The organism is Streptomyces sp., from assembly GCF_035645055.1.
Classification (GTDB): Bacteria; Actinomycetota; Actinomycetes; order Streptomycetales; family Streptomycetaceae; genus Streptomyces.
The window spans coordinates 57,672-115,342 of sequence record NZ_DASQNH010000055.1 but is presented as its reverse complement, the minus strand read 5'-3'; the positions used below and the strand labels follow the sequence as shown (position 1 = coordinate 115,342).

Here is a 57,671-nt window from a genome sequence, read left to right as displayed (position 1 = left end):
GGGCTGGACCCGCGAGGAGCACCGCCTCTGGCTGGTCCCCGGTGGCCTGCTGGAGCGGGTCGACCGGCTCGGCGCCGTCGCCCTGGCCGGCGCCATGGCCCGCTGCCACGCCGGCCACGAGGTGCCCCGCGGCTACCGCATCCTGCGCCCCGGCGCCGGTACCGCCGAGATCGTCGGCCAGATGGTCACCGACCACCTGCTGCGCCGCCCCTTGCACCGCCTGGCCGACGCCCGTCCGGGGACGTCGTACGTGTACGAGTTCGCCTGGCCGTCCCTGCGGCCCGGCCTCGGCGCCTGCCACGCCCTGGAGCTCGGCTTCGTCTTCGACAGCGGTGACGTGCCGGAGTCGGCCAAGCTGGCCGGCGCGGGCTCCCCGCGGGAGCTGGCCGACGCGATGCATACCGCGTGGGTGCGGTTCGCCACCGACGGAAACCCCGGCTGGGAGCCCTGGGATCCGGCACACCCCGTACAGATCTTCGGCGACGGTGGACCGCACGTCGCATACGGTCCACGGGACGCCGAACTCGCCCTGTGGGCCGCCACTCCCGCTGTCACGCCTGCGGAACCCGCCCCCGCGTCAGTGCCGACCGACGGTTCGCCGACCCGCGGTACGGAGCCGCGGCCAGTCGTACGGCTGCTCCGCCGTCCGGGCGGCGCCCGTCGGCACTGAGCTGGCTGAACCCCGTAACAGCAGGTCACGCCAATCGGCGGCCGAGCAGCGAAGGGGGGCCGTTGAGGCCGTCCCTCTTCGGTCTCCGTCGCCCTGGGGAGAAGCCGGCCGGGCCCGGCCGGCTTCTCCCCGCCCGGTGCGCCGGGGGTTTGCGCCGGGGGTCTCAGGAACCTCCGCCGGGAAGACGGAGCGGTGCCCCGTGCTCACCCCGTCCGACCGTCTTCGCGATCGCGGTGATCGCCTCGGGGCCCACCCGGCAGCAGCCGCCGATCAGCCGTGCTCCAACCGCACGCCAGCCCTCGACCTGTGCGGCGGTGAAGGTGGAGCGGCCGTTCCAGGTGCGGGCCTCGGCGTCCCAGGCCTCTCCGCTGTTCGGGTAGACGACGACGGGCTTGCCGGTCACCCGTGCCGCCGTCGCCACCGCCGCGTCCACGTCCTGGGGTGCGCAGCAGTTGACGCCGACCGCGATGACCTCGTCCGCGTCGGCGGCGAGCGCGAACGCGTCCTCCAGCGGCTGGCCGGCACGCGTCCGTCCACCGTCGACGGTGTACGAGAGCCAGGCCGGCACTCCCAGTCCGCGCACGGCCCGCAGCAGCGCGGCCGCCTCGTCGGTGTCCGGCACCGTCTCCAGCGCCAGCACGTCGGGTCCGGCTGCGGCCAGCACCTCCAGGCGCGGCCGGTGGAAGCGCTCCAGTGCGTCGACCGAGAGTCCGTAGCGGCCCCGGTACTCCGATCCGTCGGCGAGCATCGCCCCGTACGGCCCCGCCGACGCCGCCGTCCACAGCGGGCGGATGACACCCGCGGCACGCGCCCGCCGAGCCGCCTCGCGCGCCGACGCGACGCTCAGCGCCATGAGTTCGGCCGCTCGCTCATGGCCGATGCCGCGGTGGGCGAAGCCTTCGAAGGTGGCCTGGTAGCTGGCGGTGATGGCCACGTCCGCTCCCGCCTCGAAGTAGGCGAGGTGCGCCTCGGTGACCGCTTCCGGACGCTCGGCGAGCAGCCGCGCCGACCACAGTTCGTCGCTCAGGTCGTGCCCGGCGGACTCCAGCTGGTTGGACATCCCGCCGTCCAGCACGACCGTCCCCGCGGCGAGTGCGTCGGCGAGGGCCGGGGCGGCGGGGCCGGGGTCGCGGGAGGGGGAGGAGGAGGGCGAGGGGGAGGGCGAGGGGGAGGAGGAGGGCGACGGGGTCGGCGAGGGTGGGGGCGCGGGGGTGTCGCTGGTCATGCCATGACGCTAGTCGATGGCCCCGGCAGGAGCGCTCCGTGCCCGCTTGCCGAACAGCATGCCCGCCATGTGGGACGCGTGAGGTGCCGTCCTCCTCACGCCGCGCATTCGGCTCGCCGGACCCGTTGACCTCCACCGTACGCACCTCTACCTTTTCGGCGTTCGGAATGACAGATGACGTACGAAATATCGAACGGCATGCCGAGTCGAGATGCCGCACCGCGACGAGAGAGGCAGTCCGCATGAGCCGCGCCGACCGCGCCGACGATCCGTCCCCGGCCCCCCGCCGCCGCCTGGTGCTGAAGGGCGCCGCCCTCGCGGCGGGCGCCCTCGCCACCTCCACCCCCACGGCCCTCGCCGCTTCCCCGAAGGCAGCCCCGTACGTGAACCCCCTGGTCCTCAACCGCGCCGACCCGCACATCAACCGGCACACCGACGGCTTCTACTACTTCACCGCCACCGCCCCCGAGTACGACCGGATCGTCCTGCGCCGCTCGCGCACCCTGAACGGGCTGTCGACCGCCGCCGAGTCCGTCGTCTGGCGGGCCCATCCCTCCGGCGACATGGGCGCCCACATCTGGGCCCCGGAGCTGCACCGCGTCGACGGCAAGTGGTACATCTACTTCGCCGCCGCGCCGGCCGAGGACGTCTGGCGGATCCGCATCTGGGTCCTGGAGAACGCCCACCCCAACCCGTTCCGAGGCACCTGGGTCGAGAAGGGCCGGATCAAGACCGCGTGGGAGACCTTCTCCCTGGACGCCACCACCTTCACCCACCGCGGCACCCGCTACCTCGCCTGGGCCCAGCACGAGCCCGGCATGGACAACAACACCGCCGTGTGGCTGTCGAGGATGGCGAACCCGTGGACCCTGACCGGGCCGCAGATCCGGCTGACCACCCCCGAGTTCGACTGGGAGTGCGTCGGCTACAAGGTCAACGAGGGGCCGTACGTCCTTCAGCGCAACGGCCGGGTCTTCATGACGTACTCCGCCAGCGCCACCGACCACCATTACTGCGTCGGCCTGCTGACCGCCGACGCCGACAGCGACCTGATGAACCCCGCGAGCTGGTCGAAGTCCCCGGCCCCCGTCTTCACCAGCAACGACACCACCCGGCAGTACGGCCCCGGCCACAACTGCTTCACCGTCGCCGAGGACGGGCGCACCGATGTCCTCGTCTACCACGCCCGCCAGTACAAGGAGATCGTCGGCGACCCGCTGAACGACCCCAACCGGCACACCCGGATCCAGAAGCTCGGCTGGAAGCCGGACGGCACCCCGGACTTCGGCGTCCCGGTCGCCGACACGGTACGGGCGGAGGGCTGAGATGAGACGCGCCTGCGCGATCCTCCTCGCCCTCTGCCTCGGCCTGGCCGGCGCGCTCGCCACCGCCGGACCCGCCCAGGCCGCACCCCAGACGATCGGCAACGGCACGCAGTTCAAGGACACGTCGGGCAACCCCGTGCACGCCCACGGCGGCGGCGTCATCAAGGTCGGCTCCTACTACTACTGGTTCGGTGAACACCGCAACGCCGACCACACCTTCCGGTACGTCGACGCCTACCGCTCCACCGACCTGAAGAACTGGCAGTTCAGGAACCACGTCCTGACCCAGGCCGCCCACCCCGAGCTGGCCGTCGCCAACATCGAGCGGCCGAAGGTCATGTACAACGCCGCCACCGGCAAGTTCGTGATGTGGATGCACAAGGAGAACGGCACCGACTACAGCGAGGCCCGGGCCGCCGTGGCCGTCTCCGACACCGTCGACGGCACCTACACCTGGCAGGGCAGCTTCCGGCCGCTCGACCGGCACATGTCCCGGGACATCACCGTCTTCGTGGACACCGACGGCACCGGCTACATGGTCTCCGCCGCCCGTGAGAACTACGACCTGCACATCTACCGGCTCACCGCCGACTACACCGGCGTCGCGAGCCTGGTCGCCAACCCGTGGCCGGGCGGCCACCGCGAGGCCCCCGCGCTGTTCAAGCGGAACGGCGTCTACTTCATGCTGACGTCCGGCGCGACCGGCTGGAACCCCAACCAGCAGCGGTACGCCACGGCGACGAGCCTCACCGGTCCCTGGTCGGCGATGGCAGATGTGGGGGACGCCGTCGCCTACGGATCGCAGACCGCGTACGTTCTACCGGTGCAGGGATCCACGACCACCTCGTACCTCTACCTCGGCGACCGCTGGGGCAACTCCTTCGGCGGCACGGTCAACGACTCCCGTTACGTCTGGCTGCCGCTGACCTTCCCGACCGCCACCTCGATGACCCTGTCCTGGACCCCCGAACTCACCGTCGACACCGCCACCGGCACGGTCGCCGGCACCAGCGCCACTTACCACACGCTGGCCGCCCGGCACTCCGGCCGGTGCGCGGACGTGACCAGCCAGTCCCCGTGGGCGGGCGCGCAGATCAAGCAGTACGACTGCAATGGCGGCGGCAACCAGAAGTACTGGTTCAAGTCCCTCGGCGGCGGCTACCACCAACTGGTCGCGCGGCACAGCTCCCTGTGCGTGCAGGAGAACGCCGGCACGGTCACGCAGGAGAACTGCGACTCCGCCGCGACCGGCCAGCAGTGGTCGCTGACCACCACCGGCTCCTATGTGACCCTCAGGTCCCGTGCCACCGGCGAGTGCCTGGACGTGAACGGCGCGTCCACCGCCAACTCCGCCGCGATCATCACGTACACCTGCAACGGCGGCACGAACCAGCAGTGGACACGCGGCGGCTGACCCGTGCTCAGGCGAGCAGGGCGATCGCGTCGATCGCCGTGCCGGCGCTGAGATAGGAGGTGGACCCCGAACCGCTCACCACGTTGATCTTCAGGGTGTTGTACCGGCTGGTGTCCGTGAGCCAGGCGCTCGCCGGGATGCTGTAGGTGAACGTGTGGTTGTTCCCCCGGTACGAGCCGTTGGTCAGCGACCGGGTGCCCGGCTGGGCGGGCGGGGAGGGGATCGCCGACGTCCAGGTGTCGTTGACGACGATCTGCGGCCGGCCGTTGGCGTAGGCCGTCGTCACCCCGATGCGCAGGGTGTGCGCCGCGGCGGCCTGGGCGGCGGTCAGTTTGAAGTGGACGACGATGCCGCTGTTGACGTCCTTCCAGAGGTAACAGGGGAAGGCCGAGGTCTCCGTGCCGCTGCCGATGACGACGTTGCCGGTCCAGGGAGCGGCCCGGACGTCGGAGGGATGCGCGTACGTCATCAGGTCCGCGTTCTTGAAGCCCCGCGGCGTGCCGGTCCACTCGCCGATGCGCCAGATCGCGCTCGCGTCGGCCGGGTCGTTGGCCGACGGCAGGGAGAAGGTGTTGAGCGTGGTCGTCGATCCGGCGGACACCGTCACCTGGGTGCTGTATACAGCCAACTCCTCCTTGTAAACGATCAGCGTGTACACACCCGGCAGTATCCCGCCGACGGAGAAATGGCCGTCCGAGGACCGCGCCGAGCCCCAGTACTGCGCCGCCGTGTTGGCGAGCCCCACCGTGTACCGATACGCCGCGTCCCGCCCGCTGATCCCCACCCCGGCCACCCGTCCCCGCCCGCTCGCGCCGACATACCCGGGTATGCCCAGCGAGTCCGCCCACGGGGTCGTGAGCGTCCCGGGGAGCAGGGACGACGAGGGCGCGCCGCCGTCGGTGAAGGCGATGACGTACGGGCCCTGGAGGCCGAAGCGCTGGGCCTCGGTCTGGTTCTGGCCGTAGTGCAGGATCTCGTACAGGCCTCCGCCGTCGGCACTCTGGTGACGCAGCAGCGAGCGGTAGAACGGGCCGCCGGAGGCCTTCTCGTGGTTGCTGCGCACGATCCACAGGCCCACACCGCCGCTGCTCCAGCCGACGTGGTCGTAGTCCATGACCCGCAGCTTGGAGAAGTGCTTGGAGCGGGTCTGCCCGTCGGGCTTGGCGAACACGTCCGAGGCCTCGATGGCGGTCGGGGCGTAGGTGTAGGAGTCGGGCTCGTCGTTGAGGAACAGCCCGGATCTCACCCGCAGGATGAACCGGGTCGCCGTGACCGAGTCGTCGGCCTTCCCGGTCCACAGGTAGATGTTGTTCTCGCCGCTGCGGGCCGCGTAGTAGTGCCGCAGCGTGCCGTACGCGACCGAGATCAGGATCGTCGATCCGGACTGGCGGATGGTGACGGTGGAACTGCCGAGGCCGGACTCGATGTGCGAGTTCTTGCCGCCGTAGCCCTGGTACTCCGTGCCCCGGTGGACGAGCGAGGTCAGGTCGCCGTTGGACTTGCCGACCTTGAAGACCAGGCTCGCGCCGGTGTCGACCACGAAGTGGGTGCCGTCGTCGCGCCAGCCGAAGGCCGCGGCGGACACGGCGGACGCGGACCCGGCCGGCGGACCGCCGAGGGCCGCGGTGCCGACGGCGGCCGCGGTGCCGAGGACGAAGGTGCGGCGGCCGACGGGGCGGTGCGCGGATACGGACATGGGGGTGCCTCCTTCGGGAGGTGTGGGGGGTGCGGTGACAGGAAGGGTGACACTTGAATCGATTTCATGAAAGGGCTTTCACAGCGGGAAGGTCGGAAGGGGGAGGAATTCTGCCTCAGCACTAGAAAGCGCTTGTCAGACGCGGTACGGTCCTCCGCCAGACCACGTTGTCGTGAGCGAGGAGCCGGGAATGAGACGTTTCAGCAAGGCCGCCCTGGTGGCGGTCACCCTGGGCACCGCCCTGTCCGCCGCTCCCGCCCACGCCGGGACCCCCGCATCCGCGCCCGGCATCGGCAACTGCACCGCCGGCGCCTGCCACTTCGACGTGCCGCCCGGCGCCTACGACGTGAAGGTCCTGCTCGGCGGCGACACCGCGTCCGGTACCCGGATCACCGGCGAGACCCGGCGTGCCCTGCTCCCCGAGACGGCGGTCCCGGCCGGCGAACGCGTCGCCCGCAGCTTCACGATGGACGTCCGCACCCCCGAGGGCGAGCCCACCGGCCCCGCCGGCACCGCGGGCCTGGACCTCGTCATCGGCGGCTCGGCCCCCGCCCTCGCCGATATCCGCGTCACCCCCGCCCGGCGCGCCCGGCAGATCTTCCTCGTCGGCGACTCCACGGTCTGCGACCAGCCCGGCGACCCGTACGCCGGCTGGGGTCAGCAGCTCCCGCAGTACCTCCGCAGGGGCCTGTCCGTCGCCAACCACGCCGACTCCGGGGAGAGCACGGTCACCTACCGCCAGAACCCCCAGCTGTGGGCCACCGTCGAGCCACGCGTCCGCCCCGGCGACCTGGTCCTGATCCAGCTCGCCCACAACGACAAGACGACCGACGCGGCCACCTACCGGGCCAACCTCGAAGCCCTGGTGGACGGCGTCCGGGTGAAGGGCGGCGAGGCGGTCCTCGTCACCCCGATCGTCCGCCGCTGGTTCAGCTCCGACGGCACGCTCAACAACAACACCGCGCTGCTGGTCAACGGCCTTGGCGTGGACCACCCGGCCGTCATCCGGTCGGTCGCCGCCGACCGCCGGGCGCCGCTGATCGACCTCACGGCGAAGACCAAGGCGGTCGTGGAATCGCTCGGTGTCGAGGCGTCCAAGGCGCTGTACCTCTCCAACGAGAAGCGCGACAACACCCACACCTCCGTACACGGTGCCACGGTCTACGCCGGCCTGGTCCGCGACGAACTCCTCGCCCAGCACCTGGTGCCGCGGGGCCTGACCCGCGCCGAATGAGCCCCCGGGGCGCCCCGACCGGAACCGGGGCGCCCCGGGTTCGGGCGTTCGGGGGCCGGGCGGTGCCTCCGATTCGCGGCGCGGACTTGTCCGAAGTGGAGTTGACAGGCTCGGTCCTGTACACAGGCGGCGCGTGACAACGGCCTGGTGGCGAGCGCTCCACTGGTGGCATGAACTCAAAGACTGCGGACTGTCCCGTGTCCGAACTCCGGTGCGGCGGCCTGCACTTGAGCGCACAGCGCGTTCCCGGATGGCTCGTCGCCCTGATCACCACCGCCTCGGGCGTGGCGGGGACATGGTGGGTACAGCGCCAGGGTCCACCTGGCAACTCCCGCTTGCCCTCCGGACGGACGACGGGAATTCTCCGACAGGCCCTGGTCATGGCGCCCCGAGCCCCGCGCTCATCGGCGGCGCGAGGCGATCGGGGCGCGGAACATCAGTCCTGCGGACGCGCCCCGCGGGTCGCGCCCGCCGATGCCGCCACCACGCACAGCACCGCCAGCCACTGCGACCAGTGGAGCGATTCGTGGAGCACGATGAAGCCGATGAGGGCCGCCATCGCCGGTTCGAGGCTCATCAGGATGCCGAACACACGGGGTGGGATCCTGCGCAGCGCCTCCAGGTCCAGCGAGTACGGGATCACCGACGACAGCAGGGCCACGCCGAGCCCCGCGGCCAGGATCCACGGCTGGACGAGTGCCGTTCCGCTCTCGGCCACGCCGAACGGGACGGCCACCAGGGCCGCGACGGCCATGCCGAGAGCCAGGCCGTCGCCTTCCGTGGTGTGGCGGCCCAGGGCCGCGCCGGCCAGGATGTACAGGCCCCAGAACGTTCCCGCGGCGAGGGCGAACAGGAAGCCGGTGAGGTTGAGGTCGCCCCGTCCCCCCATCAGCAGGGCCACTCCGCCTGCCGCGAGCACGGCCCAGAAGGCGTCCGGCCATCGCCTCGACCCGGCCAGGGCCACCGTCAGCGGCCCGAGGAACTCGATGGTCACCGCGATCCCCAGCGGGATCCGCTCCAGTGCCAGGTAGAAGCACAGGTTCATCAGGCCGAGGATCACGCCGTAGCCGACGGCCACCGTCCACGCGCGACGCCCCATGCGTACCGACGGCCGCCACAGCAGCATCAGCACCGCCGCCGCGAAGAACAGCCGCAGCGCGACCGTCCCGAAGCTGCCGACCGCACCGAACAGGTGCTTGGCCAGTGCCGATCCCACCTGGACACTGACGATGCCGAGCAGTACCAGGGCCGGCGGCGGCATCACGTCGAAGGTGCGTCCGGCCGGCGCGCTCAGGGAGGGCCGGGGGGACGGGCCGGGGTCGCTTCCGTCGATGACGTTCAGGGTGGCCACCCGGGGATTGTCGGCGTCCGGGCGCCGCGCGTCGCCTGATTTTTCTTCACCCAAGCGTTCGTGAAAGCGCTTGCCGCGCTGTTCGATCCGTGGTGACCTGCGGGGACCCTCCGGGTCCCAACCGCGCAGGAGAGAAAGAGGACCGATGCAGCTGCCCCCCGAGGACCGCACCCTCAGCCCGTACACCGGATACACCCGCGCCCACTGGGAGGCGGCGGCCGACGCGCTGCTCGCGGCGGTGGAGCCGTACGCCACCGAGGACTTCGCGCTCTACCACCTGCCCGGCGACCGGGAGAGCTGGTCCGGCCGCCTCTCCGACGGTCTGGAGGGCTACGCCCGGACGCTGCTGCTGGCGGCCTTCCGCCGGGACGGGACCGCGTTGCAGCGCTACGGCGACGGACTCGCGGCCGGTACCGCGGGTGCCTGGCCGCGTGTGCGCAGCCGCACCCAGCCGCTGGTCGAGGCTGCGTCGATCGCGCTGGCACTGCGGCTCACCCGGCCGCTGCTGTGGGACCGGCTGGACGAGCCGGTGCGGCAGCGCGCGGCGGCCTGGCTCGCGGACGCGGTCCGCGCCGAGCCCTGGCCGTGCAACTGGGAGCTGTTCCCGGTGACCGTCGGCGGCTTCCTCCAGGAGATCGGATACGAGACCGAGGCGTCCCGGGCGGCGATCGACCGCGGGCTGGAGCGGATCGAGGAGTGGTACCTCGGCGACGGCTGGTACACGGACGGTGAGGGCCGGAAGTTCGACTACTACAACGGCTGGGCGATGCACCTGTATCCGGTGCTGCACGCGTGGCTGGCGGACGACGGTGAACTGCTGAACGTGTACGGTCGGCGGTTGTCGGAACACCTCCCCGACTACTCCCGCCTGTTCGGCGCCGACGGCGCCCCCGTCCACCAGGGCCGCTCCCTCACCTACCGCTTCGCCACCACGGCTCCCCTCTGGCTCGGCGCCCTCACCGGCCATACGCCCCTGCCGCCCGGCGAGACACGCCGGCTGGCCTCCGGCGCCCTGAAGTACTTCCTCGACCGGGGCGCGGTCGACGAGCGCGGCCTGCTCACCCTCGGCTGGCACGGTCCCGACGCGTCCGTCCTGCAGAACTACTCCGGCCCGGCCTCCCCGTACTGGGCGAGCAAGGGCTTCCTCGGCCTGCTCCTGCCGCCGGACCACGCCGTGTGGGCCGCCGCCGAGGAGCCGGGCCCGGCGGAGCGCGAGGACGCCGCCACCCCCGTCGGACCGCCCAACTGGCTGCTCCAGTCGACGTGTTCGGACGGACTGGTCCGCCTGCACAACCACGGCAGCGAGGACGTCCGCTACGACCCGCACTACACCCGCCTCGCCTACTCGTCGGCGACGCGGCCGGACCCGGCGCACGACAACAGCGTGATCGTGGGCGGCGACGCGAGCCGGACGGAGATCGTGCCGCTCGGCGTGGGCGACGGCTGGGCGGCGTCGCGGCACACGGCGGGCGGGGGAGCGCGGGTGACCAGTGCCGTGCTGGCGCACGGGGCCGCCGAAGTGCGGGCGCACCTGGTGACGGGGGCGGCGCCCGGTACGCCGGTGCGGGTCACCGGATGGGCGGCGGGGGACGGCCTCCGCGCCGAACTGCTCCCGGCCCATGGTCTGTCCGACACGCTCACCGGTGTCACCGCTGACATCGGTGTCACCGACGGCGACGGTGTCACCGGCGGCCGCGGCACCCTTTTCGTCGCCCTCGCCCGCCTCACCGCCGACCCGGACCCCGTACCGCTCGCCGACGCGGTGGCCGTCCGCGCGGACGAGGGCACCGGCGCGCTGGAGGTCCGCTGGACCGAAGGCCCCGGGCTGCGGGTCCGGCTGGACGCGGACGGGGTGGACGTACGCCCGGTGTGAACCCGGAGGTACACCCGGTGCGGGCTCCGGCGCGGACCCTTCGGCGGGTGCCGAACGGATCCCCGCCTACCGTGCGGACATGACCGCCGAGAGGACCGCCGACATGACCACCGAGAGGACCGCCGACGTCCCCGCCGACCCGGCCGCCTTCGCCGCACTCCACCACAACGGACCACCCCTCCTCCTGCCCACCGCCTGGGACCACGCCTCCGCGCGGCTGTTCGCCGCGCAGGGCTTTCCCGCGATCGGTACGACCAGTCTCGGGGTCGCGGCGGCGGCCGGGCTGCCGGACGGTACGGCGGCGACCCGGGACGAGACCCTGCGTCTGGCCCTCGTCCTGGGCGCGGAGCCGTTCCTGCTGTCGGTGGACGCGGAGAGCGGGTTCGGCGACGACCCCGGGGAGGTGGGGGAGTTCGCCCGGGAGCTGGCCCTCGTGGGCGCCGTGGGGATCAATCTGGAGGACGCTCTGGGCTCGCCCGCGCGGCACGCCGAGAAGATCGCGGCGGTGAAGTCGGCGGCCCCGGGCCTCTTCGTCAACGCCCGCACGGACACGTACTGGCTGGGTGACCGTGACGGCGAGGGCACCGGGCGCCGCCTGGAGGCGTACCTGGAGGCGGGCGCGGACGGTGTGTTCGTGCCCGGTCTCACCGACCCGGCCGGGATCGCCGCCCTGGTCCGCGACCTCGGCGGCACCCCGCTCAACATCCTCTACGCGCCCCACGGTCCCGCCGTCGCCCACCTCGCGGACCTCGGGGTACGCCGGATCAGCCTCGGCTCACTGCCCTACCGGCGGGCGCTGGGCGCGGCCGTGGCGGCGGTCGGCGAGATCCGCGCGGGGCGCGCGCCGAAGGGCGCGGTGCCGTCGTACGACGAGGTGCGGGCGCTGGCCGGTCAGCCCGCCGCGGGGCAGCCCAGCGTCTTTGCGAGCCGGTCGGCGAACGCCTCCGGGTGTTCCACGGCCCCCAGGTGACCGCCGGGGAACTCGGCGAACCCGCCGCCCGTGCGTTCGGCGACGGCCCGCGCGGTGCGGTGCAGAAGCCGCCCGCGTGAGCCGTCGCCCGCCGCGAGGGTGAGACGGGCGGCGGCCGGTGCGGTCGGGTGGGGGACGTAGGCGGTGAACGGGACCAGGATGTGCGCGAGGAACAGCGCCATGGGCTGGGTGAGTTCCTCCGCGCGGGAGAGGGGCCGCCCGTCCGGGACGGCGTCCGCTGCCCGCTCCTCCAGCGTGGCGGCGAGCCGTGCCGCGGCGGCCGCCGGACCCGCGGCGCGGTAGGTGCCGTACACCTCGCGGAACGCGGCCCGCTGCCGCGCCCCGTCGGGCAGCGCGGCCACGCACGGCGGCTCGTGGGCGACGACGTGCCGCAGCCGCCGGGGGTGCCGGGCGAGCAGGTCGAGCGCGGCGACGCCGCCGGAGCTGGTGCCGAGGACGTACGCGGACTCGCCGTCGGGGAGCACCGCCTCCAGCACGTCCCGGGCGCCGTCGCTCCACTCCTCGACGCGCTGGTCGGCGACGGGTCGGCCGAGCCGCCCGTGGGCGAGGCCGAGCGGGTCGTACGTCACGACCGTGAAGCGCTCGGCGAGACGCCGGGTCAGCGGGCCGAGGCCCATCGGGTGCCCCGCGCCGCCGGGGATGACGAGCAGGACGGGGCCGTCGCCGCACACGTCGTGGTCACTCATGGGGCTCGCCGTTCTCCTCGCGGGGCCAGTGCGTCAGGGCCGTGTGCAGGGCGTCGACGGCACGGTTCCAGGACTGCCGTACGTCCCGGGGGGCGCCGAAGCCGCCGCCGGCCTCCAGGACGCAGTAGCCGTGGAAGGTGGCGCGCAGCAGGCGGACGGCGTCGGTGAGGTCGGGTTCGTCGAGGCCGTAGGCGCGCAGCACGCCGTAGGTGATCTCGGCGGTGCGGCGCAGGGCGGGGGAGTCGGCGACGAGGGACTGGTCGACGCGGATCTGGGTGGCCGCGTACCGCCCGGGGTGCTCCAGGGCGTACGCCCGGTACGCGCCCGCGAACGCGGCCAGCGCGTCCTTGCCCGCCCGGCCCGCGACGGCCGCCGCGATCCGGTCGATCAGCTCGCCGCCGGCCCGCAGGGCCATCCGGGTGCGCAGGTCCTGGAGGTTCTCGACGTGCGAGTACAGACTCGCGTCCTTGACCCCGAAGCGGCGCGCCAGCGCGGACAGGGTGACGTTCTCGAACCCGGCCTCGTCGGCGAGTTCGACGGCGGCCGTGACGAGGCGGTCCGCGGTGATGCCGGCACGGGGCACGGTGCTCCTCCCTGACTCCAACCTAGAGGCCCTAGGAAATAGGCTAGTGGAGTCAGGTAGTCGTGGCCAGGGACTTTCAGCCCGTCGGCGCGTAGAGCACGCCCAGCTTGTCGATCTCGTCGCCCGCGCGGCCGGTGAAGCCGACGATCTGCCAGCCCGAGGGTGCCGTGAAGGTGGCCGTGTCCGAGGTGGGTGTGCCGGAGGCGAGCGTGCGGCCCCGGTCGGTGGTGAAGGCCGCCGAGAAGATCCGCGTACGGCCGTCCCGCTGGCCGCGCGTCAGCTTCACCGACGTCAGATGCTCGCCCGCGCCCAGCGTCAGCGACGTCGCCGTACCACCCGTGCCGCCGTGGGACAGGACGGTGCCGTCGGCATGGGTGAGGGAGAGCGCGTCCAGGCGGGCGCCGCCACGCAGGGTGAGGGTGCGCGGGGCGGGGGTCCGCGGCAGGTCGTCGGCGTCGGTGAAGGCGGTGCCGTGCGGGCCGCCGAAGAAGTCACCGGCGCGCAGGGCCGGGGCGAGCCTCCAGGAGAAGCCGACGGTGTGCGGAAAGTGGTCGGACAGGTGCTCGCCGTCGGACCGGAGGAAGTCCGCCCAGTCGTTGTGGTAGCGGGTGGCGGTCAGGTCCAGCAACTCGTTGCCGCGATAGAGGATCTTGTCCACCACCTCGCAGTCGTCGGTCGGCGCGGTGGCGTCGCACAGCAGCGGCTCGCCGCCCTGCGCGGGAGGCGTGCCGCCCTTCACCAGCCGCACCCAGGCGTCCGTCAGGCCGTTCTCCGCGGCCAGCGTGCGGATGGTGTCGCCGGCGCGGGTGTAGCGGGTGTTGGTGTCGCCCATGACGATCACCGCGTTGCCCGCGGAGTTGGCCTGGATGAAGTCCGACAGCTGCGCGATGTTGGCGCGGCGCGCGGCCAGCGCCGCGTCCGTCACATCGGCGTTGGTGTGCACGTTGTAGAGGTCCACGAAGACGCCCTCGGCGAGCCGGACCCGGGCGAGCGTGAAGCCCTTCGGGGTCAGGCAGTCGGTGCCGGCGCAGTCGTTCCAGTCGACGCGCTGGAAGTCCTCGAAGGGGTGGTCGGAGAGGGTGTTCAGGCCGTCACCGAGCCCGGCGCCGCCGCTGGTCGCCGTCCGGTGCGGATGGGTGTCGTGGGCGTACAGGGACGCGTGGTAATTGAAGTCCTCCTGGACGTTGACGATGTCGTACCCGCCGAGCCGCTGCCCGATCAGCGGGGTGTTGGTCTGCGGGTCGCTGTCGCCGAGGCCGAGGGGGAGACCCGCGACGTTGTACGTCAGGACGGTGAAGGAGCCCGTGGCCGCCGCCGCGGCGGGCGCCGGACCGGCGGTGGCGAGACCGGTCGCGGCGAGGGCGGCGGCGGTGAGGGTGCCCAGCAGTCTTCGCATGGCGTCTCCAGGGGAGGGGGCGTGGCGTCTCCGGGGACGGGCGGAGATGAGGTGTGCTCAGGTTCTCGGTCAACGGGGTCGCCGTACAAGGGAGGTTGAGGGAAACCGTGAGGGACGGGACGAGCGGCCGTGTCCGGTACTCCTGGCGCTCACCCCCGAGTCCTTCCCCATTCATCTTCCGACCCGATCCTCCTGACGCGGCGCAGCAGCGCGTCCGCGAAGGCGGCCGCGGAAGGCAGCGGCATCGAGGAGGCACACCATGGGGCACGCCCACCAGCACGGCCACGGGCATCACCACCGTCACCACGAGCACGACCACCCGCACGACCACGCGGCCCTGCCCGCCGCCTTCGACACCACCGTCCCCGACGAGGCCCTGACCCCCGAACAGCAGTCCCGGCGCTCGCTGCTGCGCCGCGCCGGGCTGCTCGGCGCGGGCCTGGCCGCGGGCAGCGTGCTCACGCCGCAGTCGCAGGCCGCGAACGCCACCGCGAACGCCCCTCGGAACGCCCCCCGGAACGCCACGAACGCCGCTGCGGGCGGCCGGAAGCGGGACGGTTTCCTGTGGCTCGCGGGCGACCACCACATCCACACCCAGTACAGCAGCGACGGCAAGTACCGCGTCGTCGACCAGGTCCGCCAGGGCGCCCGGCACGGCATGGACTGGCTGGTCATCACCGACCACGGCAGCGCCACCCACGCCAGGATCGGCGTCGAGAAGGTCAACCCGGACATCAAGGCGGCCCGCGCGGCCTACGAGGACACCCTCGTCTTCCAGGGCCTGGAGTGGAACATCCCGGCGGCCGAGCACGGCACCGTCTTCGTGCACCCCGGCCGCAACGAGGTCGCCGTCCTGAAGCAGTTCGAGACCGACTACGACGGCAGCGTCAAGGGCGCCACCGACTCCACGCCCGCCAACGAGGCCCTCGCCGTCGCGGGCCTGAGCTTCCTCGCCGAGCAGGTACGCGCCCGCAAGGTCAAGGACGCGCTGATGCTCGCCAACCACCCCGCGCGGCGCGGCGTCGACTCCCCGCACGAGATCCGCGCCTGGCGCGACGCCACCCCCGCCGAGCACCAGATCGCCGTCGGCTTCGAGGGCGCCCCCGGCCACCAGGCCGCGGGCCTCCCGGCCCCGCTCGGCATGAACCGCGCCCGTGGCATCTACGACAACAACCCGAGCGCCAACTCCTTCCCCGGCTACCCGCCGGAGTCCTACCGCACCTGGGGCGGCTTCGACTGGATGACCGCCACCGTCGGCGGCCTGTGGGACAGCCTCCTCGCCGAGGGCAAGCCCTGGTGGATCACCGCCAACTCCGACTCCCACCAGATCTACGGCGACACCACGACGCGCGGCCCGGGCGGCGACTTCAACCGCGACGGCCGGCACGCGGACCCCGTCTACGCCGGGAAGATCGACGTCACCCAGGGCGACTACTGGCCCGGCCAGTACAGCCGCACCCATGTCGGGGCCGACGGCTTCTCCTACGCCGCCGTCATGGACGGCATCCGCGCCGGCCGCGTCTGGGTCGACCACGGGCAGCTGATCAGCGGCCTCGACGTCCGGGTCGCGGGCGGCCGGCGCTGGGCCACGCTCGGCGGCGCCCTGCATGTGCGGAAGGGCACCCGGGTCACGGTGACGGCGGACGTGGCCCTGGCCGGGGGCCCCAACTGGGCCGGATTCGTGCCGAAGCTGGCCCGGGTCGACATGATCCAGGGCGATGTCACCGGCGAGGCCGCGGACAAGGACGCCTTCACCGCCCCCACCGCCAAGGTCGTCCGGTCCTACGAGGTGAACCAGTCGACCGGCACGGTCCGCCTCACCTACGACCTCGGCCGGGTCGACCGCCCGGTCTACGTCCGGCTGCGCGGCACCGACGGCAACCGCACCGCCGTGGGCGCGATGGGCGCGGCCGTCGACCCGGCGGGCCCGGCGCTCGACGTCGTCGGAGACGCCGACCCGTGGCGCGACCTGTGGTTCTATTCCAACCCGGTGTGGGTCCTGCCGTCGTGACCGCGCCGGTTGTCCCGCCGCACGGCCCGTCGTACGGCCGGTCTCACGCCCCGTCGCACGGCCCGTCTCACGCCCCGCCGTACGTCCTCACCGTGGACCCGGGGCTGACCGACCTGCGCGCGGCCGACCACCTGCTGCGCAGGCTGGCGGCCGGACTCGCCCTGCCCGAGGACACCTTCGGCTGCACGCACCTGCTGCGGGACGGCCGGCCGCGGGTCGCCCTCTCCTTCACCACCTCCGCCGAGGGCTGCCCGGAGCGACTGGCCGCCCAGGGGTACGCGGTGACGGACGGCGCCCCCGACGCGGTGGGGCGCGCGGTGCTCTACCCGGGCGCCGACGGCCTCACCGGCACGCTGACGGTCGCGGAGCTGCTGTCCCGCTCCGCGATCGACCGGGTGAGCGTGCTGGGCGCGGCCGGGACGCCCGACCCGCGGACGCCGCTGGTGACCTGGGACCATGTCCGCCCCCAGTGGCAGCGGGGCGAACTCGTGCTGACCGCCATGCCCGCCGCGGGCGGCCGGCTCACGCCGTTCGAGGTCCCGGATCCGACCCCGTGCTGCGCCGACCACTGATCCGCGCGGGACGACCCGGATCACCGGCCGGAGCCCCGTTCGGGCGCCGGCCGGCGGCGGTGTCTCAGCCGGTCGCCTCGAAGACGAAGGAGAAGACGGCCGGTTCGGCCCGCAGGTGATACTGCGGCAGCGCGCCGGGGCCGCAGGACTGGGAGCCGATGCCCATCTGACCGTGGTCGAGGTTCACCCACACCGTGTCGCCGGGCGTCAGGTCCGAGAGGTGCTCGGCGGCGTCCAGCTGTTCGCTGGTCCAGCGCCGCGCGCTGAGCCAGAACGCCGGGTCGCCCTCGATCCGCAGCCCGCCCAGCTCCGCCCAGCGGACGTCGGCGCGGGCGCCGTTCTCCTGGGGACGGACGTACGGCGTCTGCAGATCGTCCACAGTCGACCGCCAACGGCCGACCATCGACGCCGTCCGGCTGTCCGGATACGCTTCCCCGGGCCCGCCGCCGAACCACGTCACCTCCTCCGCCGCCGGCAGCCCGAACCGGATGCCGAGCCGTGGCAGGGGCAGCGTCCAGTCGCCCTCGGGTGTCACGGAGACGGTGAGCTGGAGGCGGTCGCCGTCCGACGTCCAGCGATACACGGTGTGCAGTCCGATGTCGACGGCGGCCGGCGCCACCCGCGTCCGCACCGTCAGCGCCGCGTCGCCCACCTCCACCCCGTCCAGCCGGTGCCGCATCCGGTGCAGGCCCAGTTCGCGCCAGAGCAGTCCGTAGCGGGCGTCCGGCTGCCACGGCGCCCCGTTGTCGTTGTCGGTCGGCGCCCGCCACACGTCCAGGCGCAGCCCGGTCACCTCCACACCGCCGACGGCGCGCAAGGCACCGGTGCGCGCGTCGAAGCACGCCGGGCCCAGGGACACCAGCCGCTCGCGCACGGCCGGCCGCTCGCCCGCCGCCGCCGACGGCGCCATCCGCCCGGTGACGGGCACCTGCCCCCACGCCACCACATGGCCCCGCGGCGCCCACGCGGTCGCCTCGGCCGTCAGGGCCCGCACCGTCCACTGCGTCTCCGCCCCGGCGGGCGGGCCGGCCGGCGGCGGCGGGAGCTTCACCTCCGCCGACTCGCCCGGCGCCAGCGCGGGCACGGTCAGCGGGCCGGCCCCGACCGTCTCGCCGTCGACCTGGTACGACCACGCGAAGGCGAGCCGGGACAGATCCGCGAAGTCGTGCTTGTTGGTGATCCGGACGGTGCCGTTCCCGCCGTCGCCGTCGATCCGGACCGGCTCGATCACCTTCTGGTACTCGACCAGCCCGGGGGACGGCCTGCGGTCGGGGAAGACCAGTCCGTCGCAGACGAAGTTGCCGTCGTGCAGCTCCTCGCCGAAGTCACCGCCGTAGGCGTAGCCGAGCCGGGGATGCCGGATGCCGTGGTCGATCCATTCCCAGACGAAGCCGCCCTGGAGCCGTTCGTACGTCTCGAACAGCCGCTGGTAGTCGGCCAGTCCGCCGGGCCCGTTGCCCATGGCGTGGGCGTACTCGCAGAGCAGGAAGGGGAGCGCGCGCCGCTTGCGGGTGCCGCCGTCCAGCCCGCGGCCGATCTTCTCGACCTCGTCGTGGAAGGCGTACATCCGCGCGTACACGTCGGTGTCCCGGCAGTCGATGTCGCCCTCGTAGTGGACCAGCCGCGAGCCGTCCCGGCGGTGGATCCACTCCGCCATGGCGGTCAGGCCGCGTCCGGTGCCGGCCTCGTTGCCGAGGGACCAGATGACGACGGACGGGTGGTTCTTGTCCCGCTCCACCATGCGGGCGGCGCGGTCCAGCAGGGCCGGGGTCCAGCGGTCGTCGTCCACGGGGTTGTCCCGCCAGGCCTGCTCGGTGAAGCCGTGGGTCTCCAGATCGCACTCGTCGATCACCCACAGCCCGTACTCGTCGCACAGGTCGAGGAAGGCCGGGTGCGGCGGATAGTGCGAGGTGCGCACCGCGTTGATGTTGTGCCGCTTCATCAGCAGCACGTCCTCGCGCATCGTCGCCGTGTCGAGGGCGCGACCCCGCTCGGGGTGCCACTCGTGGCGGTTGACGCCCTTGAACAGGACCGGCCGGCCGTTGACCTTGATCAGGCCGTCCTCCAGGACGACGGTCCGGAAGCCGATCCGCAGCGGCACCCGCTCGCCCGGCGTCGTCAGCACCCCGTCGTACAGCCGGGGCGTCTCCGCCGTCCACGGCTCCACCGGGACGGTGACCTGCTCGCCGGTCGCGAGGTCGACGCCCAGCTCGGGGACGGTGACCCGGCCGGGCACCTCGGAGTCGACCCGCAGGGTGCCCGCACCGCTCGTGTGGTCGTAGGAGGCGTGCACGAAGTAGTCGCCGGCGGCGCCCTCGGGGCGGTGCAGCAGGGTGACGCCGCGGAAGATGCCGGGCAGCCACCACTGGTCCTGGTCCTCCAGGTAGGAGCCGGCGGACCACTGGTGGACGCGGACCGCCAGTACATTGCCGGCCGTCTTCAGCAGGCCGCCGACCGCGAACTCGTGCGGCAGCCGGGAGCCCTTGAACTCGCCCAGCTCCGTGCCGTTCAGCCACACCCGGGCGCAGGACTCCACCCCGTCGAAGCGCAGCACCGCGCCGCCGTCCGCCGGCCAGTCCGCCGGCAGGTCGAAGACGCGCAGATGGTCTCCGGTGGGGTTCTCGGTCGGGACGTGCGGCGGGTCGACCGGGAAGGGGTAGAGGTGGTTGGTGTAGATCGGCGCGCCGTGGCCCTGGAGGACCCAGTGGCCCGGGACCGTGATCTCCGGCCAGCCCGCGGGGTCGTACCCGGGCTGGGCGAACGCGTCGTCCTCGGCGTCCGCCGTCGCGGACAGCCGGAACCGCCAGCGGCCGTCGAGCGACAGGGCGGGCGCGTCGGAGGACGCGTACCAGGCGCGGGGCGGGAGGCTGCCGCGGCCGGGGGAGACGTCCTCGACGTAGTCGGCGGTCGCGGGGGTCGTGCGCACAGACATCGGTCTCCTAGTTCAGCCCTTGATGCCGGTCTGCGCGATCCCCTGGACCAGCCAGCGCTGGAGGAAGAGGAACACGAACACCAGGGGCAGGATGGAAATGGCCGTGGCCATGAAGATCAGATGGAAGTTGACGGTCTGGTTGGTCATGTAGGAGGAGAGCGCGACCTGGACGGTCCAGGCGCTCGGGTCCTGGCCGATGACCAGGGGCCACAGGAAGGCGTTCCAGCCGCTGATGAAGGTGATGGTCGCGATGGCCGCGAAGAAGTTCAGCGAGTTCGGTACGACGACCCGCCAGTACGCGCCCCAGTAGCCGAGCCCGTCGACGCGTGCCGCCTCCTCCAGCTCCTTGGGGAATCCCAGGAAGTACTGCCGGAACAGGAAGCAGGTGAAACCGCTGAACAGGCCGGGGACGATCAGCCCGCGGTAGGTGTCCACCCAGCCGAGTGACGACACCAGCACGAAGCTGGGGACGAAGGTGACGGCGGTCGGGACCATGAGGGTCACCAGCACGGCGTAGAAGATCTTGTTGGCGTGCCGGTACGGGATCCGGGCCAGACCGTATCCGGCGAGCGAGCAGACCAGCAGCGTGCCGACGGTGTGCAGGATCCCGACGACCGCCGAGTTCCCCAGGGCGCGCGCGAAGTCCACCGTGGGATCGTCGAACGGCTCGGTGAGGTTGCCCCACTGGATGTCGGTGGGGAAGAACTTCCACTCCTCGCCCGTGATCTCCGGATCCGTCATCAGCGCGTTGCGGACGATCAGATAGAAGGGGACGAGGAAGAGCAGGGCGGCGACGGTGGTCGCGGCGTACAGCCCGGCGGAGCCCATGACGCCGCCGCGCCGCGCCCGTACACCGCCGCGCCGCGCCCGTCGCGGTGCCACCGGCCGGTCGGTCGTGGTGGTCACTTGGACTCGTCCCCCCTTCCGAAGCCCAGGAACTTGCCCTGGAGCAGGGTCACGACGCAGATCAGCAGCGTCAGGATCACCGCGCCCGCGCTGCCCGCGCCGTAGTCCTGGTTCTCGCCGAGGGCGATGTAGTACAGCTCGACCAGGGGCGGGCGGCCCCAGGTGGACTTGGACAGCAGATTGAAGAACTCGTCGAAGGCCTGGTACGCCTGCACCAGGAGCAGCAGGATCACGGCCGTCGACGTGGCGCGCAGCTGCGGCAGCGTGATGTGCCGGAAGGTCTGCCAGCCCGGCTTCGCCCCGTCGATGGCGGCGGCCTCGTACAGCTCCTGCGGGATGTTCTGCAGCGCCGCCAGGAACAGGATCATGAAGAACCCGGCCTGGAGCCACAGCCGGACCGTGACCAGGACCAGCCAGTACCAGGGCGGATCGGGACTGGCCAGCCAGGCGATGTTGTCGATCCCGAACCAGCCGAGGACGGTGTTCATCAGGCCGAAGCGGACCCCGCTGAAGATCGACATCTTCCAGATGAGGGCGGCGGCGACATAGCTCACCGCCGTCGGCAGGAAGAACACCGACCGGAAGAACGCCCGCAGGAACCGCAGCCTGTTCACCATCAGGGCGAGCCCCAGGGAGAACGCCCAGGTGGCGGGCACGATGAACGCGGCGAAGACGGTGAAGGTGACGAGCGACCCCGTGAAGTCGTCGTTCGTCAGCATGTACCGGTAGTTGCCGAAGCCGATGAACTCGCTCGGCGTGACCGTGAACCGGGCGTCGAAGAAGGAGAGCCAGAGGCTCCAGCCGATCGGGACGTAGACGAAGATCGCCAGCCCGAGCAGGAACGGGCCGGTGAAGAGCCAGAAGTTGAAGGTGCTGCTGCCCCGCAGTCCCCGTCGCCGCCGGGCCGGGGTGGCCGGGGTCGCCGGGGCGGGGCTCTGGGGATCGGGCGCGGCGGTGGTCGACATGACGTGGTTACCTGTCCGCCGGCCTATCCGAAGAGCTTCTTCAGCTCGCGGGCGACCTTGCCGTCCGCCTTGTCGAGGGCGGCCTCCGGGTCACCGCCCGAGCGGACGCAGTCGGCGACGACGTCCTCGATCGCGTCGATCATCGCCTGGGTGAAGCCGATGTTGTCGAAGTGCCCGTACTCGTTGAACAGCCGGACGCCCTCGGCGGGCAGCCCCGACCGCAGCTTGTCGGCGGACTCGGCGATCGAGACGCGCGGCGGGACGTGGAAGCCGTAGGAGAGCGCCCAGTCCTCCTGGTACTCCTTCTGTTCGATCCACAGCCACTTCACGTACTCCTTGGCCGCCTCGACGTTCCTGCCCTTGGCGTTCACGAACATCGACCAGCCGCCGTTGTAGACGGCAGGCTTGCCGGCGTCGGTGACCTTCGGGAAGGGGAAGACGCCCAGGTCGTCGCCGAGCGCCTGCTGCATCTGCGGCATCGCCCACATGCCGCACCACTGGATCGCGGTCAGGCCCTGGTTGAGCGCGGACGGGTCCCAGAAGTCGGTCGGGGCGCCGAGCAGCAGATCACCGCTGGTGAACAGCTTGCGCAGCTTGACCAGGCCCTCCTTGACCCCCTCGGTGTGGTAGGCGATCTGGTTCTTCGCGTCGAGGGTGTCGGCGCCGGCCGCCCAGATCAGCGGGCGGATCACCGCGTCCAGTTCGTTGCCGAGGAAGACGCCCTTGACCTTGTCGGTGGTGAGCTTGGCCGCGGCCTCGATCAGCTCGTCCAGTGTTGTCGGCACGTCCACGCCGGCCTTCTCGAACATCGACTTGCGGTAGAAGAAGAACTGCGGGTCGTCGATCATCCGGACCCCGTATATCTTCCCGTCGACCGTGTGCGAGGCGATGTCGGCCGGGTTGAAGTCGTCCTTCACCGGCTCGACGAGATCGGTCAGATCGGCCACCTGGCCGCTGCGCACGAGCTGGATCTGCGGGTGGAACTCGAACAGGTCCGGGGCGTTGTCCGTGAGCAGCGCCGAGAACAGCTTGCTCTCGAAGTTCTCGCCGGTGATCCACTGCGTGGTGACGTCGGCTTCCTCGTACGCCTTCGCGTACCGCCTGACGGCCTGCTCGGTGCCCGGCTCGCCGTAGGCGTGGAAGTACTGGACGAGCCGCTTGCCCGACCCCGCGCCGCCGCTGCGGCCGTTGTTGCCGCCGCACGCGGCCAGCCCGCCGGCGGCGGCCAGGCCCATCGCGGCCCGCAGGACGGATCGGCGGTCCCAGGAGGAGTTGCTGAATGCCGGCATGCTGACGTCCTTGTCTCTGAGTGCGGCTGAGGTCGGTGCCGGACGCTAACCTTCGGCTAAGGCTTCGGCAAGGGGTCGGACGAAGTCTGTTCGAAACGTTGCGCCACGTTCGGGATGCCGGACGTGACGGGGTGGCGGGCCGTCGCGTCAGCGTCGCCCGCCACCCTCCGCGGCGGTGAACTACCGCATGAACCACGCCTGGTTGGTCCCGCCCGTGCAGCTGTGGAGGATCACCCGGCTGCCGTCCGCGGTCGCCTGCCCGCTGACGTCCAGGCACTTGCCCGAGGCCTCGCTGACGATCTGCCCGTTGCCGTTCAGCAGCCAGCGCTGCCCCGCCTCACCGGTGAACCCGGCCCGGGTCGCCGGCCCGGCACTCCCCGCCGTCAGATAGCCGTCGGCCCCCTTCAGGGCGCCCCGCGCGTCGTACGACCACGACTGCCCGGCCCCGCCGGTACAGGACTCGATCGCCGCCCCCGAGGCGTTCGCCGTCAGGCACTTGCCGGACTGGGCGCCCTGCCAGGCCCCGGTGACCGCCGAGCCGCCCCCGCCCTTCTGATCGAGGACGTACGTCGTCACGGAACGGGCGGGCAGGACCGCCGAGGCGGTGCCGCCGTGCACGGACGGCCTGGTGACGGAGGCCCAGTTCTCGGTGGCCGAGGTGCGCACCGCCTTGGTGGCGCGCGACGGCAGGTCACTGTGGAAGCGCAGGTGCAGCGGGGTCTCGGTGGTGTTGTGGTTGTTGACGACCACGACCCATGTGCCCTTGCGGCTGTAGGCGCTGACCTCCACGCCCTCCGGCGCGCCGGTCACGTTGTGCAGCACCGCACCCGGCTTGACGAACTTGCTGTACTGGCCGAGCGCGTAATAGCGCTTGGTGAAGTACAGCGTCTGGTTGCCGTTCACCGCGTACCGCGGGTCGTAGTAGATCAGGCCGTCGTTCCAGCCCTCGTCGTTCCTCGCGTGCGGGTCGGAGCCGATCATCTCCGACAGCGCGACCCACCAGTGGAACGCCGAGTCGTGGGCGGTGGCGAGGTCCTTGTGGATGATCCGGGACAGGTTCAGTCCGCCGTCGATCGTCGGGTCGTACTCCTGCGCCCAGCCGGTGCCGCCCTTGCCGAAGCAGCAGATCTCCGTCGACCAGGACGGTTTGCCGACCGCCTTCGAGGTCTCGTGGATCCGCGCCCGCTGGTCGTCGCCCGGGTTGTTGTACGTGTGGTGGGCCAGCCTGGAGACGTACCGCGCCGTGCCCGGCTGGGCGATCCACTCCGGCAGTTCGGTGTTGAACTGCACGGTGCTGCTGGACTCGTCCGCGATGATCCCGGTCCGCTGGTGCCGGGCGCGCTGCTCGGCGCCGAGCGCCCGCACGATGTCGTCGCGCTGGCCGACCGGAACCAGCATGCCCTCCTGGCCGCAGGAGTCGAAGCTGTTCGTCGGCTCGTTGAAGGGGCTGATGTAGTCGAACTCGGCGCCGCGCGCGGCGAAGTGGTCGGTGACGTCGGCGATGTAGTCGGCGAAGTCCTCGGTGTGCTCCGCCTTCAGATGGCCGCCGCAGCTCTGCCCGTTGGTCTTCCACTCGGCGGGCGCGCTGTTGACGAAGGCGATCAGGTCCTCGACCCCGTACCGGGCCGCGTACGCCAGGAACGTACGGCCGCCCTCGTCCTTCGACCAGTCGTACGTCCCGTCGGCGTCACGGAAGTCCTCCGGCGCCCGGGACGGGGTGGTGACCGCCGTGCCGCCACCGCCGATGTTGTAGCGGTAGGCGCTCAGGTCCAGGCCGTCGGAGGAGAACAGCAGCCGGGCGACCCGGGCCTGGACCCGCGGGTCGAAGTTCTTGAGGTCGTTGACCCACCAGGCGCCGGACGCGCCGATGTTGTCGATGGTCTGGGCGGCGTGGGGGGAGACCTCGGCCACCGCCGGGGACTCGGTGGCGGCGCCGGGAGGCGCGGACATCAGAGTTCCGGCGACAGCCAGTGCGGCCACGGCCGTCCCGAGGATCGATCTGCTGGTGCGCAACGTGCATCCCTTCCGTCGTCACGAAGGTGGTGCGGTACGGCTCCTCGCGGGTGTCGTGCGTCGTGCTGCGGCCCTCTGCCCGACCGACTGCAAGGCGCCCTCCAGCGCGAACGTCGCCGCGCCCAGGCACACCGGGTCGGTGGGGATCGGGGAGAGGACGATCTCGGTGGCGGCCAGCGGCCGCCCGAGCGCGTGCCGGGCGACGGCCTCGCGCACCTCGGCGAGCAGCGGCTCGCCCAGCGTGGCCGCGACCCAGCTGCTGAGCACGACCACCTCCGGGTTGAGCAGATTGACCAGGTCGGCGATGGCGGCGCCGAGATAGCGGGCGGTGTCGCGGACCACCTTCACGGCCACCGGATCACCCGCGGCGACCCCGCGGGCCAGCGCGCGCACGGTGGCGGTCTGGTCCTCGGGGTGGAGCAGGTCGCTGCCGGGGCTCAGTTCCCGCAGGTTCCGCATGATTCCGGGCGCGCCGGCATACGTCTCCACACAGCCGTGGTTGCCGCAGTGGCACAGCCGCCCGTCCAGGACGAGGGTGGTGTGCCCCCACTCGCCGGCGCTGTTGCTGACCCCCCGGTGCAGTCCGCCGCCCAGCACCAGACCGGCGCCCACACCGGTCCCCAGGTTCACCACCACGGCGTCCCCGCGCCCGCGCGCGGCCCCGAACCACAGCTCGGCGACCGCGCAGGCGCGCAGCGGGTTGTCCAGGTGGAGGGGGTAGGCGATGTGCTCGGTGAGCAGGTCGAGCAGCGGGACGTCGTGCCAGTCCCAGTTGGGCGCGTACTCCGCGACGCCGGTGTCCCGGTCCACCTGCCCCGGCACGCTCACCCCGACGCCCAGCACCCGGGCGCCCTCCACCCCGGCCTGCGCCACCACCGAGCCGACCGCCGCCGCGACATGGCCGACCACCTGCCCGGGGCGGCTCTCACCGGGCCGCATGTCCTCCTCGGCGCGGGCCAGCACGTTCAGCGCCAGGTCGAACAGCTCGACATGGACGTACGTCTCCGCGATGTCCACGCCGATCAACGCGCCCCCCGACGCGTTGACGGCGACGAGGCCCCGGGGGCGCCCGCCCGCCGAGTCCTCGAACCCGACCTCGGTGATCATCCCGAGGTCGAGCAGCTCGCCTACGAGGGTGGCGACCGTGGCGAGACTCAGGCCCGTGGCGGCGGCCAGCTCCTGCCGGGAGGTGGGGGACTCGGCGATGATCTGGCGCAGCACCTCGTAGCGGTTCGCGGTGCGGATGTCGCGTGATGTGCGCTTCACCGGGTCAGCCCTGTCCCTTCGGCTCGTGCGGAACCGGGCACGACGGCACCGGCGCGGCGCAAGGCTATGGGGAACGGCGCCTTTCGACAAGGGGTTAGGAAAGGGGCTTTATAAAGCCTACGGCGCGCTGCTGGGCCGGTCGCCCAGGACGTCCCGTACGAACGCGTTGGCGAACGTGCCCGCCGGGTCCAGCTCCCGGGCCAGCGCGGCGAAGTCGCCGAGCCGCGGATACCGCTCCCGCAGCGCCTCCGGCCGCACCGTGAAGACCTTGCCCCAGTGCGGACGCGCCCCGAAGCCGTCCAGCGCCCGCTCCAGCCGGCGTATCACCGGCAGCACGGCCGCGGTGTCCGGGACCCAGGTGAAGTGCAGGGCCACCGAGTCCCGCCCGTGGGCGGGGCTGAGCCACTGGTCGTCGGCGGCGACGGTACGGATCTCGCAGGTCTGCAGTACGGGGGCGATCACATCCCGGATCCCGTCGATCGCATGCAGCGCGTCGACGGTCGACCCCAGCGGCAGCAGATACTCCGACTGCAGCTCCGCCCCGCTGCTGGGCATGAACTCCGCCCGGAAGTGCGGCAGCCGCTCGTGCCACGGCCCCGGCACGCCGGACTGCCCGGTGCAGTTCACGGCCGGCATCCCCGGCACCGGGTGCTTCGCCTCCGCCGCGGGCGCGGCACGGTCGAACCCGGCGTACGGCTGGTCGGTGCGCCGCTTCACCCACACCTGCCGGAAGCCGGGCCCACCCCAGTCGGTGAACAGGCTGACGCTGTAGGCCGCCCCCATCACCGCCTCGAACACCGCCGGGTCCAGCCCGGCCGACGGCAGTTCGGTGTACACGTACTGCTCCACCTCGAAGGCCGGCTCCAGATCGAGGGTGAGCGCGGTGACGACCCCGAGCGCCCCCAGCGCGGTCACCGCGCCGCCGAACCGCTTCTCGCCGCGCGCGATCCGCACGGCCGACCCGTCGGCGGTGACCAGCTCGACCTCCCGCACGGCCGTCGAGAGCGGCCCGTTGCCCAGGCCCGACCCGTGCGTCCCGGTCGCCACCGAACCGGCCACCGAGATGTGCGGCAGCGAGGCCATGTTCGCCAGCGCCAGCCCGTGCCGGTGCACCACGCGGGCCAGCTCCGCGTACCGGACCCCGCCCGAGACCCGGACCGTCCGCGCGGCGGTGTCCACATCGATCACGGGCGGCAGCGCGGCCAGCGACAGCAGCGCCCCCTCGGGGCCCGGCTCGGCGATCTCGTTGAAGGAGTGCCCGCTGCCCAGCACCCGCACCCGCGCGCTGCGCGCGACCAGCGCTCGCAGCGCGTCGAGCGAGTGGGGGCGGTGCAGCTCCTTCGCGGCGTACGTGATGTTGCCCGCCCAGTTCGTCACCGACACGGCCTCGGTCATATGGCGCACTCCCTTCCCGGGAATCGAGAACGAGGCAGTGTAGGCAGCCGGCTCCGCCCTGTCCGAGAGCGCTTTCACCATCCGAAACGGCCAGAACATGGCATACGCGGTCAAATCCGGGAAACCTCGCCGCTCGGAGCGGACCCGGCTGCACACGCCCGAAGGCATGGGGCATACCGTGAGGAGTCGCACGCCGCACACGGAATCGCCGCAGGGAGGAGACACGGGATGGGCAGCCGCACCGCGCTCGTCGAGGATCTGATGGAGCGCTTCCCGCATGTGCCGCGGGAGGCGGTCTTCAAGGAGGACCTGCTCCGCGGAGGTGTGGCCTTCGACCCGTCCGCGCTCAGCGACAACGAGGACGGCGAGGTCAAGCCGAAGTCGTACTTCATCTTCTCCTTCGACCACGGCACCCTGCCCGAGCTGGGCGAGGCCGCGCTGCGCCGCCCGCCCGAGGAGATCATCCTCACCGGCGGCCCCTACGGCCTGCGCCGCACCGTCGTCTCCGTCCGGGTGAACCCCGCCTCCCCCTACCGGGTCGCCGCCGACGACGCGGGCGTGCTCGGCCTCTACCTCGACGGCAAGCGCATCGCCGACGTCGGCGTCCCGCCGATGCCCGAGTACTACCGGCACACGCTCAGCAACGGGAAGTCGGTGATGGAGGTCGCCCCCACCATCCAGTGGGGCTACCTGATCTACCTCACCGTCTTCCGGGTCTGCCAGTACTTCGGCGCCAAGGAGGAGTGCCAGTACTGCGACATCAACCACAACTGGCGCCAGCACAAGGCCGCCGGCCGCCCCTACACGGGCGTCAAGGACGTCGAGGAGGTGCTGGAGGCCCTGGAGATCATCGACCGCTACGACACCCAGAAGGCCTCCACCGCCTACACCCTCACCGGCGGCGCCATCACCAAGACCGTCGCGGGCCGCGACGAGGCCGACTTCTACGGCCACTACGCCAAGGCCATCGAGGAGCGCTTCCCCGGCCGCTGGATCGGCAAAGTCGTCGCCCAGGCGCTGCCCAAGGCCGACGTACAGCGGTTCAAGGACTACGGCGTGCAGATCTACCACCCCAACTACGAGGTGTGGGACGAGTACCTGTTCAAGATGTACTGCCCCGGCAAGGAGCGTTACGTCGGCCGCGACGAGTGGCACAAGCGCATCCTCGACTCCGCCGACGTCTTCGGTGCCCGCAACGTCATCCCGAACTTCGTGGCCGGGGTGGAGATGGCCGAGCCGTTCGGCTTCACCACCGTCGACGAGGCGATCGCCTCGACCACCGAGGGCCTGCGCTTCTTCATGTCGCACGGCATCACCCCGCGCTTCACCACCTGGTGCCCCGAACCGACCACCCCGCTCGGCAAGGCCAACCCGCAGGGCGCGCCGCTGGAGTACCACATCCGGCTGCTGGAGGCCTACCGCGCCACCATGGACGAGTTCGGCCTGACCTCCCCGCCCGGCTACGGCCCGCCCGGCCCCGGCCGCGCCGTCTTCTCCGTCAGCTCCTTCATGGACAGCCTGTCGGCCGAGGACGCCGTCGTCGCCGAGAAGTGAACCCCAGGACAGCGCTTGTCAGTTGCGGGGGAGCCGTGAAAGGGTCGTGCCCGCCCCCGAGGTTCCCCGCAACTCCCCCTGCTGCCGCGGTGAGTTGACCTCGCATGCGCCGCCACGCAGGAGACACATGCCCGACCTGCCGACCCCCCGGGACGCCGTCGAGGCGGCGCTGTTCACCGAGTGCTGGGACCCGGTCCTCTCCTACGCCGACCTGTGCACCGCCGACTCCGCCGCGGCGACCCGGCTCGCCCGGGAAGCATTCGCCCGAGGCGTCCGGGAAGCCCGCGGCGCCGAAACCGTCCTGCCGCACGGCACCGGCCGCCGCCCGGCCCGGCTGCCCCGGATCCCCCTGCTGCTGACCGCCGTCCGTGGCACGGCCGCCGCCTGGGAGAGCGCGGGCGAGGGCCACCGCCTCGACCCCGAGCTGCGGCGGTGGCTCACCTCCGGCGACGCCGCCCGCCACACCGGCCCCCCGCCGCGCCGTCCCCTCGCCCTGCGCGCCCTGCGCGACCTGCCGGAACGGGACGCGGCCCTGCTCTGGCTTGCCGAGGCGGAGGCGCTGCCGCTGCCCGTGGCCGCCCGCCGGCTCGGCCTCGACCCGGCCGGCGCCGCCGCCGCGCTCACCGAGGCGCGGCGCCTGTTCCGCAACCGCTGCCGGCGCGCCCTCCTCGACGCGCCGCCCGCCCCCGCGTGCGGCCGCTACGCCCGCCTGCTCGACGCCGTCACCCGCACGCCGGGCACCGAGCCCCCCGAGGACCTGTCCCGGCACGTCGCGCGCTGCGTCGACTGCGCCGAGGCCGCCGCCTGCCTGCGGCCGCACGGCGGAGGACTGCCCGCCGCCCTCGCCGACGGGGTGCTCGGCTGGGGCGGCCCCGCCTACCTGGCACGCCGTCGCCGCGCCGCGGCGGCACGGCTCGGCCCCGGCCGCCCCGACACCCCCGAGCCCGGCCCGCAGGAGGCCGGCGCCCAGCAGCCGCGCGTCCTGCGCAACGGGCTCTTCGCCGCCGCCGTCCTCGTCTCCCTGCTGGCGCTCGGTGCCACCCTGATGCCCGTCGTGCACACCGCCGACCACGCCGCCGCGCCCGGCGGGACCGCCGGCCGGCAGCCCGTCGCGGACCCCCGCCCCTCCCTGTCGTCCGCGCCCGCCACCAGGCCCGCCGCCCCGGCACCCGGCCGCACACCCCGGCCCGGCGCCACCGCCACCGGCACCACGCCCGCCGCCGCCTCGTCCGCCGCCGCCACCACCACCACCGACGAGCCGGCCCGCCGGGACACCGGCCCCCACCCCGAACCCCAGGGCACCGCCACCCCCACCCCGCCGGATCCCAGCCCGAGCGGCCACCCCGCCTGCCGTGTCACCTACGCCCTCGCCGGTCAGTGGCCCGACGGCTTCCAGGCCACCGTCACCGTCCGCACCGGCCGCGCCCTCGACGACTGGCACGTCGGCTGGACCTTTCCCGACGGGCAGCGGGTGAGCCAGATGTGGGACGCGAAGTTCACCCAGGACGGCCCACGCGTCACCGCCCGCGCCGCCGACTACAACAAGGCGGTCCCCGCCGACGGCACCCTCGCCTTCGGCTTCCTCGCCTCCTGGCGGGGCCGCAACGCCCCGGCGTACGACTTCACCCTCAACGGGCAGCCGTGCGGGGCTTCCTGAGCCCGAAGACCCGCACGCGAAAAATGCGTTGACGGCCCTCCACCGGGCCGGGCTAGAGTTGCGTCCGTTCCGCGGTGGCCCGCTGCCACCGCCGCCGGATGCACGGATGTGCCGTACGAACATGACGAGGAGGTGTCGACCGATGGCTGTCTCTGCGCTGGGCGCTGCCCGCATCCAGGAGTCCGTCAAGTCCACCTCCGCGGTCACCGGCTGACCTCACACACCTTCACCGCGCCGGGACCGCCCTTGTGAAGGGCCATCCCCTTGACTTCCACCTCCGCCGTGTCCACCGCGCTCGCTCCCTACGGCTGGGACGACGCCTGGGCGGATCAGTTCACCCCGTACGCCGCCGAAGGGCTGCTGCCCGGGCGGGTCGTCCGGGTCGACCGCGGGCAGTGCGACGTGGTCACCGCCGACGGCGTGATCCGCGCGGACACCGCCTTCGTCACCCCGCACGACCCGATGCGGGTGGTGTGCACCGGCGACTGGGTCGCCGTCGACCCCGCCGGCAGCCCGCGCTATGTGCGCGCGTATCTGCCGAGGCGCACCGCGTTCGTGCGCTCCACTTCCTCCAAGCGGTCCGAGGGGCAGATCCTCGCGGCCAACGTCGACCACGCCGTCGTCGCGGTGTCGCTCGCCGTCGAACTCGACCTCGGCCGGGTCGAACGCTTCCTGGCACTCGCCTGGGAGTCCGGGGCGCAGCCCCTGGTCGTGCTCACCAAGGCGGACCTCGTCCCGGACCCGGCGACGCTGGCGCACCTCGTCCAGGACGTGGAGACCAGCGCGCCCGGCGTTCCGGTGCTGTCCGTCAGCGCCCGGGACGGGGAGGGCCTTGACGTGCTCACCGCCGTCCTCGGCTCCGGTACGTCCGTGCTGCTCGGGCAGTCCGGCACGGGCAAGTCCACCCTCGCCAACGCGCTCACGGGCGAGGACGCCATGACCGTGCAGGCGGCCCGTGACGTCGACGGCAAGGGCCGGCACACCACCACCACCCGCAATCTGCTCGCCCTCCCGGGCGGCGGAGTGCTCATCGACACGCCCGGCCTGCGGGGCGTGGGCCTCTACGACGCCGAGACCGGCGTCGGGCAGGTGTTCGCCGAGATCGAGGAGCTGGCCGGGCGCTGCCGTTTCCACGACTGCGCCCATGAGGCCGAGCCGGGCTGCGCGGTGCTCGCCGCCGTCGACTCCGGGGAGCTGCCGGCCCGCAGGCTGGACAGCTACCGCAAGCTCAAGCGCGAGAACCAGTGGATCGTCGCCAAGACCGACGCCCGGGCCCGGGCGGAACTGCGCCGGGACTGGAAGCGCAAGCACGCCGAGGGCCGGGCGGCGGTCGAGGCCAAGCGGAAGGGCTGGCGGTAGGAGAGGGACAGGGCGTCCGGGGCTCGCACAGCCCGGACGCCATGTCCGATTTCCGCCAGCCACGCTGTCCGCCATGGCGGAGACTGGATCCGTGATGGACTCCGCGATGGACGAGGACAGCAGGTACGAGGCCGTACGCAGCCGGGACGCCCGGTTCGACGGCGCGTTCTTCTTCGCCGTCGAGACCACCGGCATCTACTGCCGGCCGAGCTGTCCGGCGGTGACGCCGAAGCGCCGCAACGTGCGGTTCTTCACCACGGCCGCCGCCGCGCAGGGCTCGGGGTTCCGGGCCTGCCGACGGTGCCGGCCGGACGCCGTGCCCGGCTCGGCCGACTGGAACGCCCGCGCGGACGTGGTCGGCCGGGCCATGCGGCTGATCGGCGACGGCGTCGTCGACCGGGAGGGCGTCGCGGGACTCGCCGCGCGGCTGGGCTACAGCGCGCGGCAGGTCCAGCGCCAGCTCACCGCCGAGCTGGGCGCGGGCCCGGTCGCGCTCGCCCGGGCGCAGCGGGCGCACACCGCGCGGGTCCTGTTGCAGACCACCGGGCTGCCGGTGACCGAGATCGCGTTCGCGTCCGGCTTCGCCAGCGTGCGGCAGTTCAACGACACCATCCGGGAGGTCTACGCCCAGACCCCCAGCGCCCTGCGCGCCGCCGCGCCCCGGACCGCGGGCCGCACCGCCCGCCGCACCGGCACCCCGACCGCCGGCATCCCCCTGCGCCTCGCCCACCGCGGCCCCTACCAGACCGCACCCGTCTTCGACCTGCTGGAACGCGAGGCCGTCCCCGGGGTCGAGGAGGTGACCGGCCCGCCGGGCGCCCGCGTCTACCGCCGCGCCCTCCGGCTCCCCTACGGCACCGGCATCGCGGCGGTCGAGGAACGGCGGGGGAGCGGACGCCCGGGCAGCGGGGTCGCCCGTCCGGGCGGCTGGCTCGACGCCCGGCTGCATCTGACCGATCCCCGCGATCTGACCACCGCCGTGCAGCGGCTGCGGCGGCTGTTCGACCTCGACGCCGATCCGTTCGCCGTCGACGATCGGCTGGGCACCGATCCGCGGCTCGGTCCGCTGGTCGCGGCCCGGCCGGGACTGCGGTCGCCGGGCGCCGCCGACCCGGAGGAGCTGGCGGTGCGGACCGTGGCCGGCCGGCCGGCGGCCGCGGAGCTGGTGCGGCGCTACGGCAAGGCGCTCGACGCGCCCTGCGGCACCCTCACCCACCTCTTCCCCGAGCCGGCGGTCCTCGCCGAGGCCGAGCCCGGCGGTCCGCTCGGTGCCCTCGCCGCCGCCCTCGCCGACGGCGCCGTACGACTGGACCCGGGCGCCGACCGCGACGACGCGCAGGCCGCGCTGCGGGCCCTGCCCGGCCTGGACGACACCGCCATTGCCGCCATCCGCACCCGCGCCCTGGGCGACCCGGACGTCGCCCCGCCCGGCGCGGGCATCCCCGACAGCTGGCGCCCCTGGCGCTCGTACGCCGTACAACACCTGCGCACAGCAGGGGAGTGGGAGTAACCCGTGACCACGTACTGGACGCACCTCGACAGCCCGCTCGGCAGGCTCCTGCTCACCGCCGACGCCGACGGCGCCCTGTCCTCCCTCACCGTGCCCGGCCAGAAAGGCGGAGCGGCGGTGCGGGAGGACTGGCGGGAGGACGGCGGGCCCTTCCGCGAGGCCGTCGCACAACTCGCCGCCTACTTCACCGGCGACCTCAAGGAGTTCGAGCTGCCCCTGCGGGCGCACGGCACCGCGTTCCGCGAGCGGGTCTGGGCGGCCCTCGACGACATCCCCTACGGGGCGACCACGACGTACGGCGAGATCGCCGCGCGGATCGGGGCGCCCCGGGCCGCCGTACGCGCCGTCGGCGGGGCCATCGGCGCCAATCCGCTGCTGATCGTCCGACCCTGCCACCGGGTGATCGGCCGCGACGGATCCCTCACCGGATACGCGGGCGGCCTCGACCGGAAGATCCGGCTGCTGACCCTCGAAGGGGTGGTGGTCTAGGCGGGGACGGGGCCCTCGTCGCCGTCGAGGCCCCAGCTGTGGACCCAGCGGGGGCGGATCCGGATCAGCTCCTCGCTGAAGTGCGGGCCCAGGTCGTGCGGGCCGATGAGCAGCTCGGCCTCGCCGCGGATCTCGACGCCGCGCACCTTCCACGGCCGCAGGCTCGCGATGTCGTCGGCGACCAGCGCCAGCAGCGGGTTCTTCTGGAGATTGCGCCACTTCTTGGTGCGGCCCATGGTGTAGCCGCCGATCAGGATGGTGTCGTCGTCCTGAAGGAAGTAGGCGACCGGGTTCGCCTGCGGCTGGCCCTGCGGATCCACCGTGGCCAGCCGCCCCAGCCGCTGTCCCCGCAGATACGCCCTCTCGGCCTCGCTGAACTCGTTCATGCCGACCACCCAAGCACGCCGCCCCGCCCGCCGCATCGGCTTCTGGCCCTGGGGCGCGGGGCGTACGGAAGCGCGCCCGGGAGTCATCCCCAGAACACCGCGCCGAGCCACGCCCCCATGATCAGCAGGCAGGCGAACAGCTCCGCCAGCACGCTCCACCCGCCCGAGCGCATCGCCGTGCGCAGCGCCGCCCGCGCCTCACCGGCCCGGCCCAGCCGCAGCCGCTCGGACAGGTAGATCCCGGCCAGGAAACCGGGAACCGTACCGAGCACCGGCAGGAGGAAGAAGCCGAGCAGCGCGCCGAGCCCGGCGTACACCGCCACCCGGGGAGTGGCCCCGCTCGCCTGGAGCCGGCGCGGGGGCAGCGCCCAGCGCACCACCTGCGAGAGGAACAGCACGACGGTGGCACCCACCAGCACCCACCAGGCGACCGGCCGCGGATCCTGCAGCGCCCACCACAGGACCGCGGCCCAGACGAGCCACGACCCCGGTACGCCCGGCAGCAGCACTCCGCACAGGCCGAGCAGCATGACCAGACCGACCAGCAGGAGTTCCCACACTCCCATGATCCCAGGGTGCCCGAGCCCGCCCCGGCGCGCAGTCCCGCGCGGGTGCGGTGCCGCCGCGCCGCCGTCGGGGCTCAGGGCCGCTCGCGGGCCACCCAGCCGCGTTCGCAGGCGTGCCAGCCCAGCTGCATCCGGGTCGTCACCCCGGTCAGCTCCATCAGCCGCTTCACCCGGCGCTGCACCGTCCGCAGTCCCAGGTCCAGCTGCTTGGCGACGCTCGCGTCCGTCATCCCGGCCAGCAGCAGCGACAGGATCTCCAGATCCGTGCCGTCGGGCCCGTCCGGACCCCGCTCGGTGACACCCAACTCGCCGAGCCGCAGCGGCAGCGCCTGCCCCCACACCGACTCGAACAGGCCGGACAGCAGCTCCAGCAGCCCGCTCGCGTGCACCACGAGGGCGGCGGGCTCGGCGGTGGGATGGGTGAGCGGCACCAGCGCCAGCGAGCGGTCCGCGACGACCAGCTTCGTCGGCACCCGGTCCACCACCCGTACCTGCTCGTCGCGGGCGAGGGCGGCGGTCAGCTCGGTGATGCCGTTCGGCTGGTCCAGCACGGCCCGCTCGACCACCACCCGGTAGCGCACCCCGCGGGCGGCGGCCCGCTCCTCGGCGTCGTTCTCCATGCCGGTCACGGCCACCGGCTCCCCGGTGACCAGCGCGCACACCTCCTCGGCGGCGCCCAGCTGCAACTGAAGGAACCGCTGGGTGACCGCCGCCCCGCCGATCACCACCTCGACCAGATCGTGCACGGCGGGCTCGGAGGCCGCCGCCCGGTACTCCTCGGCGAGCAGCGCCGCCGCCAGCTCCGCCCGCTCCAGCTCGTGCCGCCGCTGGGCGAGCAGCGCGCCCAGCGCCACCCCCGGCGGGGCGGCCACCCAGCGGCCGGGGCGGGCCGAGGACTGCGCGGCGAGCCCGTGCAGCTCCAGCCGGCGCAGCGCCCGCTCGGTGTCCTGCTCGCCCAGTGCCAGCCGGCGCGCCAGATCGGGCACGTCGGCGGCGCCGGCCGCGACCAGCGCGCGGTACGCCGACTCGTGCCGCTCGTCCAGCCCTATCGCTGCCAGCACAGGCTCCGCCCCTCCCCGACGATCAGTCCCGCGATGTCCACAGGTGGCGGAAAGCAGCCACGGCGCAAACCCGCCGCCGAACATCATCGCCGTACCGCCCAGACCTCTGCGAAGGTGGGGTCACCGGCGCCGACGGGGGCCGGGCCCGTGGCCGTCGCCGGGCGGTTCTCCCGTGGGGGGTGGAGCCGTCCGGCGACCACCACCACCCGCCGCTCGCACCGCTGTTCGACGCCTCGCCCGACACGCCGAGCGACGCGTCGCGGGCTACGGCATTTTCCTGATGACCCGTTCTCCTCCGGCCCACGCGGTGGACAATTACCGGCATGAGCCAGCAGGGGGGAAGGCCCACCGGTCATTCCGACGACTGGTGGGGGCAGTTGTACGACGACTCCATCGAGGACACCGGCCCCACACCCACGCCGGACTCGCTGGACGACCGGTTCGCCTCCGCGTCCGGAGCGGTGACCGGCGGGCCGCCCGGACCGGGCTCGCCGGACGCCCGCCCGGCCTCCGCGCCGGGCTCGCCGGACGGCCGGTCCGTCTCCGGGCCGGGCGCCGCCGGTCCGCCGGCCGCACCACCGCCCCCCGTTCCCGCACCGCGCGGCGACCCCGCCGCACCGTCCGGTGCTCCGTCCGTGGCACGCGGTGGGCCGTCCGGCGGGCCGCGTTGCGGGCCGTCCGTTCCGTCCGGTGAGCCGTCGGCGCCGCCCGTGGCACCCTCGGCGTCACCCCAGACCCCCGCCGGCCCGCCGGAGACACCGATCGCGTCACCCGCGGCACCGCCGGGACCACCCACCACGTCCCACGGGGTCCCCGCCGGCCCGCCAGGGGAACCAACCGCGTCATCCGGGGCCCCCGCCTCCCCGCCGGGGGCGGCCCTGACCCCGCCCGGGCGGCACGTCACCCCACCGGGGGCGGCTTCCGCTCCTCGCGAGGGGGACACCGCCTCGGGGTCCGGCAGTCCCGTGCCGCCCCCGCCCCGAGTGGTGCCCCCCGAACCACCCGCCGCGCGAACGGGCGGGTCCAGGACGCCGCCCACCCCGCTGCCGCACGTCGGCTCCGGACCTCCGACGTACGATCCCGAGCCGACCGCGCTCCCCGCCGCCGACCCCGACGACCTCGGCGATCTCGTCCCGGACACGGTGCTCGACGGCGCCCGGTACGGCACCTGGACCCTGCGTGCCGCCTCCGTGCGCGGCGACTCCGCCCGCTATCGCGGCGAGCCCCGCCGCGACGCGCTGCTCACTGCCCGCTTCGGCACCGGTGAACACGCGCTGCTGCTGGTCGCGATGGCCACCGGGGCGCGGGCCGCCCCGCGCGCGCACCGCGCCGCCGCCGAGCTGTGCCGGTGGATCGGCCGAGCCGTCGGCCGCAGCCACGCGCGGCTCGCCGACGACATCCGCGCGGGCCGCCGCGGCGACCTGAAGTCGGGCCTGCACCGGCTGACCGACCGCAGTCTCGGCAGACTCCGGGCGGGCGCCGCCGACCAGGGGCTGCGCCCGGAGGAGTACGCGGCCACCCTGCGCTGTCTGCTGCTGACCGCCGACCCCGCCTGCCGGACCCGGGTCTTCTTCGGCGTCGGTGACGGCGGTCTGTTCCGGCTCCGCGACGGAGGCTGGCAGGACATCGAACCGCAGGTCACCGAGGTCACGGGCGAGCCCGTGGTGGGCTTCGGCTCGCCGCCCCCCGAGACCCCGGAGGGCGACCGGCTCACCATGGGCCTGGGCATCCCGACACCCCCGAGCCCGTACGAACCGCTCCACGAGCCGCCCCGCGAACCCTTCCGCTTCCGCGCCTCCATCGCCCGACCGGGTGATGTGCTGCTGATGTGTACCGCGGGGCTCGCCGAGCCGCTGCGGGGTGAGCCCGCGTTCCCCGCCCATCTGTCCGACAAGTGGTCCCAGCCACAGCCGCCGGGCCTCGCCACGTTCCTCGCCGACGCCCAGACCCGGGTGAAGGGATACGCCGACGACCGGACGGCGGCGGCCGTCTGGGAGGCGTGAACGCGCACGGTGTGGATTCATGGATCGAGGGGCCGACCGGACGTGCCGCACAGCGAAGGGGCGCAGGGATCCATGGCCAAGCAGAACGTCGCCGAACAGTTCGTCGACATCCTCGCCCGCGCCGGGGTGAAACGCCTGTACGGCGTCGTGGGCGACAGCCTCAACCCCGTCGTCGACGCGGTCCGCCGCAACTCCGCCCTCGAATGGATCCACGTCCGGCACGAGGAGACCGCCGCGTTCGCGGCCGGCGCCGAGGCCCAGATCACCGGGCGGCTGACCGCCTGCGCGGGCTCCTGCGGCCCCGGCAACCTGCACCTCATCAACGGCCTGTACGACGCCCACCGCTCCATGGCGCCCGTCCTCGCCCTCGCCTCGCACATCCCGTCCAGCGAGATCGGCCTCGGATACTTCCAGGAGACCCACCCCGACCACCTCTTCCGCGAGTGCAGCCACTACTGCGAGCTGATCTCCAACCCCCGGCAGATGCCCCGGCTGCTGCACACCGCCATCCAGAACGCGGTCGGCCGGGGCGGCGTCAGTGTCGTCGCCCTCCCCGGCGACCTCGCCGCCGAACCGGCCCCCGCCAAGGCGGCCGGGACCGCCCTGGTCACCGCCCGGCCCACGGTCCGCCCCGGCGACGCGGAGATCGACAAGCTGGTCGACCTGATCGACCGGGCCCAGAAGGTCACCCTGTTCTGCGGCAGCGGCACCGCGGGCGCGCACGCCGAGGTCATGGAGCTGGCGCAGAAGATCAAGTCACCGGTCGGGCATGCCCTGCGCGGCAAGGAGCACATCCAGTACGACAATCCGTTCGACGTGGGGATGAGCGGGCTGCTCGGCTACGGCGCCGCCTACGAGGCCACCCACGAGTGCGATCTGCTCATCCTGCTCGGCACCGACTTCCCGTACAACGCCTTCCTGCCCGACGACGTGACCATCGCCCAGGTCGACGTACGGCCCGAACACCTCGGCCGCCGCTCCCGGCTGGACCTCGCCGTGTGGGGCGACGTCAAGGAGACGCTGCGCTGCCTCACCCCGCGCGTGAAGACCAAGGACAGCCGGCGCTTCCTCGACAAGATGCTGAAGAAGCACGCCGACGCGCTGGAAGGGGTCGTCAAGGCGTACACCCGCAAGGTCGACAAGCATGTCCCCATCCACCCCGAGTACGTGGCGTCCGTGCTCGACGAGGTCGCCGCCGACGACGCCGTCTTCACCGTCGACACCGGCATGTGCAACGTCTGGGCGGCCCGCTACATCACCCCCAACGGCCGCCGCCGCGTCATCGGTTCCTTCTCCCACGGCTCCATGGCGAACGCGCTGCCCATGGCGATCGGCGCGCAGTTCACCGACCGCCGCCGCCAGGTCGTGGCGATGTCCGGCGACGGCGGGTTCTCCATGCTGATGGGCGACTTCCTCACCCTCGTCCAGTACGACCTGCCGGTGAAGATCGTGCTGTTCGACAACTCGTCGCTCGCCATGGTGGAGCTGGAGATGATGGTCGCCGGACTGCCCTCCTACGGCACCACCAACAAGAACCCCGACTTCGCCGCCGTCGCCCGCGCCTGCGGGGCCTACGGCGTCCGCGTCGAGAAGCCCAAGCAGCTCGCGGGCGCCCTCAAGGACGCCTTCAAGCACAAGGGACCCGCCCTCGTCGACGTCATCACGGACCCCAGCGCCCTGTCCGTCCCGCCGAAGATCAAGGCCGAGATGGTGACGGGGTTCGCGCTCTCCGCCTCCAGGATCGTGCTGGACGGAGGCGTCGGCCGGATGCTCCAGATGGCCCGCTCCAACATCCGCAACGTGCCCAGGCCCTGACCGCCGCTAGACGTAGGGCGCCCAGCGGCGGGCCGAGGTGTCGTAGGCGTGGCGGGGCAGGCCCTCGATGGCGCTGGTGCGGAACGGGCGGCCGTGGTCGTCGATCCGGACCGTGCCGGTGCGGCCCTGCGAGGACCAGTCCAGCTCCAGGAACCAGCGGCAGTCGCAGCCCGCCGTCCGCGCGGTGACCAGCAGCACCTCCGGGTCCCCGGCCGAGACCCGGTACGGCATGCGGACCGCCGGGATCGGTGTGCCCGCGTCGTTTCCGGCGACCGCGCGGGCGAGCGGCCGGTCCTGGTCCAGGTCCACCGCGAAGTGCCGGGGCGTGAGCGCGCCGCCGCAGCCCTCGTCCATGGCGTACGCATGACCCGGCGCGGGCTCGGCACGCCCGGCCACCCGCACCCGCAGCGCCTCCAGGACCACGGCCGTGGCGGACAGGCCCTGCACGGAGATCCGCACGGTGGTCTCGCGGCCGTGCACCGCCCCCTGCGCCGCCGCCCACGTCCCGGCGTCCTGCGGGGCGGGCGGCGGCGGGACCTGGGCGGGCGGCCCGCCGATGACGTAGTCGTGGCCGCAGCCGTGCGCCCAGACCTGCGAGTCGGCGGTCCAGGCGAGGGGGACGGCCGGAGCGGCGGGGGAGGGCGCCGCCGGCGGGCGGGTCGGTGGGGTCGCCGGGGAAGGGCCCGTCCCCGCCGGGGACGGGCCGGGGGCGGCCCGGGTCCCGTCAGGGGACGCGGACGGCGTGCGGGGCGGAGGGCTGCCCGGTGCCCCGGTGGTGGGTGCCGCGACCGTCGTACGGGCTGACGGAGCCACCTCCGCGGAGGTGCCGCGGTCGGTGGGCAGCGCGGCGAGGCTGCCGACCGCGGCCAGGGAGGCGCAGGCGACGGCGAGGCCGACGGCCAGGCGTCGGCGGCGGTACCAGGGCGCCGACACCCGTGCCGATCCTGCTTCCGGTTCTGCTTCCGGTCCTGGTTCCGGTCCTGGTTCCGATCCTGTTTTCGGTTCTGCTTCCGGTTCTGGTTTCGGCGGAACTGCCGGTGCTGCGTGCGGGGGCGGTGCGTCCACCGGTGCGGGCACGGCCTCTTCCGCCCGCGGTCGCCGGCGTGCCGCCACCGCCGCCAGCCAGCGGCGGTGCAGTTCCACGCGCTCCTCGGGCGTCGCGCCGCACAGCGCGGCGAACCGCTCCACGGGGGCGAAGTCCTGCGGCACCGCGTCACCGGCGCAGTAGCGGTGCAGCGTGGAGGTGTTCATCTGCAGCCGGCGGGCCAGCGAACCGTAACTGCGGTCCGTACGCTCCTTCAGGTCTCGCAGCAGCGCCGCGAACCCGGCGACACCGTCGTCCTGTCCGGACACCCTTCCCCCGATGCGCTCGTGTCCCCGGGACGGCATCCCAGGAACTCCCTGTACGTGCACGTCAGGCGGGGTGGGATGGTTCCATGCCGAGCGAAGCGGCATCTCCTGTTGCGCGCGTTCCCGCCGCCCGCCGATGCTCTGGGTGCATCCACCGACCCAGTCGCACAGGGGGAGACCCATGCCCGTCCGCACCCGAGCCGGCGCGCTCGCCGCGCTCGCCGTCGCCGCAGTCACCGGCCTCACCGCGCTCGCCACCCCCGCGGGAGCCGCACCCGCGCCCGCTTTCCTCTCGGCCGCCGAGTTGCCGCCGCACCCCTCCTCGGCCTGGACCGCCGGGCAGGTCACCGACGGCGTGCCCGACGAGCTGCGGCTCTGTCTGGACGAGGTGTTCCCGGGCTACGACTCCCGCTACCGCCCGTTCCACACCGACCTCGACGCCGCCGCCCGCCAGCTCACCGTGGTCACCGGTTCCGCCACCAAGGCGAAGGCGCTGGCCGACCGGATGAACGCGCTGATCCGATCCTGCGCGGACCGCGTCGAGCGGGGCGACCCCGAGGCCGAGGCCACCTACCGGGGTTACGGCCGGGTCCGCGCCGAGGAGGGCGCCCGCGTGCACGGCCTGCACACCGAGACGTCCTGGGGTGCCACGGATATCCGGCTGCTGTCGGTGGGGCGCGACGGGCGCACGGTGACCGTCGTGGAATGGTCGCAGCTGGGCGACTTCGGGGACGCTCCGGTCCGCGCCTTCCGTAAGACCACGGCCACGGCGGTCAACAAGCTCTACTGACCGCACACCACGCTCCGACGGTCGCATTCCGGCCACTTTCACCCCGCCGGTGTCCGGGCGGTACCGGACGGCGAACGACTGCCACCCGGAGAACACCCGCCCCGCCTCTTGGCTGCGTACGGCCGGATCGGCAGTCCGCAACAGACAGTTGAGCCGATCTCCGCCGGTCGGCCGCACGGCCGGACACGCGGCCCATGGCCGCTCAGGCCGTCCCTGGCCGCCCCGGCCGTGGCCGAACACCCGGTCGTCGGCGATCCCGCAGGACTGGCCCGGTACCCACTGGGCATGGATCCCCGTGAACGTGTTCGAGCAGGAGGGAAACCGACATCGGCACGCGGGCGGGGGACATGAAGAGGCAGGTACGAGGAGGCGGGCCCACCACGGTCGGGGCCTTCTCGACGGGGACGGCGGAGGAAGAGACCGACGGCGCGGCGGAGCAGGCCCCGGCGCCGCAACTGAGGCGCAGACTGGAGCGGGCGGACCTGCGGGCCGTCCCGGAGGCCCGCCGGGCGCTGCGCGAACTGCTGCGGCACTGGGGGAGCAGTCCCGGCTGCTCGGACGTGGCGGAGCTGCTGACCAGCGAACTCGTCACCAACGCGCTGGTCCACACCGACGACGAGGCGATCCTGACGGCCACCGTGGGTCCGCGCGGCCTCCGGGTGGAGGTACGGGACTTCGTGGCCCGCCGGCCCCGGCTGCGGGTACCGGCCGCCGACGACGGTACGCACGGCCGCGGCCTGCTGCTGGTCCAGTCGCTGGCCGCCGCGTGGGGCGTACGGCCGCACGCGGTGGGCAAGTCGGTCTGGTTCGAGCTGGACGCGGACGCCGCGTAGGGAGCGAGGCGAGGGAGACGGCGGACGGGACGGGGCGCGGCCCGTGCGGCCACACCCCGTCCCGTCGTCGCCCGGCCCCCGGTCCGGCCTAGCCGAACTGCTGCTCCAAGTCCTTGAGCTTGCGCTCCAGGTGGTCGAGGCGCGGCAGCGCCTGGGTGTCGTCCTCCGCGGTGAGGTCGACCCGGACCGGGTCAGCGGATAGGCCGCGGACCGGCTGCAGGGAGGGCCGGGAGCGTACCGGCAGGGGCTCCGGCGCCGATATGGCAGGCTCCGCGGAGACCATCTCGGAGCCCTGCTCCACCGGCGACAAGTCCACCTGCCGTCCGCCGCCCCGGCCGACGAAGCCGCGGTGGCCGCGGCTGATCGCCTTCAGCTGGGCACGCTCCAGGCGCTCCTTGTCACGTCGGCGCAGCCGCTCCTGCTCCTTCTGGCGCTTGTCCTCGCGCACCTCCTCGACCGCCTCGTCGAGGCTGCGCACACCCTCCAGGAGCATCAGGGACCAGGCCCGGTAGGTCTCCCGCGGGGCCCTCAGCCAGCGCACGATCCGGATCTGCGGCAGCGGCCTGGGCACCAGGCCCTGCTCCCGCAGGGCGGCCCGGCGGGTCTGCTTCAGGGCCCGGTCGAAGAGCACGGCGGCGGACAGGGACATGCCCGCGAAGAAGTGGGGGGCGCCGGCGTGGCCGGCGCCACGGGGCGCGTGCACCCAGTTGAACCAGGCGGCGGCGAAGGCGAACGTCCAGACGAGTATCCGGGAGCCGAGCGCCGCGTCACCGTGGCTGGCCTCGCGGACCGCGAGCACCGAGCAGAACATCGCCGCGCCGTCCAGCCCGAACGGCACCAGGTACTGCCAGCCGTCGGAGAGGCCGAGGTTCTGCTCGCCGAAGCCGACCAGGCCGTGGAAGGAGAGCGCCGCCGCGACCGCGGCACAGCAGAAGAGAAGGACGTAGGAGACGGTGCCGTAGACGGCCTCCTTGCGTCTGCGGCGCTCCTCGCTGCGCTCCCAGGAGTCGTCGGCGCGCGCGTCCTTCCCCGCGGTCCGCTTGCCGCGCGCGAGCACCGCCACCGCCGCCAGCATGCCCAGGAGCAGTACGGCGCCCGGAAGCAGCCAGTTCAGCGATATCTCGGTCAGTCTCATCCGGTGGTCCCTTGCCTTGGGATAGGGCGTAACGCCCGCCATAGTGGCCCAGACCCGCAGGGCCTCAGGGGCTTTCGCGGCAAGAGGGCGCCAAGGGAGTGCGAGAGGGACGCCCAGGGCGCCATTCCCCCCGAACTGCCGTACGGCACATGGTGGTTGAGTTCGAGCAAAACCATTCGGACGAGTGGTTCCGGGACGGGTCGCGCCCTACGGGAGGGAGTGGTGCACCCGGTGTGGCCGGGCGGGCGTCCGGTTCATGGGTGATCTCCCGGGACGGAAGTGACGCCAGGTCACGCCGCGGCGGCCGCCGTCAGCTTGGCGATCCGGTCCGCGTCGCAGGTGCGCGGGCAGGTGGCGCAGGTGTCCTCCGGGCGCACGGTGTAGAACATGCAGCAGCTCGCCCGGTCCCGGGTGGGCAGCGACTCGCCGTCCGGGCCGGTCAGCTCACGGAAGGCCGCCGAGCCGACGTACGGCTTCGTCGCCCCCGGCAGCAGCAGCTCCAGCTCGTGCCGCGCCCGCTCCTGCTCGCCCAGCAGATGGGCCACGTACCACAGCCCCTCCACCACTTCGTCCGTCGCCATGCCCCAGAGCGCGCGGCCCCGCCGGCGCATCCGCGGGCCGAAGCCGCCGAGGACCGGCTCCAGGTGCTCGGCGACCGCCGCCCGCACCTCGGCGCGCAGCGCCTCCTCGCCGGCGACCACCCGGGCGCCGGGCAGCGCGGCGGCCGGGTCACCGGCCAGACAGGCGAAGCCGGCGGGCCGTACGGCCATGCGGCCGACGGAGAGGCCGGCGGCCGAGCGGTCGAACGAGACCCGCGTCACGGGATAGCGGGGGACCCGGCGGTGCAGGAACCACGGGACGGTGATCAGCAGGCAGGCGGGCCAGGCGTACCGGTGCAGACCGAAGCTGGCGATCACGTCCGGGCGCGCCTGCTGCCCGTAGTCCCGGACGACCTGGGCGTCGTCCCAGGCCAGAAAGGCGTCGAGGGCGTCCGTGCCCTCCGCGAGCGAGGCGGCGGAGACCCATCCGCCCCCCTCGGGGGCCGGGTCCCCGGGGCCCAGTTCGGTGATGGCGAGACCCGGGAACGCCTCGGTGAGGCGGACGTACGCGTCCGCGACGGCCGACGAGGGCACAGGCATACCGGGACCACCGATTCGAGATCGAGAAGAGGTAAGCCTTACCTTACCCAATCTCTCGGAAATTTGAACTACCGCGTTGTCCGCCTAAGGTGCTTGACGGATGAGTAACAACCGCCCGTAATCTCCCCGACCTCAGAAACCACCGGCAATCACCGGCAACCACCGACAAGCCCGCCAGGAGGACCCGTGAAGCAGGCCGCGCACGGCCCCGCCGAGACGGGGCCCGGGGCGTCGGCGGATCTCCCGGCGGGCAGCGGTGAAACGTCCGCCGCGCGGGTACCCCCGCAGGGACGCGCCGCGGTGTCCGCACCGGGGCGGTCCGGCGGCGACGGCGCCCCGGCCCGGGGCGAGCACACGCACAGTGAGCGGCCGATGCCGCGGACACGGCCGACGGCGGAGCCCGTCCGCCCCGTCGTGCAGCGCTCGTCCGTGCGCGGGCAGATCCTCCAGGCGTTGCGTTCCGCGCTGGTCACCGGAGACCTGCGGCCCGGCGAGGTGTACTCGGCGCCCGCGCTGGGCGAGCGGTTCGGGGTCTCGGCGACGCCGGTCCGCGAAGCCATGCAGCAGCTCGCGCTCGAAGGGGCCGTCGAGGTCGTCCCCAACCGGGGCTTCCGGGTCGTCGAACGGGACGCGCGCGAACTGGCGGAGCTGGCCGAGGTGCGGGCCCTGATCGAGGTGCCCATGCTGCTGCGGCTCGCCCGCACGGTGCCGGCCGCGCGGTGGGCCGAGCTGCGACCGCTGGCCGAGGCCACGGTGCGGGCGGCGGCGTCGGGGTGCGGGGTGACGTACGCCGAGGCGGACCGGGCGTTCCACCGGGCGGTGCTGGGGCTCGCGGGCAACGCGCAGCTGGTGCGGATCGCCGACGATCTGCACCGGCGGGCGCAGTGGCCGCTGGGCGGGGCGGCGGTGGGGCGCGCGCGGACCGCGCTGATGGCCGACGCGGCACAGCATGTGGGGCTGCTGGACGCGTTGATCGCCGGAGACGTGGAGGGTGTGCGGGTGCGGGTGGGGGAGCACTTCGGCGCGGGTGCGTTCTAGCCGGACCCGGGCCGGGGCCGGCCGGGGGCGGGGAGGGCGGCCCGGCGTTGCCGGGTGCCGCCCGCGCCCGCCAGTGCCGCCCGCGCCCACCCGTGCCGCCCTGGGCGGCAGACTGCCCGTGGCCTGGGTGGCCGCTGGGGCGGCCGACGCCTGAGGTGCCTGTGGCGGTCACCCGATCTCGGGTGGCCGCCACACCGGCGTTCGGCGGAGCTTCCTGCGGGGCGCGGGGAACTGCGCGACGAGCCACGACGCACCCGCGCCGCCCACGACGCACCCGCGCCGCCCACGGCGCTGAGCCGGCTCGGGTGAACGCGCCCGGCGTGGGCGCGCCCGCCGGTCCTCACGCCGTCGCCGCGTCCGGGGTCTGGGGCGTGAGCCGGCGGGCCAGCCAGGTGGGGACACCGCCCAGGAGATGGAAGAGGCGGCGGGCCTCCTCGCGCAGGCGGGAGGCCTCGGGTTCCGTCTCCGCGTCCGCGAGGGACGCGAGCGCCGGGGCCGTGCCGACCAGGTAGCCCAGTTCCTCGCGGATGCGCAGGGACTCGGCGAACCCGTGCCGGGCCTCTGCCAGTTCGCCGTCGCGCAGGGCGAGTCCGGCGAGGTGCCGCCAGGTGAACGAGAGCAGCAGCGCGTCGGAGTGGGCGGTGGCGCCCGTGTGGGCGCGGCGGTACGCGGCAAGGGCGGCCTGCGGGGAGCGGGTGAGGTTCTCCGCGAGCAGGCCCCGGCGGAAGTCGAGCAGGGCACGGGCCGGCGACCCCGGAGGGATCAGCGCGGCCGCCCGGCCGAGCGCGGCGCGCGCCTCGTCGGCGCGGTCGCGCACCGCGAGCAGCGTGGCGGCGTACGCCAAGTACCCGCGTTCACAAGCGGCGGCGCCCCGTTCCGCGTCGTCGTGGGCCAGCGCCTCGGCCGTGCGCAGCGCGTCCTCGGCCTCCTCCCAGCCCTGCTCGGTGTACAGGCAGCGCTCCACCAGCAGCGCGGCCCGTTGCAGGGCCGCCGCCGCGGTGACCGGCTGGAGCAGTGCGGCGGCGTCGGCCCAGCAGGCCCGCGAGCGCAGCCGCCATACCGCGGTCTGGAGTGGATCGTCACCGGCGGTCGTTCCGTTACCAGACATGGCGGTATACGCCACCTCGCCCTCCCCGAGCACGCCATCGAGCTGTTGAGTGGTGGCCGCATCTCAGCACGGATCCACCGGCCCGGCCAAGAGGGTGGGTGAAGGATTTCACAAAGTCGTGGGACTCTCGCCCGCGAAGGTTTCAGCTCATGCGCAGCGCCAGGAAGAAGTCCAGCTTGTCCTCCAGGCGGGACAGGTCACGGCCCGTCAACTGCTCGATGCGGCCCACTCGGTAGCGCAGCGTGTTGACGTGCAGGTGCAGCCGGGAGGCGCAGCGCGTCCAGGAGCCGTCGCACTCCAGGAACGCCTCCAGGGTCGGGATCAGCTCGGCGCGGTGGCGGCGGTCGTAGTCGCGCAGCGGGTCCAGCAGCCGGGCGGTGAAGGCGCGGCGGACGTCGTCGGGGACGAACGGGAGCAGCAGCACGTGGGAGGCCAGTTCCTGGTGGCCGGCCGCGCAGACCCGGCCGGTGCGGGCCGCCGCCACCCGGCGGGCGTGGCGGGCCTCCTCCAGGGCGCCGCGCAGCCCCTCGGCGGAGTGCACGGCCGCGCTGACGCCGAGCGTGACCCGCCCGTCGCCGTCCAGGCCGGCCGACAGCGGCTCCCGCACGGCCGCCAGCAGGGTGTCGGCGAGGACGCCGGTCTCCGAGCCGTCGTGCTCGGCGGAGACGGCGGGCAGCGGGACGAGGGCGATGGCCTCGTCGCCGGAGTGCGCGACGGCGATGCGGTCGGAGGGCTCGGGGCCGGTGGCCAGCGGGTCGACCAGGATCTCCTCGAGCAGCGACTGGGCGACCGGGCCCGTCCGCGTCTCGCCGCCGTCCCACTCGACCCGGGCGACGACGACCTGCCAGTGCGGGGCCGCGCCGAGGCCGGGCAGCAGCACGGGGGCCGCCACCCGCAGCCGCGCGGCGATCTCGGCGGGCGCGGCGCCGGTCTGCACCAGCTCCAGCACCTCCTGGGCGAGCCGCCGCCGCACGGTGCGCGCTGCGTCCCGGCGGTCGCGTTCCACGGCGATCAGCTGGGTGACGCCCTGGAGCAGGTCGAGCCGCTCCTCGGCCCAGTCCCCGGCGTCCGCCTCGACGGCGAGCACCCAGTCGGACAGCACGGTCTCGCGTACGTCCCGGGCGGCCTGCGGGGAGCGACCGCTGCTGCGGATCGGGAAGAGGGAGTAGGTCGCCGGGCCGACCGGCACCCGGTGCGGGCCGCGACGGCCGGTGCGGGCGGCGGCCAGGTGCTCGGCGGCGAGCTTCGCGCACAGCTCGGCGGGCAGCGCGGGCCCGGCGGCCTCGGACCCGGCGATCAGCCGTCCGGTCGGCGACAGCACCCAGGCGCGCAGGTCCAGGTCGGAGCCGAGCAGGTCGAGGACCACGTCGGGGCCGCCGCCCGCGGGGCCGGAGGTCATCATCCGCCGGTGCCGGTCGACGACGGCCGCGAGGTCTCCGGCGCGTTCGCCCGAGACCTGCCGCACGACGTGCTCGGTGATCGTGGCGAAGGCCACGGACTCGTGCACCGCGAACAGCGGAAGCCGGTGCCGGGCGCAGGCCGTCACCAGGTCCTCGGGGATGTCGCCCAGCTCTGCCTCGCCGGCCGCGAGGGCCGCCACCCCGGCCTGCGCGAGGATCCGCACGAAGGGCTCGGAGTCGGCGGCGTCCCGGCGCCAGGCGAGGCCGGTGAGCACCAGCTCGCCGCCGGAGAGGTAGCGGCTGGGGTCCCGGAGGTCGGTGGTCATCACACCCCGCACGGTGCGGTCCAGCTCGTCCTCGCCGCCGAGCAGCCTGAGGCCCAGCGCGTCGGTGTCCAGCAGTGCGCGCAGCCGCATTCTCGTCGCCGCCGTTCTTTGTCTCGAAACTTACGATGAAACTGATGGTGGTGGTGGGGTTCGGTCCGCGGACCGTTCGACGGACCGACACATGGTCGTCCGGTGCGGTTGCTCGCCGTTTCCTCGGTGGTGCCCCAGGTCACGCGGGACGGACCGGGCGTTTCCAGAGGAAAACAGAGAGGTTACTGAGGACCTTTGTTCATACGAATCTACAAGATGACCGCCGTGGCCAGCCAACTCCTTCATGGTTTCGGTGACTGACCCGCTCGGAGCACGGCGCTGTGTACTGGCTCCTATCCGCGTTGACGACACATGAACGAGCCGGGACCACCGCACACGGATTGGCTCAATCTGCACGACCCCCACGAGACGAAGAAGAGAGCCGATCATGGACTTCCTTCGCCCCGCCAGCTGGGACGAGGCGCTCGCCGCGAAGGCCGCGCACCCCACGGCTGTGCCGATCGCGGGTGGCACCGATGTCATGGTCGAGATCAACCTCGATCACCGCCGGCCGGAGTACCTCCTGGACCTGAACCGCATCGGCGAGCTGACCGAGTGGGAGACCGGCGAGGACTCCGTGCGTCTGGGAGCCTCCGTCCCGTACACCGGGATCATGGAGAACCTGCGGGCCGAGCTGCCGGGCCTGGCACTGGCCTCGCACACCGTGGCCTCCCCGCAGATCCGCAACCGCGGCGGCGTCGGCGGCAACCTCGGCACCGCCTCCCCGGCGGGCGACGCCCACCCGGCCCTGCTGGCCGCGGGCGCCGAGGTCGAGGTGGAGTCCGCGGCTCGCGGCAGCCGCCGTATCCCCATCGACGACTTCTACACCGGGGTCAAGCGCAACGCGCTCGCCCCCGACGAGCTGATCCGCGCGGTGCACATCGAGAAGGCCGACGGCCCGCAGCAGTACTCGAAGGTCGGCACCCGCAACGCCATGGTCATCGCCGTGTGCGCCTTCGGGCTCGCCCTGCACCCCGAGACCCGCACGGTCCGTACCGGCATCGGCTCGGCGGCCCCCACCCCGGTCCGGGCGAAGGCCGCCGAACAGTTCCTGGACGCCGCGCTGGAGGAGAGCGGCCTCTGGGACAGCGGCGAGACCATCGCCCCGTCGGTCGCCCAGCGGTTCGCGGACCTGTGCTCCGCCGCCTGCGACCCGATCGACGACGTCCGCGGCACCGCGAGCTACCGCCGCCGGGCGGTCGGCGTGATGGCCCGCCGGACGCTCACCTGGACGTGGGAGTCGTACCGCGGCGCCCGCCGCACCTCGAAGGGGGCCGCGTGATGCGCGTCAACCTCACCGTCAACGGACGACCGCAGGAAGCCGACGACGTCTGGGAGGGCGAGTCCCTGCTGTACGTGCTGCGGGAGCGGCTCGGCCTGCCGGGCTCGAAGAACGCCTGCGAGCAGGGCGAGTGCGGCTCGTGCACCGTGCGCCTGGACGGCGTGCCGGTCTGCGCCTGCCTGGTCGCCGCCGGGCAGGCCGAGGGCCGCGACGTCGTCACCGTGGAAGGGCTGGCCGGCCACGCCAAGCGCCGGGCCGAGGGCCGAGGCACCGGCGCCCGCGGTACGCCGCCGCAGGACGCCGGGCGGTGGCAGGCCCGGGGCGGCGACTCGCAGACCGGCGAGGGCGCCGAGCTGTCCCCGATCCAGCAGGCGTTCCTGGAGGCCGGCGCCGTCCAGTGCGGCTTCTGCACCCCGGGGCTGCTCGTCGCCGCCGACGAACTCCTGGAGCGCAACCCGAATCCGGCCGACGCGGACATCCGCGAGGCGCTCTCCGGCAACCTGTGCCGGTGCACCGGCTACGAGAAGATCATGGACGCGGTCCGCCTGGCGGCGTCCCGGTAGTCAGAGGGGTCCGACCATGCCGACCACCGGCGTTCCCACCAAGATCACCCAGGGCTTCCGGGCCCAGGGCGGCATCGGCGAGTCCACGCTCCGCCCCGACGGGACCCTGAAGGTCACGGGCGAGTTCGCGTACTCGTCCGACCTGTGGCACGAGGACATGCTCTGGGGCCAGATCCTGCGCTCCACCGTCGCCCACGCCGAGATCGTGTCGATCGACACCTCCGAGGCGCTGGCCACACCGGGCGTGTACGCCGTCATGACGTACGACGACCTGCCCACCGGCGTGCGCACCTACGGCCTGGATATCCAGGACACCCCGGTCCTCGCCCACGGCAAGGTCCGCCACCACGGAGAGCCCGTCGCGATCGTCGCCGCCGACCACCCGGAGACCGCCCGCCGCGCCGCCGCCAGGATCCGGGTGGAGTACCGGGAGCTGCCGGTGATCACCGACGAGGGCGCCGCGCTCGCTCCCGACGCGGTCCTCGTCCACGAGAACCGCGACGACCACCACCTGCGTCACGTCCCGCACCCGAACATCGTCCACCGCCAGCCGATCGTCCGCGGCGACGTGGCGGCGGCGCGCGAGCGGGCCGATGTGATCGTGACGGGCGAGTACACCTTCGGCATGCAGGACCAGGCCTTCCTCGGCCCCGAGTCCGGCCTCGCCGTGCCGGAGGAGGACGGCGGTGTCCACCTGTACATCGCCACCCAGTGGCTGCACAGCGACCTGCGCCAGATCGCGCCCGTGCTCGGCCTGCCCGAGGAGAAGGTGCGGATGACGCTGGCCGGCGTCGGCGGCGCGTTCGGCGGCCGCGAGGACCTGTCGATGCAGATCCACGCCTGCCTGCTCGCCCTGCGCACCGGCAAACCGGTCAAGATCGTCTACAACCGGTCCGAGTCCTTCTTCGGACACGTCCACCGCCACCCGGCGAAGCTGCGCTACGAGCACGGCGCCACCAAGGACGGCAAGCTCACCCATATGACGTGCCGGATCGTCCTGGACGGCGGCGCCTACGCCTCCACCTCCCCGGCGGTCGTCGGCAACGCCTCCTCGCTGTCGGCCGGCCCGTACGCCGTCGACGCCGTCGACATCGAGGCCCTCGCCCTCTACACCAACAACCCGCCCTGCGGCGCCATGCGCGGCTTCGGCGCGGTCCAGGCGTGCTTCGCCTACGAGGCGCAGATGGACAAGCTGGCGAAGGAACTCGGCCTGGACCCGGTGGAGTTCCGGCAGCTCAACGCCATGGAGCAGGGGACGATCATGCCGACCGGGCAGCCGGTCGACTCCCCGGCCCCCGTCGCCGATCTGCTGCGCCGCGTCAAGGCGATGCCGATGCCGCCGGAGCGCCAGTGGGAGTCCAGCGAGGGCACCGACGTACGGCAGTTGCCCGGTGGCCTGTCCAACGCCACACACGGGGAAGGCGTCGTCCGCGGTGTCGGTTACGCGGTCGGCATCAAGAACGTCGGCTACTCCGAGGGCTTCGACGACTACTCCACCGCCAAGGTGCGCATGGAGGTCGCCGGCGGGGAACCGGTGGCGACGGTGCACACCGCGATGGCGGAGGTCGGCCAGGGCGGTGTCACCGTCCACGCGCAGATCGCCCGCACCGAACTGGGCGTCGCCCGCGTGACCATCCACCCGGCCGACACCCGGGTGGGCAGCGCCGGATCGACGTCCGCCTCCCGGCAGACGTACGTCACCGGCGGCGCCGTGAAGAACGCCTGCGAGCTGGTCCGCGAGCGGGTCCTGGACATCGGCCGCCACAAGTTCGGCTCGCACCACCCGGCCTGGGCCACCGCCGGACTCCTCCTGGCGGACGGCAAGGTCGTGACCGATGGCGGCGACGTCCTCGCCGACCTGGTGGACGTCCTCGACGGCGAGGTGGTGGAGGCCGAGGAGGAGTGGCGGCACCGGCCGACCGAGCCCTTCGACCCGCGCACCGGCCAGGGCGACGGCCATGTCCAGTACTCCTTCGCGGCGCACCGCGCGGTCGTCGAGGTCGACACCGAGCTGGGCCTGGTCAAGGTGGTCGAGCTGGCCTGCGCCCAGGACGTCGGCAAGGCGCTCAACCCGCTGTCCGTCATCGGCCAGATCCAGGGCGGCAGCACCCAGGGTCTCGGCATCGCGGTGATGGAGGAGATCGTCGTCGACCCGAGGACGGCGAAGGTGAGGAACCCCTCCTTCACGGACTATCTGATCCCCACGATCCTCGACACGCCGCCCATGCCGGTCGACGTGCTCGAACGCGCCGACCCGCACGCCCCGTACGGGCTGCGCGGCGTCGGCGAGGCCCCCACCCTGTCGTCGACCCCGGCCGTCCTCGCGGCGATCCGGGACGCGACCGGGCGGGAGATCAACCGGACGCCGGTCCGCCCCGAGCACCTGGCCGGCACCGGATAAGACCCTCCGGGCGGCGCAACAGGAACGTCACAGCCTCCCGGCGCCGCCCGGAGTACTCACCCCAAGGACCGCACCGCTCGCGGGACTTGGACAGCACGACTGATCGTTCGTCTCGGGCCGTCCCCCGGGTCGTGCGGCCGAAGCACCTTCCCAAATCCCGCAGCCGCCACCATGGCGGATCCCTCGCGGGTGCCCCTTTGAACCTTGGGAGTAGGCCCACATGACCCAGCAGTCACTGGAGCCGAAGACCGTCGCGGAGGACGCGGGCACGGGTACCCGCGTCCCGGCCGGACGGTCTTGGCTCGACCGGTACTTCCACATAACCCACAGAGGATCCACGGTCGCGCGTGAGGTGCGCGGCGGCATCACCACCTTCATGGCGATGGCGTACATCCTCCTGCTCAACCCCCTCATCCTGTCCGGCAAGGACGCCGCGGGGGACACGCTCGGTCAGCAGGCACTGATCACCGCCACCGCGTTCGCGGCGGCCCTCACCACGCTGCTGATGGGGTTCATCGGCAAGGTGCCGCTGGCCCTCGCCGCCGGCCTCTCCGTCTCCGGAGTCCTCGCCTCCCAGGTCGCCCCGCAGATGACCTGGCCGCAGGCGATGGGCATGTGCGTGATGTACGGCGTGGTCATCATGCTGCTGGTCGTCACCGGCCTGCGCGAGATGATCATGAACGCCATCCCGCTCGCCCTCAAGCACGCCATCACCATGGGCATCGGCCTGTTCATCGCCCTGATCGGCCTGGTCAAGGCCGGGTTCGTGCACGAGAACCCGGACCTCGGCGGCGGCCCGCTCCTCCTGGGCCCCGTCGGTGAACTGGCCGGCTGGCCGGTGCTGCTGTTCTCCGTCACCCTGCTCGGCATCTTCATGCTCCAGGCGCGCAACGTTCCCGGCGCCATCCTCATCGGCATCGTCGGGGGCACGCTGCTCGCCGTGATCCTCAACGCCGCCGGGGTGATCGACCCCAAGCAGTGGGCGAGCGGCGCGCCCGAACTCCACGGCAGCGCCCTCTCGATGCCCGACTTCTCGGTCTTCGGCAACGTCGAGTTCGGCGGCTGGGGCGAGGTCGGCGTGATGACCGTCGGCATGATCGTCTTCACCCTGGTGCTCGCCGGGTTCTTCGACGCCATGGCGACCATCATCGGCGTCGGCACCGAGGCCAGGCTGGCCGACGAGAAGGGCCGGATGCCGGGCCTGTCCAAGGCGCTGTTCATCGACGGCGCGGGCGGCGCGATCGGCGGCGTCTCGGGGGCGTCGGGCCAGACCGTGTTCGTCGAGTCGGCGACCGGCGTCGGCGAGGGTGCCCGCACCGGACTGGCCTCCGTGGTCACCGGCCTGTTCTTCGCGGCCTGCCTCTTCTTCACCCCGCTCACGGCGATCGTGCCCGGCGAGGTCGCCGCGGCGGCCCTGGTGGTCATCGGCGCCATGATGATGATGAACGCCCGTCACGTGGACTGGGGTGACCGCGCCACCGCCATCCCGGTCTTCCTGACCGTGGTGATCATGCCGTTCACGTACTCCATCACCGCGGGTGTCGCCGCCGGCGTCATCTCCTACGTCGCCATCAAGACCGCCCAGGGCAAGGTCCGGGAGATCGGCGCGTTCATGTGGGCCCTGACGGCCATCTTCGTGGTGTTCTTCGCCCTCAACCCCATCGAGAGCTGGCTGGGCGTGCACTAGCGCCCGGTCCGCACCGCCCCTTCCACACGGCGATCGGGTCGCTCTCCGGCGGCTGTGCGGAAGGGGCGGTCCACGCACTCACCTCGGTCCACGCACTCATCTCCGTCCACGCACTCACCTCGGTCCGGGCGGGCGCCGCCGCGCCCCGTCCGGCCGGTGGGTGCGGCCCGAGCCGGAGCAGCGGGACGTCGAACGTGGGCCGTGGATAGGTCGTTTCGTTCGGTCCGGTGGTGTCTGCTAGTCCCGTCGCGTCTTCACCGGCTGTCTGAGCAGCCGGTTCACCGCCCGTCCGAAGACCGCCCGCGCCGCCGCCTCCAGTGGCCGGTCGAAGAGCGCGGGCAGCAGCCGTACGCCCAACTCCTCCCGCCAGATCACCCGCGTCCGCCCGCCGGGGCCCGGCCGGACCTCCAGCTCCGCCCAGCCGAGGACGAGCCGGCCGCGCTTCTCCAGACGGCACCGCCCCGGCGTGTCGTCGCCCGGCGGCTGCCACACCGTGACCTCCATCCGGTCGTCGAAGAAGAGCGGTCCGATGCCCGAGCGGGCCACGAAGACCGTTCCGGCCCGGCTGGGCGGGGGAGTGAGCATCCGGACGCGGGTCAGCGGGACGGCGTCCGCGTGCCGGGGCCACTCGGTGAGCCGGCGCCAGGCCTCGGGCAGGGGGAGCGGTACGGTGCGCTCCAGGGTGAAGGTGACCACGCGACGATCTTAGGGAGGCGCCCGCGCCTGCCGGTGCTCCTTCGACTACCGGTGCTCCTTCGCCTACCGGTACACCTTCCCCGGCTCCGCCTTCCCGGGCGCCAGCAGCTGCGGCACGGTCACGAAGACATACCCGCGCTCCTTCAGCGCGTCGATGATCCCGGGCACGGCCGGCACGGTCCCGTCGTAGATGTCGTGCAGCAGGATGATCCCGTCCCGGCCGGCCTGGTCCAGGACCCGCTTCTTGATCAGCGCGGAGTCGTTCGTCGTGTAGTCCTTCGCCGTCACCGTCCACAGCACCTCCGAGAGCCCCAGGTCCCGGCATATCTCGTGCACGGTGTCGTCCGTACGGCCCTGGGGCGGGCGCATGAGGGTGGGGCGGCGGCCGGTCAGGCGCTCTATCGCCTCGTTCGGGCGCTCCAGTTCCTCGCGTATCTCGTCCTCGTCGAGGCTGGTGAGGATCTTGTGGTCCCAGGTGTGGCTGGCGACCTCGTGGCCCTCGTCGGCCATCCGCTTCACCAGCTCCGGGTACTTCTCGATGTGCCGCTTGCCGAGCAGGAAGAAGGTCGCCGGGACCTGCTTGTCCTTCAGGATGTCGAGCAGCCGCGCGGAGTGCTCGCTGGGGCCGGCGTCGAAGGTGAGCGCGATGCACTTGGCCCGGCGGCAGTCCACGGTCCCGAAACCGGCCGCCTCGGCGCCGTCCGCGGCCTCGGCGCGGACGGCGCTCGGCGCGGTGGTGTCCAGGCTGGTGCACCCCGTCAGCACGAGCGCCAGGGAGAGGGCCGCGGACGCGATCGCCGCCGTACGGAACCCGGTCCCTCTTCTTTTCATCTTCTTGGTCGCAGAAAGCATGCCGGGACTATATATCGCGTGTATACGCACGGTTTATAGTCCTTTCGCCGTGCCCCGGAACGGGCTGCGTCGTTTGATCCGGCCGCACGTTGGCACCCGCGAAAGAGCAGTCCGCGCGCGGTACGTGCGCGGTTGGCGCACACTCCGTGCCAGGGGAGCCGACGCCGGAAGGGGCCGCGTATGACCGCCTACGCCGTGGTGATCCCCACGCTCGCCCCCGACTCCCTCGCCGACTGTCTCGCCGCGCTCGCCGCCTCCAACGGCCCCAAGCCGCGGCAGATCGTCCTCGTCGACGACCGGGCCCACCCCGACCTCGGCTCCCTGGACCACCCCCTCGGCGTCCTGGGCGACCTGCGACCGCGCGCCACCGTGCTCGCCTCCGGAGGCCGCGGCCCCGCCGCCGCCCGCAATACCGGCCTGCGCGCAGTCACCGCACCCTGGGCCGTCTTCCTCGCCGACGACGTCCAGCCCGGCCCGCACTGGTGCGCCCAGCTCGACCGCGACCTCGCCGCCGACGCCCCGGACATCGCGGGCAGCCAGGGGGTCATCGCCGTACCCCTGCCCGGCGGGCGCGCCCCCACCGAGACGGAACGCGAGGCCACCGCCCGCGCCCGCGCCCGCTGGGGCACCGCAGACATGGCCTACCGCACCGACGCCCTCAAACAGGCCCGCGGCTTCGACGAACGCTTCCACTGCGCCCACCACGCCGACATCGACCTCGCCCTGCGGCTCCTCGACACCGGACTGCGCATCCGGCAGGGCCGCCGCACCAGCAGGATGCCCGCGCC

46 protein-coding genes (2 of these 46 cut by a window edge) are annotated in these 57,671 nt (G+C 73.1%); 23 read left to right on the top strand and 23 right to left on the bottom strand.

The window, feature by feature from the left end; translation table 11 throughout:
* Positions 1–670, top strand: partial view of a carboxylesterase/lipase family protein gene (locus tag VE614_RS18645; protein WP_324937929.1) — the 3' portion only. 920 nt of this gene lie to the left of the window's left edge; 670 of the gene's 1,590 nt are visible here — the last part of the coding sequence; the start codon falls outside the window, past its left edge; the stop codon is at positions 668–670.
* A gap of 163 nt (positions 671–833) precedes the next feature.
* Here VE614_RS18645 and mmuM read toward each other — a convergent pair whose 3' ends face one another.
* Positions 834–1,895 carry a homocysteine S-methyltransferase gene (gene mmuM, locus VE614_RS18640; protein ID WP_324937927.1) on the bottom strand — a complete coding sequence of 354 codons (1,062 nt, stop codon included), beginning with the start codon at positions 1,893–1,895 and terminating at the stop codon, positions 834–836.
* Positions 1,896–2,137: 242 nt separating this feature from the next.
* On the opposite strand from mmuM, the gene VE614_RS18635 reads away from it, so the two are divergent.
* Complete coding sequence (locus VE614_RS18635) at positions 2,138–3,220, top strand: glycoside hydrolase family 43 protein (RefSeq protein ID WP_324937925.1); 1,083 nt, start codon at positions 2,138–2,140, stop codon at positions 3,218–3,220.
* 1 nt (position 3,221) lies between these two features.
* On the top strand, positions 3,222–4,634 hold the full coding sequence (locus VE614_RS18630; RefSeq protein ID WP_324937923.1) for an RICIN domain-containing protein: 1,413 nt from the start codon (positions 3,222–3,224) through the stop codon (positions 4,632–4,634).
* Between the two features lie 7 nt (positions 4,635–4,641).
* Here VE614_RS18630 and VE614_RS18625 read toward each other — a convergent pair whose 3' ends face one another.
* Entirely contained in the window at positions 4,642–6,330 is a 1,689-nt protein-coding gene (locus VE614_RS18625; RefSeq protein WP_324937922.1) for a rhamnogalacturonan lyase B N-terminal domain-containing protein, read from the bottom strand.
* Between the two features lie 190 nt (positions 6,331–6,520).
* On the opposite strand from VE614_RS18625, the gene VE614_RS18620 reads away from it, so the two are divergent.
* Positions 6,521–7,564 carry a rhamnogalacturonan acetylesterase gene (locus VE614_RS18620; RefSeq protein ID WP_324937920.1) on the top strand — a complete coding sequence of 348 codons (1,044 nt, stop codon included), beginning with the start codon at positions 6,521–6,523 and terminating at the stop codon, positions 7,562–7,564.
* A 436-nt stretch (positions 7,565–8,000) separates the two neighbouring features.
* Here the strand turns inward: VE614_RS18620 and VE614_RS18615 are convergent, their stop codons facing one another.
* Positions 8,001–8,915 carry a DMT family transporter gene (locus tag VE614_RS18615; RefSeq protein ID WP_324937918.1) on the bottom strand — a complete coding sequence of 305 codons (915 nt, stop codon included), beginning with the start codon at positions 8,913–8,915 and terminating at the stop codon, positions 8,001–8,003.
* 145 nt (positions 8,916–9,060) lie between these two features.
* On the opposite strand from VE614_RS18615, the gene VE614_RS18610 reads away from it, so the two are divergent.
* Positions 9,061–10,788, top strand: coding sequence for a DUF2264 domain-containing protein (locus VE614_RS18610; protein ID WP_324937916.1), 1,728 nt, complete (start codon positions 9,061–9,063; stop codon positions 10,786–10,788).
* Between the two features lie 103 nt (positions 10,789–10,891).
* Positions 10,892–11,758, top strand: a complete 867-nt coding sequence (locus VE614_RS18605) for an isocitrate lyase/phosphoenolpyruvate mutase family protein (protein ID WP_324937984.1) — start codon at positions 10,892–10,894, stop codon at positions 11,756–11,758.
* Here the strand turns inward: VE614_RS18605 and VE614_RS18600 are convergent.
* From VE614_RS18600 to VE614_RS18590, 3 genes are all read right to left on the bottom strand, one after another.
* A complete protein-coding gene (locus VE614_RS18600) occupies positions 11,680–12,465 on the bottom strand; it encodes an alpha/beta hydrolase (RefSeq protein WP_324937914.1) in 786 nt (261 codons plus the stop codon). The two genes, VE614_RS18605 and VE614_RS18600, sit on opposite strands and share 79 nt — an antisense overlap.
* Positions 12,458–13,048 carry a TetR/AcrR family transcriptional regulator gene (locus VE614_RS18595; protein WP_324937912.1) on the bottom strand — a complete coding sequence of 197 codons (591 nt, stop codon included), beginning with the start codon at positions 13,046–13,048 and terminating at the stop codon, positions 12,458–12,460. The genes VE614_RS18600 and VE614_RS18595 overlap by 8 nt, the downstream gene beginning before the upstream one ends.
* A gap of 76 nt (positions 13,049–13,124) precedes the next feature.
* The gene (locus VE614_RS18590) at positions 13,125–14,444 is read right to left on the bottom strand and encodes a jacalin-like lectin (RefSeq protein WP_324937910.1); all 1,320 of its coding nucleotides are present in this window, start codon (positions 14,442–14,444) and stop codon (positions 13,125–13,127) included.
* A gap of 259 nt (positions 14,445–14,703) precedes the next feature.
* Between VE614_RS18590 and VE614_RS18585 the strand changes: the two genes are divergently transcribed.
* Complete coding sequence (locus VE614_RS18585) at positions 14,704–16,455, top strand: PHP domain-containing protein (protein WP_324937908.1); 1,752 nt, start codon at positions 14,704–14,706, stop codon at positions 16,453–16,455.
* A gap of 92 nt (positions 16,456–16,547) precedes the next feature.
* Complete coding sequence (locus VE614_RS18580) at positions 16,548–17,027, top strand: hypothetical protein (protein WP_324937982.1); 480 nt, start codon at positions 16,548–16,550, stop codon at positions 17,025–17,027.
* 64 nt (positions 17,028–17,091) lie between these two features.
* Here VE614_RS18580 and VE614_RS18575 read toward each other — a convergent pair whose 3' ends face one another.
* The 7 genes from VE614_RS18575 to VE614_RS18545 form a co-directional block, all read right to left on the bottom strand.
* On the bottom strand, positions 17,092–19,959 hold the full coding sequence (locus VE614_RS18575; protein WP_324937906.1) for a glycoside hydrolase family 2 TIM barrel-domain containing protein: 2,868 nt from the start codon (positions 19,957–19,959) through the stop codon (positions 17,092–17,094).
* 12 nt (positions 19,960–19,971) lie between these two features.
* Positions 19,972–20,865 carry a carbohydrate ABC transporter permease gene (locus VE614_RS18570; protein WP_414719599.1) on the bottom strand — a complete coding sequence of 298 codons (894 nt, stop codon included), beginning with the start codon at positions 20,863–20,865 and terminating at the stop codon, positions 19,972–19,974.
* A complete protein-coding gene (locus VE614_RS18565) occupies positions 20,862–21,830 on the bottom strand; it encodes a sugar ABC transporter permease (RefSeq protein WP_324937904.1) in 969 nt (322 codons plus the stop codon). Before VE614_RS18565 ends, VE614_RS18570 begins: the two co-directional genes overlap by 4 nt.
* Before the next feature lie 23 nt (positions 21,831–21,853).
* The gene (locus tag VE614_RS18560) at positions 21,854–23,119 is read right to left on the bottom strand and encodes a sugar ABC transporter substrate-binding protein (RefSeq protein ID WP_324937902.1); all 1,266 of its coding nucleotides are present in this window, start codon (positions 23,117–23,119) and stop codon (positions 21,854–21,856) included.
* A gap of 180 nt (positions 23,120–23,299) precedes the next feature.
* A complete protein-coding gene (locus VE614_RS18555) occupies positions 23,300–25,132 on the bottom strand; it encodes a glycoside hydrolase (protein WP_324937900.1) in 1,833 nt (610 codons plus the stop codon).
* 18 nt (positions 25,133–25,150) lie between these two features.
* A complete protein-coding gene (locus VE614_RS18550) occupies positions 25,151–26,398 on the bottom strand; it encodes an ROK family transcriptional regulator (RefSeq protein WP_324937898.1) in 1,248 nt (415 codons plus the stop codon).
* Between the two features lie 117 nt (positions 26,399–26,515).
* Positions 26,516–27,793, bottom strand: a complete 1,278-nt coding sequence (locus VE614_RS18545) for a D-arabinono-1,4-lactone oxidase (protein WP_324937896.1) — start codon at positions 27,791–27,793, stop codon at positions 26,516–26,518.
* A 228-nt stretch (positions 27,794–28,021) separates the two neighbouring features.
* Here VE614_RS18545 and VE614_RS18540 point away from each other — a divergent pair, with 228 nt between their 5' ends.
* The 5 genes from VE614_RS18540 to VE614_RS18520 all read left to right on the top strand — a co-directional run bounded on the left by VE614_RS18540 (position 28,022) and on the right by VE614_RS18520 (position 34,362).
* Positions 28,022–29,347, top strand: a complete 1,326-nt coding sequence (locus VE614_RS18540; protein ID WP_324937894.1) for a radical SAM protein — start codon at positions 28,022–28,024, stop codon at positions 29,345–29,347.
* Positions 29,348–29,474: 127 nt separating this feature from the next.
* The gene (locus VE614_RS18535) at positions 29,475–31,004 is read left to right on the top strand and encodes a cellulose-binding domain-containing protein (protein ID WP_324937892.1); all 1,530 of its coding nucleotides are present in this window, start codon (positions 29,475–29,477) and stop codon (positions 31,002–31,004) included.
* Positions 31,005–31,268: 264 nt separating this feature from the next.
* Positions 31,269–32,363, top strand: coding sequence for a ribosome small subunit-dependent GTPase A (gene rsgA, locus VE614_RS18530; protein ID WP_324937890.1), 1,095 nt, complete (start codon positions 31,269–31,271; stop codon positions 32,361–32,363).
* 106 nt (positions 32,364–32,469) lie between these two features.
* Positions 32,470–33,873 (top strand): AlkA N-terminal domain-containing protein, encoded by a 1,404-nt coding sequence (locus VE614_RS18525; protein WP_324937978.1) that lies wholly within the window; start codon positions 32,470–32,472, stop codon positions 33,871–33,873.
* A 3-nt stretch (positions 33,874–33,876) separates the two neighbouring features.
* The gene (locus VE614_RS18520) at positions 33,877–34,362 is read left to right on the top strand and encodes a methylated-DNA--[protein]-cysteine S-methyltransferase (RefSeq protein WP_324937888.1); all 486 of its coding nucleotides are present in this window, start codon (positions 33,877–33,879) and stop codon (positions 34,360–34,362) included.
* Here the strand turns inward: VE614_RS18520 and VE614_RS18515 are convergent.
* From VE614_RS18515 to VE614_RS18505, 3 genes are all read right to left on the bottom strand, one after another.
* Positions 34,359–34,748 (bottom strand): PPOX class F420-dependent oxidoreductase, encoded by a 390-nt coding sequence (locus VE614_RS18515; protein ID WP_324937886.1) that lies wholly within the window; start codon positions 34,746–34,748, stop codon positions 34,359–34,361. The two genes, VE614_RS18520 and VE614_RS18515, sit on opposite strands and share 4 nt — an antisense overlap.
* Positions 34,749–34,831: 83 nt before the next feature.
* Complete coding sequence (locus VE614_RS18510) at positions 34,832–35,314, bottom strand: DUF456 domain-containing protein (protein WP_324937884.1); 483 nt, start codon at positions 35,312–35,314, stop codon at positions 34,832–34,834.
* A gap of 74 nt (positions 35,315–35,388) precedes the next feature.
* Entirely contained in the window at positions 35,389–36,375 is a 987-nt protein-coding gene (locus VE614_RS18505) for a helix-turn-helix domain-containing protein (RefSeq protein WP_324937882.1), read from the bottom strand.
* 986 nt (positions 36,376–37,361) lie between these two features.
* Here VE614_RS18505 and VE614_RS18500 point away from each other — a divergent pair.
* Together VE614_RS18500 and VE614_RS18495 are read left to right on the top strand one after the other, a co-directional pair.
* The gene (locus tag VE614_RS18500; RefSeq protein WP_324937880.1) at positions 37,362–38,378 is read left to right on the top strand and encodes a protein phosphatase 2C domain-containing protein; all 1,017 of its coding nucleotides are present in this window, start codon (positions 37,362–37,364) and stop codon (positions 38,376–38,378) included.
* A 72-nt stretch (positions 38,379–38,450) separates the two neighbouring features.
* Positions 38,451–40,193: a pyruvate dehydrogenase gene (locus VE614_RS18495; protein WP_324937878.1), complete on the top strand. Its 1,743-nt coding sequence runs from the start codon at positions 38,451–38,453 to the stop codon at positions 40,191–40,193.
* 6 nt (positions 40,194–40,199) lie between these two features.
* Here VE614_RS18495 and VE614_RS18490 read toward each other — a convergent pair whose 3' ends face one another.
* Positions 40,200–41,582, bottom strand: coding sequence for a helix-turn-helix domain-containing protein (locus tag VE614_RS18490; protein ID WP_414719598.1), 1,383 nt, complete (start codon positions 41,580–41,582; stop codon positions 40,200–40,202).
* A gap of 142 nt (positions 41,583–41,724) precedes the next feature.
* On the opposite strand from VE614_RS18490, the gene VE614_RS18485 reads away from it, so the two are divergent.
* Positions 41,725–42,333, top strand: coding sequence for a hypothetical protein (locus VE614_RS18485; RefSeq protein WP_324937874.1), 609 nt, complete (start codon positions 41,725–41,727; stop codon positions 42,331–42,333).
* A 347-nt stretch (positions 42,334–42,680) separates the two neighbouring features.
* On the top strand, positions 42,681–43,166 hold the full coding sequence (locus VE614_RS18480; RefSeq protein ID WP_324937872.1) for an ATP-binding protein: 486 nt from the start codon (positions 42,681–42,683) through the stop codon (positions 43,164–43,166).
* Positions 43,167–43,254: 88 nt separating this feature from the next.
* Here VE614_RS18480 and VE614_RS18475 read toward each other — a convergent pair whose 3' ends face one another.
* The gene (locus tag VE614_RS18475) at positions 43,255–44,301 is read right to left on the bottom strand and encodes a DUF2637 domain-containing protein (protein ID WP_324937870.1); all 1,047 of its coding nucleotides are present in this window, start codon (positions 44,299–44,301) and stop codon (positions 43,255–43,257) included.
* A 290-nt stretch (positions 44,302–44,591) separates the two neighbouring features.
* On the bottom strand, positions 44,592–45,440 hold the full coding sequence (locus VE614_RS18470) for a (2Fe-2S)-binding protein (protein ID WP_324937868.1): 849 nt from the start codon (positions 45,438–45,440) through the stop codon (positions 44,592–44,594).
* Positions 45,441–45,626: 186 nt separating this feature from the next.
* Between VE614_RS18470 and VE614_RS18465 the strand changes: the two genes are divergently transcribed.
* Positions 45,627–46,478: a GntR family transcriptional regulator gene (locus VE614_RS18465; RefSeq protein ID WP_324937866.1), complete on the top strand. Its 852-nt coding sequence runs from the start codon at positions 45,627–45,629 to the stop codon at positions 46,476–46,478.
* Between the two features lie 340 nt (positions 46,479–46,818).
* On the opposite strand, the gene VE614_RS18460 is transcribed toward VE614_RS18465, so the two are convergent.
* Together VE614_RS18460 and VE614_RS18455 are read right to left on the bottom strand one after the other, a co-directional pair.
* Entirely contained in the window at positions 46,819–47,586 is a 768-nt protein-coding gene (locus tag VE614_RS18460; protein WP_324937865.1) for a hypothetical protein, read from the bottom strand.
* Between the two features lie 142 nt (positions 47,587–47,728).
* Positions 47,729–49,402: a PucR family transcriptional regulator gene (locus VE614_RS18455; RefSeq protein ID WP_324937864.1), complete on the bottom strand. Its 1,674-nt coding sequence runs from the start codon at positions 49,400–49,402 to the stop codon at positions 47,729–47,731.
* Between the two features lie 388 nt (positions 49,403–49,790).
* Here VE614_RS18455 and VE614_RS18450 point away from each other — a divergent pair, with 388 nt between their 5' ends.
* From VE614_RS18450 to VE614_RS18435, 4 genes are all read left to right on the top strand, one after another.
* Entirely contained in the window at positions 49,791–50,684 is an 894-nt protein-coding gene (locus VE614_RS18450) for a xanthine dehydrogenase family protein subunit M (RefSeq protein ID WP_324937862.1), read from the top strand.
* Positions 50,684–51,247, top strand: a complete 564-nt coding sequence (locus tag VE614_RS18445) for a (2Fe-2S)-binding protein (protein ID WP_324937860.1) — start codon at positions 50,684–50,686, stop codon at positions 51,245–51,247. The genes VE614_RS18450 and VE614_RS18445 overlap by 1 nt, the downstream gene beginning before the upstream one ends.
* Positions 51,248–51,263: 16 nt before the next feature.
* On the top strand, positions 51,264–53,648 hold the full coding sequence (locus tag VE614_RS18440; protein WP_324937858.1) for a xanthine dehydrogenase family protein molybdopterin-binding subunit: 2,385 nt from the start codon (positions 51,264–51,266) through the stop codon (positions 53,646–53,648).
* A 220-nt stretch (positions 53,649–53,868) separates the two neighbouring features.
* Entirely contained in the window at positions 53,869–55,335 is a 1,467-nt protein-coding gene (locus VE614_RS18435; protein ID WP_324937856.1) for an NCS2 family permease, read from the top strand.
* A 237-nt stretch (positions 55,336–55,572) separates the two neighbouring features.
* Here the strand turns inward: VE614_RS18435 and VE614_RS18430 are convergent, their stop codons facing one another.
* Both VE614_RS18430 and VE614_RS18425 read right to left on the bottom strand, forming a co-directional pair.
* Positions 55,573–56,031 carry an SRPBCC family protein gene (locus VE614_RS18430; RefSeq protein ID WP_324937854.1) on the bottom strand — a complete coding sequence of 153 codons (459 nt, stop codon included), beginning with the start codon at positions 56,029–56,031 and terminating at the stop codon, positions 55,573–55,575.
* Between the two features lie 63 nt (positions 56,032–56,094).
* Positions 56,095–56,862 carry a polysaccharide deacetylase family protein gene (locus tag VE614_RS18425; protein WP_414719601.1) on the bottom strand — a complete coding sequence of 256 codons (768 nt, stop codon included), beginning with the start codon at positions 56,860–56,862 and terminating at the stop codon, positions 56,095–56,097.
* A gap of 201 nt (positions 56,863–57,063) precedes the next feature.
* On the opposite strand from VE614_RS18425, the gene VE614_RS18420 reads away from it, so the two are divergent.
* Positions 57,064–57,671, top strand: partial view of a glycosyltransferase family 2 protein gene (locus VE614_RS18420; RefSeq protein ID WP_324937849.1) — the 5' portion only. The gene runs 394 nt beyond the window's last position; only the first 608 of its 1,002 coding nucleotides appear in the window; it begins with the start codon at positions 57,064–57,066; the stop codon falls past the right edge of the window.

What these genes read in the sequence shown, in the direction of transcription:
- VE614_RS18565 (WP_324937904.1), bottom strand. Translation starts at nt 21,830, where the DNA reads ATGTCGACCACCGCCGCGCCCGATCCCCAGAGCCCCGCCCCGGCGACC.
- VE614_RS18540 (WP_324937894.1), top strand. Translation starts at nt 28,022, where the DNA reads ATGGGCAGCCGCACCGCGCTCGTCGAGGATCTGATGGAGCGCTTCCCG.
- VE614_RS18480 (WP_324937872.1), top strand. Translation starts at nt 42,681, where the DNA reads ATGAAGAGGCAGGTACGAGGAGGCGGGCCCACCACGGTCGGGGCCTTC.
- VE614_RS18490 (WP_414719598.1), bottom strand. Translation starts at nt 41,582, where the DNA reads ATGCCGTCCCGGGGACACGAGCGCATCGGGGGAAGGGTGTCCGGACAG.
- VE614_RS18485 (WP_324937874.1), top strand. Translation starts at nt 41,725, where the DNA reads ATGCCCGTCCGCACCCGAGCCGGCGCGCTCGCCGCGCTCGCCGTCGCC.
- VE614_RS18460 (WP_324937865.1), bottom strand. Translation starts at nt 47,586, where the DNA reads ATGTCTGGTAACGGAACGACCGCCGGTGACGATCCACTCCAGACCGCG.
- VE614_RS18455 (WP_324937864.1), bottom strand. Translation starts at nt 49,402, where the DNA reads ATGCGGCTGCGCGCACTGCTGGACACCGACGCGCTGGGCCTCAGGCTG.
- VE614_RS18625 (WP_324937922.1), bottom strand. Translation starts at nt 6,330, where the DNA reads ATGTCCGTATCCGCGCACCGCCCCGTCGGCCGCCGCACCTTCGTCCTC.
- VE614_RS18435 (WP_324937856.1), top strand. Translation starts at nt 53,869, where the DNA reads ATGACCCAGCAGTCACTGGAGCCGAAGACCGTCGCGGAGGACGCGGGC.
- VE614_RS18450 (WP_324937862.1), top strand. Translation starts at nt 49,791, where the DNA reads ATGGACTTCCTTCGCCCCGCCAGCTGGGACGAGGCGCTCGCCGCGAAG.
- VE614_RS18560 (WP_324937902.1), bottom strand. Translation starts at nt 23,119, where the DNA reads ATGCCGGCATTCAGCAACTCCTCCTGGGACCGCCGATCCGTCCTGCGG.
- VE614_RS18510 (WP_324937884.1), bottom strand. Translation starts at nt 35,314, where the DNA reads ATGGGAGTGTGGGAACTCCTGCTGGTCGGTCTGGTCATGCTGCTCGGC.
- VE614_RS18525 (WP_324937978.1), top strand. Translation starts at nt 32,470, where the DNA reads ATGGACGAGGACAGCAGGTACGAGGCCGTACGCAGCCGGGACGCCCGG.
- VE614_RS18440 (WP_324937858.1), top strand. Translation starts at nt 51,264, where the DNA reads ATGCCGACCACCGGCGTTCCCACCAAGATCACCCAGGGCTTCCGGGCC.
- VE614_RS18610 (WP_324937916.1), top strand. Translation starts at nt 9,061, where the DNA reads ATGCAGCTGCCCCCCGAGGACCGCACCCTCAGCCCGTACACCGGATAC.
- VE614_RS18600 (WP_324937914.1), bottom strand. Translation starts at nt 12,465, where the DNA reads ATGAGTGACCACGACGTGTGCGGCGACGGCCCCGTCCTGCTCGTCATC.
- VE614_RS18475 (WP_324937870.1), bottom strand. Translation starts at nt 44,301, where the DNA reads ATGAGACTGACCGAGATATCGCTGAACTGGCTGCTTCCGGGCGCCGTA.
- VE614_RS18545 (WP_324937896.1), bottom strand. Translation starts at nt 27,793, where the DNA reads ATGACCGAGGCCGTGTCGGTGACGAACTGGGCGGGCAACATCACGTAC.
- VE614_RS18515 (WP_324937886.1), bottom strand. Translation starts at nt 34,748, where the DNA reads ATGAACGAGTTCAGCGAGGCCGAGAGGGCGTATCTGCGGGGACAGCGG.
- VE614_RS18620 (WP_324937920.1), top strand. Translation starts at nt 6,521, where the DNA reads ATGAGACGTTTCAGCAAGGCCGCCCTGGTGGCGGTCACCCTGGGCACC.
- VE614_RS18575 (WP_324937906.1), bottom strand. Translation starts at nt 19,959, where the DNA reads ATGTCTGTGCGCACGACCCCCGCGACCGCCGACTACGTCGAGGACGTC.
- VE614_RS18495 (WP_324937878.1), top strand. Translation starts at nt 38,451, where the DNA reads ATGGCCAAGCAGAACGTCGCCGAACAGTTCGTCGACATCCTCGCCCGC.
- VE614_RS18630 (WP_324937923.1), top strand. Translation starts at nt 3,222, where the DNA reads ATGAGACGCGCCTGCGCGATCCTCCTCGCCCTCTGCCTCGGCCTGGCC.
- VE614_RS18470 (WP_324937868.1), bottom strand. Translation starts at nt 45,440, where the DNA reads ATGCCTGTGCCCTCGTCGGCCGTCGCGGACGCGTACGTCCGCCTCACC.
- VE614_RS18635 (WP_324937925.1), top strand. Translation starts at nt 2,138, where the DNA reads ATGAGCCGCGCCGACCGCGCCGACGATCCGTCCCCGGCCCCCCGCCGC.
- VE614_RS18445 (WP_324937860.1), top strand. Translation starts at nt 50,684, where the DNA reads ATGCGCGTCAACCTCACCGTCAACGGACGACCGCAGGAAGCCGACGAC.
- VE614_RS18605 (WP_324937984.1), top strand. Translation starts at nt 10,892, where the DNA reads ATGACCACCGAGAGGACCGCCGACGTCCCCGCCGACCCGGCCGCCTTC.
- VE614_RS18585 (WP_324937908.1), top strand. Translation starts at nt 14,704, where the DNA reads ATGGGGCACGCCCACCAGCACGGCCACGGGCATCACCACCGTCACCAC.
- VE614_RS18590 (WP_324937910.1), bottom strand. Translation starts at nt 14,444, where the DNA reads ATGCGAAGACTGCTGGGCACCCTCACCGCCGCCGCCCTCGCCGCGACC.
- VE614_RS18535 (WP_324937892.1), top strand. Translation starts at nt 29,475, where the DNA reads ATGCCCGACCTGCCGACCCCCCGGGACGCCGTCGAGGCGGCGCTGTTC.
- mmuM (WP_324937927.1), bottom strand. Translation starts at nt 1,895, where the DNA reads ATGACCAGCGACACCCCCGCGCCCCCACCCTCGCCGACCCCGTCGCCC.
- VE614_RS18425 (WP_414719601.1), bottom strand. Translation starts at nt 56,862, where the DNA reads ATGAAAAGAAGAGGGACCGGGTTCCGTACGGCGGCGATCGCGTCCGCG.